This window comes from Stenotrophomonas sp. GD04145, assembly GCF_029835135.1.
In the GTDB taxonomy this organism is placed as follows: domain Bacteria; phylum Pseudomonadota; class Gammaproteobacteria; order Xanthomonadales; family Xanthomonadaceae; genus Stenotrophomonas; species Stenotrophomonas maltophilia_P.
Genome location: NZ_JAODZG010000022.1, coordinates 1 through 57,671, shown reverse-complemented (window position 1 = coordinate 57,671; position 57,671 = coordinate 1). Strand labels below are relative to the sequence as shown.

38 protein-coding genes and 1 pseudogene (1 of these 39 running past the window's edge) are annotated in these 57,671 nt (G+C 68.4%); 4 read left to right on the top strand and 35 right to left on the bottom strand.

What is annotated here, in order from left to right; genetic code table 11:
- Window positions 1–324: the 3' end of a hypothetical protein gene (locus tag N7367_RS12370; protein ID WP_279942486.1), read on the top strand. 561 nt of this gene lie to the left of the window's left edge; the window shows 324 of its 885 coding nt (coding positions 562–885); its start codon lies off the left edge, out of view; its stop codon occupies window positions 322–324.
- Between the two features lie 176 nt (window positions 325–500).
- Here N7367_RS12370 and ribD read toward each other — a convergent pair whose 3' ends face one another.
- From ribD to N7367_RS12345, 5 genes and pseudogenes are all read right to left on the bottom strand, one after another.
- Entirely contained in the window at window positions 501–1,586 is a 1,086-nt protein-coding gene (ribD, locus tag N7367_RS12365) for a bifunctional diaminohydroxyphosphoribosylaminopyrimidine deaminase/5-amino-6-(5-phosphoribosylamino)uracil reductase RibD (protein WP_279942485.1), read from the bottom strand.
- A 161-nt stretch (window positions 1,587–1,747) separates the two neighbouring features.
- A complete protein-coding gene (gene nrdR / locus N7367_RS12360) occupies window positions 1,748–2,269 on the bottom strand; it encodes a transcriptional regulator NrdR (RefSeq protein WP_053518899.1) in 522 nt (173 codons plus the stop codon).
- A 214-nt stretch (window positions 2,270–2,483) separates the two neighbouring features.
- Window positions 2,484–2,918, bottom strand: a complete 435-nt coding sequence (locus N7367_RS12355) for a hypothetical protein (protein ID WP_197600899.1) — start codon at window positions 2,916–2,918, stop codon at window positions 2,484–2,486.
- Window positions 2,919–3,000: 82 nt separating this feature from the next.
- A complete protein-coding gene (glyA, locus tag N7367_RS12350; protein WP_065175825.1) occupies window positions 3,001–4,254 on the bottom strand; it encodes a serine hydroxymethyltransferase in 1,254 nt (417 codons plus the stop codon).
- 189 nt (window positions 4,255–4,443) lie between these two features.
- A pseudogene (locus N7367_RS12345) lies at window positions 4,444–4,924 on the bottom strand (RcnB family protein).
- Window positions 4,925–5,175: 251 nt separating this feature from the next.
- Here N7367_RS12345 and ettA point away from each other — a divergent pair.
- Both ettA and N7367_RS12335 read left to right on the top strand, forming a co-directional pair.
- Window positions 5,176–6,840 carry an energy-dependent translational throttle protein EttA gene (gene ettA / locus N7367_RS12340; protein WP_005415249.1) on the top strand — a complete coding sequence of 555 codons (1,665 nt, stop codon included), beginning with the start codon at window positions 5,176–5,178 and terminating at the stop codon, window positions 6,838–6,840.
- 84 nt (window positions 6,841–6,924) lie between these two features.
- A complete protein-coding gene (locus N7367_RS12335; RefSeq protein WP_053518892.1) occupies window positions 6,925–8,241 on the top strand; it encodes an NCS2 family permease in 1,317 nt (438 codons plus the stop codon).
- Between the two features lie 41 nt (window positions 8,242–8,282).
- Here N7367_RS12335 and bcsZ read toward each other — a convergent pair whose 3' ends face one another.
- From bcsZ to N7367_RS12270, 13 genes are all read right to left on the bottom strand, one after another.
- Window positions 8,283–9,419 (bottom strand): cellulose synthase complex periplasmic endoglucanase BcsZ, encoded by a 1,137-nt coding sequence (bcsZ, locus tag N7367_RS12330; protein WP_279942483.1) that lies wholly within the window; start codon window positions 9,417–9,419, stop codon window positions 8,283–8,285.
- Window positions 9,403–12,984 (bottom strand): cellulose synthase complex outer membrane protein BcsC, encoded by a 3,582-nt coding sequence (gene bcsC, locus N7367_RS12325; RefSeq protein WP_279942482.1) that lies wholly within the window; start codon window positions 12,982–12,984, stop codon window positions 9,403–9,405. Before bcsC ends, bcsZ begins: the two co-directional genes overlap by 17 nt.
- Window positions 12,981–15,356, bottom strand: a complete 2,376-nt coding sequence (bcsB, locus tag N7367_RS12320; RefSeq protein ID WP_081279777.1) for a cellulose biosynthesis cyclic di-GMP-binding regulatory protein BcsB — start codon at window positions 15,354–15,356, stop codon at window positions 12,981–12,983. The genes bcsC and bcsB overlap by 4 nt, the downstream gene beginning before the upstream one ends.
- A complete protein-coding gene (bcsA, locus tag N7367_RS12315) occupies window positions 15,353–17,980 on the bottom strand; it encodes a UDP-forming cellulose synthase catalytic subunit (protein ID WP_065175829.1) in 2,628 nt (875 codons plus the stop codon). The genes bcsB and bcsA overlap by 4 nt, the downstream gene beginning before the upstream one ends.
- Window positions 17,977–18,732 carry a cellulose biosynthesis protein BcsQ gene (bcsQ, locus tag N7367_RS12310; RefSeq protein WP_279942481.1) on the bottom strand — a complete coding sequence of 252 codons (756 nt, stop codon included), beginning with the start codon at window positions 18,730–18,732 and terminating at the stop codon, window positions 17,977–17,979. Before bcsQ ends, bcsA begins: the two co-directional genes overlap by 4 nt.
- Window positions 18,729–18,905 carry a cellulose biosynthesis protein BcsR gene (gene bcsR / locus N7367_RS12305; protein ID WP_080375313.1) on the bottom strand — a complete coding sequence of 59 codons (177 nt, stop codon included), beginning with the start codon at window positions 18,903–18,905 and terminating at the stop codon, window positions 18,729–18,731. Before bcsR ends, bcsQ begins: the two co-directional genes overlap by 4 nt.
- The gene (gene bcsG, locus N7367_RS12300) at window positions 18,905–20,542 is read right to left on the bottom strand and encodes a cellulose biosynthesis protein BcsG (protein WP_279942480.1); all 1,638 of its coding nucleotides are present in this window, start codon (window positions 20,540–20,542) and stop codon (window positions 18,905–18,907) included. The genes bcsR and bcsG overlap by 1 nt, the downstream gene beginning before the upstream one ends.
- Window positions 20,539–20,718, bottom strand: coding sequence for a cellulose biosynthesis protein BcsF (bcsF, locus tag N7367_RS12295; RefSeq protein ID WP_111186324.1), 180 nt, complete (start codon window positions 20,716–20,718; stop codon window positions 20,539–20,541). Before bcsF ends, bcsG begins: the two co-directional genes overlap by 4 nt.
- The gene (locus N7367_RS12290) at window positions 20,715–22,253 is read right to left on the bottom strand and encodes a BcsE family c-di-GMP-binding protein (protein WP_065175833.1); all 1,539 of its coding nucleotides are present in this window, start codon (window positions 22,251–22,253) and stop codon (window positions 20,715–20,717) included. The genes bcsF and N7367_RS12290 overlap by 4 nt, the downstream gene beginning before the upstream one ends.
- A 215-nt stretch (window positions 22,254–22,468) precedes the next feature.
- Entirely contained in the window at window positions 22,469–23,503 is a 1,035-nt protein-coding gene (locus N7367_RS12285) for a fimbrial protein (protein WP_128989097.1), read from the bottom strand.
- A complete protein-coding gene (locus tag N7367_RS12280) occupies window positions 23,494–26,058 on the bottom strand; it encodes a fimbria/pilus outer membrane usher protein (protein ID WP_345781896.1) in 2,565 nt (854 codons plus the stop codon). Before N7367_RS12280 ends, N7367_RS12285 begins: the two co-directional genes overlap by 10 nt.
- Window positions 26,059–26,149: 91 nt before the next feature.
- On the bottom strand, window positions 26,150–26,878 hold the full coding sequence (locus tag N7367_RS12275; protein WP_053518872.1) for a molecular chaperone: 729 nt from the start codon (window positions 26,876–26,878) through the stop codon (window positions 26,150–26,152).
- An 85-nt stretch (window positions 26,879–26,963) separates the two neighbouring features.
- On the bottom strand, window positions 26,964–27,503 hold the full coding sequence (locus N7367_RS12270; protein WP_053518870.1) for a fimbrial protein: 540 nt from the start codon (window positions 27,501–27,503) through the stop codon (window positions 26,964–26,966).
- A gap of 454 nt (window positions 27,504–27,957) precedes the next feature.
- On the opposite strand from N7367_RS12270, the gene N7367_RS12265 reads away from it, so the two are divergent.
- Window positions 27,958–28,323 carry a hypothetical protein gene (locus N7367_RS12265; RefSeq protein WP_053518868.1) on the top strand — a complete coding sequence of 122 codons (366 nt, stop codon included), beginning with the start codon at window positions 27,958–27,960 and terminating at the stop codon, window positions 28,321–28,323.
- Here N7367_RS12265 and pncB read toward each other — a convergent pair.
- The 17 genes from pncB to purL all read right to left on the bottom strand — a co-directional run bounded on the left by pncB (window position 28,320) and on the right by purL (window position 57,022).
- Window positions 28,320–29,501 carry a nicotinate phosphoribosyltransferase gene (pncB, locus tag N7367_RS12260; RefSeq protein ID WP_053518866.1) on the bottom strand — a complete coding sequence of 394 codons (1,182 nt, stop codon included), beginning with the start codon at window positions 29,499–29,501 and terminating at the stop codon, window positions 28,320–28,322. The genes N7367_RS12265 and pncB overlap by 4 nt on opposite strands.
- Before the next feature lie 73 nt (window positions 29,502–29,574).
- Window positions 29,575–30,414, bottom strand: coding sequence for a glycosyltransferase family 2 protein (locus N7367_RS12255; protein WP_065182821.1), 840 nt, complete (start codon window positions 30,412–30,414; stop codon window positions 29,575–29,577).
- Entirely contained in the window at window positions 30,411–31,262 is an 852-nt protein-coding gene (locus N7367_RS12250) for a glycosyltransferase (protein WP_279942477.1), read from the bottom strand. Before N7367_RS12250 ends, N7367_RS12255 begins: the two co-directional genes overlap by 4 nt.
- A 132-nt stretch (window positions 31,263–31,394) precedes the next feature.
- Complete coding sequence (gene gspD / locus N7367_RS12245; protein ID WP_164151709.1) at window positions 31,395–33,596, bottom strand: type II secretion system secretin GspD; 2,202 nt, start codon at window positions 33,594–33,596, stop codon at window positions 31,395–31,397.
- Between the two features lie 9 nt (window positions 33,597–33,605).
- Window positions 33,606–34,400 (bottom strand): general secretion pathway protein GspN, encoded by a 795-nt coding sequence (locus N7367_RS12240; RefSeq protein WP_279942476.1) that lies wholly within the window; start codon window positions 34,398–34,400, stop codon window positions 33,606–33,608.
- On the bottom strand, window positions 34,390–35,088 hold the full coding sequence (gspM, locus tag N7367_RS12235) for a type II secretion system protein GspM (protein ID WP_164151713.1): 699 nt from the start codon (window positions 35,086–35,088) through the stop codon (window positions 34,390–34,392). Before gspM ends, N7367_RS12240 begins: the two co-directional genes overlap by 11 nt.
- Complete coding sequence (locus tag N7367_RS12230; protein ID WP_164151715.1) at window positions 35,069–36,226, bottom strand: PilN domain-containing protein; 1,158 nt, start codon at window positions 36,224–36,226, stop codon at window positions 35,069–35,071. Before N7367_RS12230 ends, gspM begins: the two co-directional genes overlap by 20 nt.
- The gene (locus N7367_RS12225; RefSeq protein WP_128989082.1) at window positions 36,223–37,086 is read right to left on the bottom strand and encodes a general secretion pathway protein GspK; all 864 of its coding nucleotides are present in this window, start codon (window positions 37,084–37,086) and stop codon (window positions 36,223–36,225) included. Before N7367_RS12225 ends, N7367_RS12230 begins: the two co-directional genes overlap by 4 nt.
- Complete coding sequence (locus N7367_RS12220; protein ID WP_128989080.1) at window positions 37,083–37,715, bottom strand: type II secretion system protein J; 633 nt, start codon at window positions 37,713–37,715, stop codon at window positions 37,083–37,085. The genes N7367_RS12225 and N7367_RS12220 overlap by 4 nt, the downstream gene beginning before the upstream one ends.
- Window positions 37,712–38,128, bottom strand: coding sequence for a prepilin-type N-terminal cleavage/methylation domain-containing protein (locus tag N7367_RS12215; RefSeq protein WP_074901859.1), 417 nt, complete (start codon window positions 38,126–38,128; stop codon window positions 37,712–37,714). Before N7367_RS12215 ends, N7367_RS12220 begins: the two co-directional genes overlap by 4 nt.
- Entirely contained in the window at window positions 38,128–38,622 is a 495-nt protein-coding gene (locus tag N7367_RS12210; RefSeq protein ID WP_074901860.1) for a GspH/FimT family pseudopilin, read from the bottom strand. The genes N7367_RS12215 and N7367_RS12210 overlap by 1 nt, the downstream gene beginning before the upstream one ends.
- A gap of 6 nt (window positions 38,623–38,628) precedes the next feature.
- Complete coding sequence (gene gspG / locus N7367_RS12205) at window positions 38,629–39,072, bottom strand: type II secretion system major pseudopilin GspG (protein ID WP_053520019.1); 444 nt, start codon at window positions 39,070–39,072, stop codon at window positions 38,629–38,631.
- Between the two features lie 48 nt (window positions 39,073–39,120).
- Complete coding sequence (locus N7367_RS12200) at window positions 39,121–40,341, bottom strand: type II secretion system F family protein (protein WP_279942475.1); 1,221 nt, start codon at window positions 40,339–40,341, stop codon at window positions 39,121–39,123.
- Between the two features lie 24 nt (window positions 40,342–40,365).
- Window positions 40,366–42,087, bottom strand: a complete 1,722-nt coding sequence (gspE, locus tag N7367_RS12195; protein ID WP_053520021.1) for a type II secretion system ATPase GspE — start codon at window positions 42,085–42,087, stop codon at window positions 40,366–40,368.
- Between the two features lie 140 nt (window positions 42,088–42,227).
- Window positions 42,228–44,081 carry a S8 family serine peptidase gene (locus N7367_RS12190; RefSeq protein ID WP_279942491.1) on the bottom strand — a complete coding sequence of 618 codons (1,854 nt, stop codon included), beginning with the start codon at window positions 44,079–44,081 and terminating at the stop codon, window positions 42,228–42,230.
- A gap of 158 nt (window positions 44,082–44,239) precedes the next feature.
- Entirely contained in the window at window positions 44,240–52,696 is an 8,457-nt protein-coding gene (locus tag N7367_RS12185; RefSeq protein WP_279942474.1) for an ESPR-type extended signal peptide-containing protein, read from the bottom strand.
- A gap of 441 nt (window positions 52,697–53,137) precedes the next feature.
- On the bottom strand, window positions 53,138–57,022 hold the full coding sequence (gene purL / locus N7367_RS12180; RefSeq protein ID WP_065175848.1) for a phosphoribosylformylglycinamidine synthase: 3,885 nt from the start codon (window positions 57,020–57,022) through the stop codon (window positions 53,138–53,140).
- Window positions 57,023–57,671 lie beyond the last annotated feature (649 nt).

The following is a 57,671-nucleotide window of genomic DNA, read 5'->3' as shown; positions in this document are numbered from 1 at the left end:
AAGGACAACGGCTACTGGTACAGCGGCAACTTCGATGATCTGGTGGGCACCGTGGCCGGTGCGCTGGCTCCGTTCGAGGACTGGATGCAGGACGCGCAGGCAGCCAACGCGCCGAAAGTGACCGGCATACCCGGCTGCGACCTGCTGCTGCAGCAGCACCGCAGCTGCGTGGCGAAGATCGCGCCCGACCAGATCAGCGGCGTGGACGCGATGGCCGAAGAGCTGAAGGCCAAAGCGCAGGTGCAGTCGGTCGAGGAGATGACGCAGGAGTGCAAGGCACTGCGCCCGCTGGCCGAGATGATGTGGACCGACGAATGCACCTGAGCCGGTAAGCGGTAGCGCCGGGCCATGCCCGGCGACACTGCGCTGCCGTCATCCTTCGTCATCATCGTGCGGAGGTTGCCGAACGCCTGACGATGCGGGTGGCGCTCGCCGCCATGCAGGGCTTTGCCCGATTCTCCAGGCGCGCACAATGCCCGCACCGTGCTCCAACGGCCGCATCATGTGCGCAGCAGCAGGCGCAGGTCCTCACCTACCTGGCATTGCTCGACCACGCGCAGCCGGCGTTGCTGCTGCATCGCCTCGATGCCCAGTCCGGCCAGCAGCGGGCGGGCGCGGTCCCCCAGCAGGGTGGGCGCCTGGTACAGCAGCAGCTCATCCACCCAACCGCCGCGCAGCAGCGCACCGGCCAGCGTAGCGCCGGCTTCGGTATGCACTTCGTTGATGCCGCGCCCGGCCAGCAGCGTCAGCATCGCGCCAAGATCGAGACGGCCGTCGGCACTGGGCACGCTGGCGAATTCGGCATCGGCTGCATCGGGTGCACTGACCGCCGCATCATGCAGGTACAACGTGGGTGCCCCACCCTCGCGCACGCGACTGCACTGCAGGGAACGCAGGCGCGAATCGAGCACGACGCGCAGCGGCGGCATCACGTCGACGTCCCCCAGGCGCACGGTCAGCATCGGATCATCAGCCAGGACGGTATCGGCACCGGTCAGGATCGCGCCGGCGCGTGCACGCCAGTGCTGCACGTCTTCGCGCGCCGCTGCTCCGGTGATCCATTTGGACGTGCCGTCGGCCATCGCCGTACGCCCGTCCAGGCTGGCGGCCAGCTTCATCCGCAGCCACGGGCGATTGCGCTCCACGCGTGACAGAAAGCCCTTGTTGAGCTCGCGTGCCTGCGCCGCCATCAGCCCTTCGGCGACCTCGATGCCGGCGCCGCGCAGCAGGTCGAATCCGCCGCCATCGACCTGCGGGAAGGGATCACGCAGCGCAGCGACCACACGCGTTACACCGGCCTCGATCAGTGCCAGTGCGCAGGGGGGTGTGCGCCCGTAATGCGCGCAGGGCTCGAGGGTGACGTAGGCAGTGGCACCGCGCGCCTCACCACCGGCCTCGCGCAACGCGAACACTTCGGCATGCGGGCCACCGGCACGCTGGTGCCAGCCCTGCCCGACCACACGTTCACCATGGGCGATCACGCAGCCGACCATCGGATTGGGGCGGGTGGTGTAGGCGGCGCGCTCGGCCAGGCGCAGCGCGCTGGCCATGTGCAGATGGTCGAGTACGGAGAATGGGGTGGTCATCTGGCCATGGTAACGCTGCCGGTGTTGATCCATGCCATCGGTGCCAACCAAGGTTGGCACCCACCAGTGAATGCGGCCATCGGTGCCAACCGAGGTTGGCACCCACCAGTGGATGCGCCATCAGTGCCAACCAGGGCTGGCACCCAACCAGGCAGAGGCGGTCAGCCCTTCTTCTTCTTGGCCAGCGCGATCACATCGCCCAACAGCTGCAGCTGTTCGGTGCTGGCCGGCAGCTCGCGTTCGAGTTTTTCGATTTCCTCGCGGAAATCGGCCACATCCTCGAAGCTGCGGTAGACCGAAGCGAATCGCACGTACCCCACGTGATCGAGCTTGCGCAGCTCGTTCATCACGAACTCGCCCACCTTGATCGAAGGCACTTCACGCTCGCCACTGAGGCGCAACTGATGGACCACCGCACGCACCGCCGCTTCGATCTTGTCTTCCGGCACGGCACGCTTCTGCAGCGCGCGATCAAAGCCGGCGCGTACCTTGCGCTGGTCGAAGGCCTCGCGGGTGCCATCGCTCTTGACGATGGCCGGCAGCTTCAGTTCGACGGTTTCCAGGGTGCTGAAGCGCTCGTTGCAGGCCTCGCACTCACGCCGACGGCGGATCGTCGCGCCGTCTTCAGAGACGCGCGAGTCGATGACCCGGGTATCGGCATGTTGGCAGAAGGGGCAATACATGGAACGCCTGGCTCAGGGGACAACCTACGCCATGGTCATGGCAGCGTCGCAAAGGTACCTGAGAAGGGGCTTTCCGGCAAATTTCATGTGCTGTACGGTCCCTCGTCAAGGGCAACCCTGCAGCCGTCCCAGATGCACCCAGATACTCAGAAACACCCTGATGCGTGAGGCTGGACATGCCATCCCTACACCACCATGCGACTTGCCTGAAAAGTCAGGCGCCCGGAAGGTGAGCAGGCCGCCAGCGCAGCCAGGCCAGATGCGCCGCGGGCAGCAACAGCGGCGGGCCGAACAGCAACAGGCTGAAGCCCTCCATGCGTTCGGTCAGGCCGACCACCAGCCCGAGCACGACGGCGGGCACTGCTGCCAGCGCGCCCAGCGCCAGCAACGCCCACCACACCCGGCCCACTGCCTGCAGGCCAGACCGGCCCTGCAGCAGGAAACCGGCGCCGATGTACAACCAGGCAACAATGCCCAGCGCCCCGGCGGTGCCCCAGCACACCAGCAGCAGCCGGCTCGGCAGGCGGGTTTCCTGCATCAGGCCGGAGTACACGCCCACCAAGGCCACGGTGCCTCCCAGCAGCACGCCTGGCAGCCCGAACAGCAGGGCCTGCACAAGGTGCAGGCGCTTGTGCAGACGTTCATCCATACGCTCATCCATGTGCGTTGCTCTCCCTGGGCCGGGGTCGGAGCCCTTCCCCTGCGGGACGGGATCCGACCCCATCAGCCGATCAACCGTAGACCGGGTACTTGCGGCACTGCGCGCTGACGGCATCGCGCACGCGGGCGATCACGGCGTCATCGTTCGGCGCATCGAGGACATCGGCGATCCAGTTGGCCAGATCCACGCAGTCCTGCTCGGTGTAGCCACGGGTGGTCACCGCCGGCGTACCCAGGCGCAGGCCCGAGGTCACGAACGGCGAACGCGGGTCGTTCGGCACCGAGTTCTTGTTGACGGTGATGTGCGCCTTGCCCAGTGCCGCTTCCGCGTCCTTGCCGGACACGTCCTTGCCGATCATGTCCACCAGCATCAGGTGGTTCTGGGTGCCGCCGGAGACGATCTTGTAGCCGCGCGCGATGAGCGTGCTGGCCATCGCCTGGGCGTTCTTCACCACCTGCTGCTGATAGGTCTTGAAGGCCGGTTCCAGCGCTTCCTTGAAGGCCACCGCCTTGCCGGCGATGACGTGCATCAGCGGACCGCCCTGGATACCCGGGAACACGATCGACTGCAGCTTCTTGACCAGGTCCTCATCGGCACCCTTGGCGACGATGATGCCGCCGCGCGGGCCGCGCAGGGTCTTGTGGGTGGTGGAGGTGACGACGTGGGCGTGGTCCAGCGGGCTCGGATAGACGCCGGCGGCGACCAGACCGGCGACGTGGGCCATGTCGACGAACAGGTAGGCGCCGACCTTGTCGGCGATGGCGCGGAAGCGCGCCCAGTCGATCACCTGCGAGTAGGCCGAGAAGCCGGCCACGACCATCTTCGGCTTGTGCTCCAGGGCCAGGCGCTCGACTTCGTCGTAGTCGATCAGGCCCTGGTCGTTCACGCCGTACTGCACGGCGTTGAACAGCTTGCCCGAGGCGTTCACCTTGGCGCCATGGGTGAGGTGGCCGCCGTGGGCCAGGCTCATGCCGAGGATGGTGTCGCCCGGCTGCAGCAGCGCGAAGTACACGGCCTGGTTGGCCTGCGAGCCGCTGTGTGGCTGCACGTTGGCATAGTCGGCGCCGAACAGCTGCTTGAGGCGGTCGATCGCCAGCTGCTCGGCGATGTCCACGTATTCGCAACCACCGTAGTAGCGCTTGCCCGGATAGCCTTCGGCGTACTTGTTGGTCAGCTGGCTGCCCTGCGCTTCCATCACTGCCGGGCTGGTGTAGTTCTCGCTGGCGATCAGCTCGACATGGTCTTCCTGGCGCTGGGTCTCAGCGGCGATGGCCTTGGCCAGTTCGGGATCGTAGGATTCGATGCGGACGTCACGCGGGAACATCGGGTACTCCAGCAGGCAGGGAAAGGGGGTGTACGGCTCAGCCCCTGATTGTAGCCCCGCACCGGCCGGCTGGGGCCGAAACGGACGGGGCCGGATCCCTCGAAGGAATCCGGCCCCGTATGGTTTCGAGTGAAGTTGCGGGGTCAGATCCCTTTCCGTTGGGAAGGGATCTGACCCCGACCGCGATCCTCAGCGGCTGCTGAGCACGTACTGGGCGATCACGCCGGTGGCGATGGCCACCAGCAGCATGTTGCCGCGGTCATCGCGGATCCAGTGGTGGCCATGCGGCGGACGGCGCAGGTGGTAGCGCGGATAGTCGTTCACCACGTAGATCGGGCCGCGATAGTAGTCGCGGTAGCGGTGCCCCACCTTCCAGCCATAGCCGGGGCCGTAGGCAGGGCGGTAGACCACACGCGGCGGCGGTGCCGGGCGGTAGTAGCGGTCATGGTCACGGTGCCACTCGCGACGGTCGTGACGGTAATCGCGCCGGGCCTCGCGGCGGTCGCGCTCCCAGTCACGCCGGTCCTGTCGCCACTCGCGGCGATCCTCCCGCCATTCGCGGCGGTCGTGGCCGCGTCCGCGATGGTCGTCGTCGGCAAATGCCGGGGCAACCGCGCCGAGCGCAAGCACAGAGGCCACGGCTCCGGCCATTAGCTCGATTGATGCGCATGTCAGACCTCTGCTTGGTGGGTGGTGACCCCATATTGCGCACCGGATCTGAACCGTTTCCGGCTGGAAACGCTTCCCGCTTCAGGACTGTGACGGCGATTCAGGCCGCGGCCAGCCCGGCCGGCTCCCCGTGGCGCGGCGGGTAACCGGTTCCGGCTATAATTGGCGGTATTCCATTCAAGTCTGTGCCCGCTGCCGCACCGGGAAACCTCCCGTGACGGTCGGGCGCAGGGTCGCGCCTACGGAGACCTCATGTCCTCGCAATACATCTACACCATGAACCGCGTGTCCAAGGTGGTCCCGCCCAAGCGGCAGATCATCAAGGACATCTCGCTGTCCTTCTTCCCGGGCGCGAAGATCGGCCTGCTGGGCCTGAACGGCGCCGGCAAGTCGACCGTGCTGAAGATCATGGCCGGCGTGGATACCGATTTCGAGGGCGAGGCACGCCCGCAGCCGGGCATCAAGGTCGGCTACCTGGCGCAGGAACCGGAACTGGACCCGAACAAGACCGTGCGCGAGTCGGTCGAGGAAGGCGTGGGCGAAGTGCTGCAGGCCCAGGCTGCGCTGGAGGCGGTGTACGCCGCCTACGCCGAGGAAGGCGCCGACTTCGACGCGCTGGCCAAGGAACAGGAGCGCCTGGAGGCGATCCTGGCCGCCGGCGACGCGCACACCCTGGAAAACCAGCTGGACGTGGCTGCCGATGCGCTGCGCCTGCCGCCGTGGGATGCCAAGATCGCCAACCTGTCCGGCGGTGAAAAGCGCCGCGTCGCGCTGTGCCGCCTGCTGCTGCAGAAGCCGGACATGCTGCTGCTGGACGAACCGACCAACCACCTCGACGCCGAGTCGGTGGAATGGCTGGAACAGTTCCTGGCGCGCTACACCGGCACCGTGGTGGCCGTTACCCACGATCGCTACTTCCTGGACAACGCCGCCGAGTGGATCCTGGAACTGGACCGCGGCCGCGGCATTCCGTGGAAGGGCAACTACACCGAATGGCTGGTGCAGAAGGATGAGCGCCTGAAGCAGGAAGAAAACCAGGAAAAGGCCCGCCAGAAGGCGATCCAGAAGGAGCTGGAGTGGTCGCGCCAGAACGCCAAGGGCGGCCGTTCCAAGGGCAAGGCCCGTCTGGCCCGCCTGGAAGAGCTGCAGTCGCAGGATTACCAGAAGCGCAACGAGACCAACGAAATCTTCATCCCGCCGGGCGAGCGCCTGGGCAACATGGTGATGGAGTTCAAGAATGTGTCCAAGAAGTTCGGCGACCGCCTGCTGATCGACAACCTGTCGATGCTGATTCCGCCGGGCGCGATCGTCGGCATCATCGGCCCGAACGGCGCCGGCAAGTCGACGCTGTTCAAGATGATCACCGGCCAGGAGAAGCCGGATTCGGGCGAGATCGTGATCGGCCCGACCGTGCAGCTGTCCTACGTGGACCAGAGCCGCGACAAGCTGGAAGGCAACCACAACGTCTTCCAGGAAATCGCCGGTGGCCTGGACATCCTCAACATCAACGGCATCGAGATCCAGTCGCGCGCCTACATCGGCCGCTTCAACTTCAAGGGCCAGGACCAGCAGAAGATGGTCGGCTCGCTGTCCGGTGGTGAGCGTGGCCGCCTGCACATGGCCAAGACCCTGCTGCAGGGTGGCAACGTGCTGCTGCTCGACGAACCGTCCAACGACCTGGACATCGAAACGCTGCGTGCGCTGGAAGACGCGCTGCTGGAGTTCCCGGGCAACACCTTCGTGATCTCGCACGACCGCTGGTTCCTGGACCGCATCGCCACGCACATCATCGCTTTCGAAGGCGACTCGCACGTGGAGTTCTTCCAGGGCAACTACCGCGAGTACGAGGAAGACAAGAAGCGCCGCATGGGCGATGACGCTGCGCCGAAGCGCCTGCGCTTCAAGGCACTGAAGTAACGCAACAGGAAAGGCCGCGCTCGCGCGGCCTTTCTCCTTCTGTGGGTCGCCCGCTTGCTGGGAGACACCTTCACGAGAAGCCCCATGTCCCTGTTCGAACGCCTGTTCCAGCTGCAGCAGCACGGCACCACCGTGCGCACCGAGCTGCTGGCCGGTGTCACCACCTTCCTGACGATGTCCTACATCGTCTTCGTCAACCCCGAAATCCTCGGCACCACCGGCATGGATGCGGGCGCGGTATTTGTCGCCACCTGCCTGGCGGCCGCGCTGGGCTCCACGGTGATGGCGCTGGCAGCCAATTTCCCGGTCGGCATGGCTCCGGGCATGGGCCTGAACGCGTTCTTTGCCTTCACCGTGGTCGGCGCCGCCGGCCTGCCCTGGCAGCAGGCGCTGGCGGCAGTGTTCATCTCCGGCCTGGTGTTCCTGGTGCTGTCGCTGACCGGCGTGCGTGCCTGGCTGGTATCCGGCATTCCTTCGTCACTGCGCTCAGCCATCGTCGCCGGCATCGGCCTGTTCCTGGCCATCATCGCCCTGCAGAAGTCCGGGGTGATCATCGGCAACGAGGACACGCTGGTGGCGCTGGGCCCGCTCAACACCGCCCCACCGCTGCTGGCACTGGCCGGCTTCCTGCTGATCGCCGTGCTGGAGGCGCGCCGCATCCGTGGTGCGATCCTGATCGGCATCCTGGCGGTCACTGGGGCCGGCTGGGCGCTGGGCGACGTGCAGTACCAGGGACTGGTGTCCCTGCCGCCAAGCCTGGCGCCGACCTTCCTGCAGCTGGACCTGCCGGGCCTGCTGCACCACGACGGCGGTGCCCCCATCGCGGTACTGCTGCAGGTGGTGCTGGTGTTCGTGCTGGTGGAGGTGTTCGATGCCACCGGCACGCTGTACGGCGTGGTCGGCCGCGCCGGCCTGCTGAAGCTGCCAGGTGCGCAGAAGCGTTTCGGCCGTGCACTGCTGGCCGACAGCACGGCAATCGTCGCCGGCTCCATGCTGGGCACCAGCAGCACCACGGCATTCGCCGAAAGCGCCTCGGGCGTGCAGGTGGGCGGCCGTACCGGCCTCACCGCCCTGGTGGTCGCCGCGCTGTTCCTGGCCGCCCTGCTGTTCTCGCCGCTGGCCTCGATGGTGCCAAGCTACGCCACCGCACCGGCCCTGCTGTTCGTTGCCGGGTTGATGCTGCGCGAGCTGGTGGAAGTGGACTGGAGCGACCTCACCGAATCGGTGCCGGCGGCCCTGTGCGCGCTGGCGATGCCGTTCACCTACTCCATCGCCAATGGACTGGCTTTCGGCTTCATCGCCTACGCCGCGCTGAAGGCCGGCACTGGCCGCTGGCGCGAGGTGCATCCGGCGGTGTGGCTGGTGGCCGTGCTGTTCGTGCTGCGCTTCGCGCTGGAGTAATCAGGGCAGGGGCCCGCTGTCACGGCGGGCTGGTGGTGTACTCATCGCCATGCCGGTCGCAGCTGGCCATCCACGCCGAAACGCCAGCGGCCCTCGGCCCAGCCCCGGCCGAACAGGGCCAGCATCTGCGAATAGTAGGCCGGTGCCTCGGCACGCTGCTGTTCCGGGCTGGGCAGGCTGGCCAGCAGCGACTTCGCCAGCCCCTGCTCGCGCTGTGCCAGCACACAGGGCAGTACAGCCGCGCGGAAACCATAGTTGCCTTCGCCCTGCCCCTGCCCGCTGCGGGTATCGACCTTTTCCCAGAGTGCCGCACCGCTGCGCAGGCGCTGCAGCGGACCGGACAACGCCGCCAGCTGCCGCCGGAACAACGGATCGCGCGGGGCCGTCATGCCTGCCCACGTGTAGCAGCGGATCGCATCGTAGCCGCCCACCGCTCCGTTCACCGGATCGACCACGAAGCGCCCCTGCTGCCACGCCGCCCAGTCCGGTGCATAGCCATGCGGGCTGGTCTGCTCCAGCAGCGTGGTCGCGTTGTCCGCCAGTTCCGCCCAGGGCCCACTGCGATCGGCCGCGGCAAAGCGCCGCAGCAGCGGCAGCGGCAGATAGCTGGGATTGACCCGGGTCGCATCGCCTTCGACGAATCCCTGCGGTCCCGGCAGCAGCATCGGGCCGAGACCGGGCAACTGCACGACTTCCCTTTCCCGCACCTGCCCCAGCATGCCCCCGGCGATGGCCTGCAACGCAGGACGGTGCCAGAGCCGCCCCGCTTCGAGCAGGGCGTAGGCCAGCCAAAGATCGGAATCGGACGCCGGATTGTCGTCCAGTGCGCGCCAGCCGCCCTTGTCATCGCGGCCCCACAGCCAGGCCGGCAACCGCTGCCGCATATCGCCCCCGGCCAGGTTGTCCTGGGTCCAGCCCAGAACGCGATCAAACAGCGCCTGATCGTTGTCGACCAGCGCGAAGAACAACGCATACGACTGCCCTTCCGACGTACTGCGCTGGTCGTCCTGGCTGCGATCGATCATGCGTCCGTCGTTGCTGAGGCTGCTGTCCAGCAGCACCTGCCAGGCCGGCCAGCGCGGCGCTGCGAGCGCACGCCCTGCGCCCATGGCCAGCAACGGCAAGGCGGCCGTCGCCTGCAGCAGTCGGCGGCGTTGCGGGTCAGCGGAACTCGCCATAGGGCACCAGTGGCGACACGGGCAGCGGCAGGTTGCCCTGCCAGGGCTTGAAGGTATAGCGCAGATAGAGCTGGAATGTGTTCGGCGAGAAGTCACGGCTGCGCTGCAGGGTTCCCGCCGCACCCAGGACGATGTGATCGCCCAGCCGCCGCTCCACGGCCGCGTAGAGCCGATAGCCGGTGCCGGTGCTGCGGCTGTCGCCGGTGTACAGGCCAGCCTCGTCCAGCGCGAGAGCACCGTACTGCGGCTCCAGCTGTGCCACCACGCGCTCGATCAGCGCCTGGTCCGGGAAGCGGCTGATCGACGCCGTACGCGCGCTGGAAACACTGACCGACCCATCCACCCGCAGCGACCACAGATCATTGCGCCAGGCAAAGCTGGCCGGCAGGCTCAACGAGGCATAGCGCTGCGGGCTGTAGTAGCCGCCCTGGCCCAGCGAGTAGCCGCCCAGATCCTTCTGGTAACGCCAGTACATGGCCGTGGTGCCGACGTCCAGGCGCATGTCCGTACGCTGGATCAGCTTGTGGTACCAGCCGACCATCGCACGCGCACGCGTGTTGTCCGCGACGTTGTGACCGGTCAACCGGTGCCAGCTCCAGTTCGACCAGACGCCATTGCGTCCGCCCTCATCGAAGCCCAGGCTGAAGGTGATGCCATTGGCGGTCACCCCACCCCAGGCAATGCCGCTGCGAGGATCGTAGGCACCGGCCTGTGACAGCAGGGAGTTGGTCATCGGCCGCCGCGACAGCGTCGCCCCCCAGCCGAGACGGCCCAGATCGCCATTGGCGGTGATGCCTCCCAGCCAGTTGCCGATCACATAGTGGGACGGCGTATGGCCAAGGTCGACATTCCAGCGATCGTCCAGCGTGCGCCAGCCGGCCGCGAACCCTGCGCCGGAACTGCGCCGCTGATGCACGAAGCGGGTACATCCCGGGGCCTGCAGCCGGGAGCCGTCGGCACGCAGCAGCGACAGGTCGCAGCTGCCGAAATCCTCGTCGTAAGTGCCGTCGGCGCCGGTGCGGAACCGCCCTGCGTCGAAGTGCACCTGTTCGATGCGCGCCCAGCCGAGCCCGCCTGCAAACGGCGCATCCAGATGCGCGATGCGGGTGTCGCGCCCGAGGCGGGAAATGCCGGGCGTTCCGTCGCTGCGACGACCGGTATCCTGCATCACCGTCAGCGTGGGATTTTCCTGCTGGTACAGCGTTTCCACGTCGCTGCGCAGGCTGCGCCGCAGCCAGTCGTCCCCCGCGGTCTCGCGGCTGGCCAGGGTCAGCGCGCGGTTGTCGCGCGGCTGTGCCTGCGTTGCGGCCAGCAGGCCGTTGTCGGCCATCGCCTGCGCGTACATGTCCAGCGCCTGCTGCGGATCCTCGCGGCGCACCAGTCGCGCTGCGTCGCGCCAGGACTGTGGATCCGGACCGTCCCTGCGGGCCAGCAGCGCGCGCAGGATCGCCAATGCCTTGGCGTCCTCGTGCAGGTCGGTCCAGATGCCGGCCAGCTGGCGCTGCTGGCCGAGCGCATCTTCGGCGACCACCGGGGGCGACAGCCGCATCTGCCGCCGCGCGATGTCCAGATCACCGGCACCGATCCAGGCCTGCACCTGGCCAAGCTGTGCATCGACGTTGTCCGGCTGCTCCGCCAGTACCTGCTGGTAATACTGCAGGGCCTGCGGGTGGTCGCCGCGCAGGCGCGCCCAGTCGGCCAGCAGCAGGTTGTTCTCGGCACTGGCCGGTTGCTGTTGCAGCAGGGCGATGGCTTCCGGCTCGCGTCCCTGCGCACGCAGCGACCAGAGATGATCGATGAGCTGCTGCCGGCGCAGCCGTGCGGACAGTGCGCGGATATCGTCATCCCATTCCGCCAGCGGCACCGCGTCCAGCACTGCCAGTGCCTGCGGCAGGCGATCGGTGCCGGACAGATACAACGCCTGCGCGTAGCGTGCTTCAGCGCTGTCATTGCGCGCCACCATGTCCGCGACCACCGCATCGGCCTCGGCAGGCCGACCCGCGGCCTGCAGCTCAACGGCCAGGGCACGGGCGAGCCACGCATCGGCGCGCAGCTCCACGCGCAGCTCATGCCCGAGCGCAAGGGCGGCCTCCGCATCGCCGGCCGCCAGGGCCTGCTCACGTCGTTCGCGCAGGCGACTGATCCGCAGCTGACGCAGATCCTCGGCGTACAACCGGCGCTGCGCGGCCGGCAACGCATCGATGAAGGTCTCCAGACGCTGCGGATCGGTCCTCCCATACAGCTGCACCAACCTGCGGATCACGTTGGCATCGTTCGGCGCCATCCGCCTCGCGGCCTGCAGCTGGCGTTCGGCCGAGGCGTCGTCGCCACGGGCCACGGCAACATCCACCTGCCCCAGCCGTGCGTTGACCTCGCGTGGCTGCTGCCGCCGCGCCTGCGCGTACAACGCATCCGCCTCGTCCAGCCGACCGGCACCGAGTGCGGCATCGGCCTGGTCCAGCAGCAGCCAGTAGCGCGTACTGGCAATGAGGTCGCGCCATTTGTCGCTGCTCTCGCCGACGGGCGTGGCCTGGATCGCGCGTTCGAACAGGCTGATCGCCGACGCGCGACGGCCCTGTCGCATCTGCGCCATGCCCAATCCGCCCAGGAAGGCGGCTTCGCGCGGATAGGCCCGCAACGCCTGCTGGAAGGCACGTTCGGCCTCGGCATCGCGCCCGCGTTCAAGCAGTTGCTGGCCACGCAGACCCGCCCGCCAGGCCGGATCACTGACCTGCCTGTGCTGCTCGGCATAGCGCTCGCGCACCAGGGCGATGTCATTGAAGGTGGGATTGCGGGTGATGAACTCCTGCAGGCGACGCACGCCGCGCTCATCGGCGGGCTGGTCCTGCAGGTACGCCCACTCGGCATCGGCAGCCAGCCCGCGGGCGTCGGGGTTGCGGCCCATGCGCCGCAGCGCGTCGAGCGCTTCATCGTCGCGACCGGCCGCGAACAGCAGCTGCGACAGCGTCTGCAGCAGCCCGGTGTTGCCTGGATACGCCTGGTCCAATGCGGTCAGCTCCCGGATCGCCAGCGCGCGGCCATCCGCCTGCGCGCCACGCAGACGCCAGTACTCCAGCCCCAGCTGCAACCCCGGAGGCGCGTCATTGAACAGGCGGCGGTAGATCGCCAGCGCATCGGCACTGCGGCCACCGGCTGCGAACAGACGTGCCTGCTGCAGCTCCTGCTGCAGATCGCCCTGGTAGGCCTGCCAGAGGCGATCACCCGCAGCGAGTTCGCGACTGCCCGCACCGACCTGCCGCAATCGTTGCAGCGTCGCGGTCGCATCCTCCACCTTCTGCTGCGACAACTGCACCTCCAGGATCGCCAGCAGGGTGCCACGATCATCCGGTGCCAGCATGCGCAGCCGGGCCAACGCATCTTCGATCAGACTCTGGCGCCCGGTCGCCTCGCCGATGCGTACCTGCTGCAACAACCACTGCCGCTGCTCGGCCGCAGTGCCGCCGGGCATTTGCGGCAGCGCCTGTGCCGCGCATGCGCCGGTCCCGGCCAGACCCAGCAGCACCAGCCGGGACGCCATCAGCAGCGGCGGCGAGGTCCGGCTCATTCCTTGCCCGCATCCAGGCGCCGCGCGGCGACCCAGCGCAGTGCACGCCAGAGCAGGAAGGCGACCATCAGCACCACCAGCGTGGCCAGCACGGCCAGCAATGCCGGATGATCGGCCAGGTGATACCACAGCAGCAGCCACCACGGCAGCGCGCCCACGTAGTAGTGTTCGCCCACGAACTGGCTGTTGATGCCGGAACTGCGCAGGATCGCCACCGATCCCGCAATGGCTTCGCGCTTGCCGGTGTCGCTGAGTGCATCATCGAGCAGCTGATAGTCGGCCGGATGGCTGGCCGCCAGCGAGACGATGCTGCGTTGTGCATGGCGGGGCGACTGCAGGCCGACGATGGCCGCGAAGGGCGCCTGTGCGGTGACCGCCACGCGGGTGACCGCAGGATCGCCCGCGCGGCTGCCGCGACGGGCCTGCTGCACCGCCAGCTCCGGCGATGACCACTGGCCATTGAGCAGGCGCGTGCGTTGATCGTCGATCAGCAGTGACAGCTGCTGGCTGCCGCGCAGCTCATCCGGCAACGCGCCCAGGACCAGCAGGTCCGCATCCAGCGCACTGGCCTGTTTCCAGTCCGCGGACAGGCGCAACCCGTAGGCCGGGTACCCACTCTGCACGCCCAGGCCTCCGATCAGGTTGAGCAGCAGGCTGACCTGGGCCTCGCTGGCGGACGGCGGCACCAGCACCACGGTTTCAGACAGGTCCGCCATGCGTGTGAACGGGAAGCCGCTGAGCGCGAACGCGGACAGGTCCGGCAACCCCATGTAGTGATGGAAGCCGGAGAAGTCGATGGTCGAATCCTCCTCGATGGCCGCCTGCAGGTTGGGCGGCAGCACGGTCTGGCAGTGGTCGCGCTGGGCACTGCCCATCACGCTGGCAAAGTTGAAGTCGAACCGCAGCTGGTTGCGGTCACCCAGCTTCAGCGCCGGAATCAACAGGCGGCCATCGTCGGCGCCGGCATCGCCAGCGAGCACAGGCAGGCGGATTTCCGCCACACCCTGCTTGCCGGTGCGGCGCACCAGCGGGAAGCTTGAAATGAACTGGTCGTTGATCGCCACGCCCAGCCGCGACTCATCACTGCCAAACGGCGGCGTGTAGCGGTAACGCAGGTTCAGTGGAATGCCCTGGTTGCGCCAGATGAACAGGTCCGGTGGCAGGTTGAGATTGACCGTGATCGGCTGCGGCGATACCCCGTTGGCATGCAGCTGCTGCGGATAGTCCAGCAGCTCGGCCAGGCGCACCGCGCGATCGGTACGCACCCAGTTCGGCGCGTCGTACGGCCTGCGTGGCGCCAACGGCTTCATTTCGTCGATCGCGACCTGGCGGCCGCGGAACAGGACATTGCCGGCCGCCATCGCCGAAACGGCCTTCTGCAGGTCATCGTCGTTGCGGCCCAGCACCAGCAGCAGCTTGCGCTGCGGATCCTCGGGCAGGGCCATCAGCTCGATCACCGGCCCCTGCACAGGCGCGTGGTTGGCGATCACCGGCGGGAAGCGGCCATTCACCGCCAGCACGACCGCGTGGCCCTGCTCGGGCAGGGTGCCGAAGCTCACCGGGAAACGGGCCTGCCGCCACCATCCCGCCAGGCTGCCGAAATAGGACGCCATGACCGCCGCAGCCCGCTGCTGCGCCAGCGTGGGCGCCGCTGCAAACACCACCGGCAGTTCCAGCCGCGCGGTGTCGCGCGGATCGAAGAAGGGCAGCGGGAAATTGGCCAGATCATCCTGCATGTCCAGCGGCTGGCCGCCCAGCCTCAACGTGCTGTTGCTGGAGAGGTTGACCCACAGCGAGCTGTGCGTGGGTTCTTCGCAGATGTCGGTGTAATGGCCGACGAATTCCAGGCGGACCTGATTGAAATCAGCGATCAGGCGCGCATCCAGCGGCAGCTTGGCCTGCACGGGGCGTCCCAGCTGGTCGTTGCTGATCGGTACCACGCCCATCATCGCGTCGTTCAGATAGACCCGCAGGTGCGACAGCGTCGGCAACAGCGACGGCGAGGGTGTGAAGCTCAGATCCAGTTCCGCTTCGCGCGCGAGGCGATCGCGGCGCACCTGGAATTCGAACGTGGTGCTGTTGCGGACGCCGGACAGCAGCGTGTCCTGGCGGCGGCCAAGCTGTGCGAAGGTGCTGTGCCGTTGCCAGGGCCAAGCGCTGCCGGCCCAGGTATCGGGCAAGGCCGGTTCGCCGCGCGGCGCGGGCACCGATGCTGCTGTGGTCGGGGTCGGTACCGCAACCTGCGCGGCCGGGGCATCCGGCGTTGAACCGGTGGCAGGCGCCGGCACGGGTGCTGGAGCGCCATTGCCGGACACCACTGGCAGTACCAGCAACGGCAGCAGCAGCCAGCGCAGAGAGGTCGGGATGCTCATGGACGAAGCCCTGGGTCAGCGGCTGGGTCAGCCGGGTGGGAGGGAAGCGGACGTTGTGGTGCGAAACTGGCCAGCCAGCGCAGCAGGCGACCGCTCCAGTGCACGGGGCGGTCGAGATCGAACGGCGTGAAGTCGCCCATCCGCCGATAGCCTTTCCAGCCCAGCACCAGCACGCTCCACAGGCTGCGTGGCAGGCTCTTGGGCTGGTAACCGGCATGCCAGTCCAGCCACGCATCGGCGCGGGCGAATGTGCATTGGGCGAACTCCACGCGCTGGCGCTCGTTGTCGAACTGCAGCAGCAGGCCAAGGCGATGGCCGACGCTGCGCTGTACCCGAGCCGGGAAGGCGAACTCGCGCCGGCCACGCCCGAGCAGCAGGTGTACGCGCGTGCCTTCGGCCAGTTGCGGATCCAGTCCCAACTCCAGGCCGACGCCATCGTTGGAATAGTCCTGCAGCACGCCCCGCAGGCGACGCCCATCGGGTATCTGCAGCGCCATCGGCAGGCGCGTGGTGACCCGGTGGGTGCGCCGCACCTGCTGTACCTCCGCCGCCACCGCCAGCGCGCCGCCGATGATCAGCAGGTTGTACAGCACCCACAACGAACTCACGACCACGGTGCCGCGCTCATCGGCGGGCCCCTCGATAAAACGCCACACGGCGAAGCACAGTCCCAGCACGTTCAGCAGCGCCAGTACCAGGTAGGGGCGCGCCACCCGCCAGTCGAAGCGGTCACCCGCCTGCGTGCCGCCCTTGTCGGTGACATTGAACTTGCCACGTCCGGGACTGAACAGGGCCACGGTGGTCGGCCGCGCGATGTACCAGGCCAGCACGGTTTCATAGACCTCGCCCCAGAACGGGCGGCGGTACCGGCCCTGGATGCGCGCGTTGGTCAGGCTGGCGTGGGCCATGTGTGGAACGACAAACAGCAGGATCGCCAGCGCGGGGGCGTAGATGATGTAGACATGCAGCAGGAGGAAGGCCAGCGGCGCGGTGAGGAACACCAGCCGCGGGATGCCCGCGAGGAAGTGCAGCATCGCATTGGCGTAGCAGAAGCGCTGGAACAGGCTCAGGCCCTTGCCAAGCAGTGGATTGTCGATGCGGAAGATCTGCACCATGCCGCGCGCCCAGCGGATGCGCTGGTTGACATGCGCGCCCAGGCTGTCGGTGGCCAGGCCGGCCGCCTGCGGAATCCGAAGGTAGGCCGAGTTCCAGCCCTGGCGATGCAGGCGCAGGGCGGTATGCGCATCCTCGGTGACGGTCTCGGTGGCGAAGCCGCCGATGGCATCGATGGCCTCACGCCGCAGCACCGCACAGGAACCACAGAAGAATGCGGCATTCCACAGGTCGTTGCCGTCCTGCACCAGCCCGTAGAACAGCTCGCCCTCGTTGGGATCACTGCGGAACACCTGCAGGTTGCGCTCGAAGGGATCGGCCGAGAAGAAATGGTGCGGCGTCTGCACCAGCGCCAGCTTCGGATCACGCAGGAACCAACCGCAGGTGATCTGCAGGAACGAGCGCACCGGCAGGTGATCGCTGTCGAAGATCGCCACCAGCTCACCGTCGATCAGGGTCAGGGCGTGGTTGAGGTTGCCGGCCTTGGCGTGCCGGTTGTCGCTGCGGGTGATGTAGTTGACGCCGGTCTGCTCGGCGAAGGCACGGAACTCCTCGCGCTTGCCGTCATCGAGAAGGTGGATGCGAAGTCTGTCGGCCGGCCAGTCCAGCCCCATGGCGGCATGGACGGTATGCCGCACCAGTGACAGGTCTTCGTTGTAGGTGGGAATCAGCACATCCACCGTGGGCCACTGCCGGATGTCGGCCGGCAAGGGCGCCGGACGCCGTCGCAGCGGCCAGGCAACCTGTACGTAGCCCAGCATCAGCACCAGCCAGGAATACGTCTCGGCCACCAGCAGCACCAGACCGCAGACCAGGTCGAAGGTGCTGCTCCAGTTCAGGGTGGCGGTATAGCGCCACCAGAGATAGCGGCAGGACACGGTGATCGACAGCACCACCAGTACCAGCGTCGCATAGCGGCCGGGCATGCGCCGTACCAGCAGCGCGATGACCCATAGCAGCAGCACGAACACGAACTGCGCCAGGTAGCTGAAGGGCTGGGTGATGCACAGTGCCGCCAGACCCAGCGTAGCCAGACCAGTGAGCGCGGTCAGCGCCTGACGCGCGCGGGGCGGCAGGTGCTCCAGGCGCTGTGCGAGCCACGCCGCGAGGCGACTGTTGCCGACATCGGCAGGTGCATCACGCATCGCCCGCAGGTAGCGCAGGCGACCGCGTCCTGCCGCTCCGCGCAGCTCGGCGATGCGCTGGCGCCGGGCCTGGGCCAGGCGCTGGCGGCGCAGCGAGGTATGCGGAACCAGGCGCACCAGCGACAGCCATGCGGCCTGGATCAGCAGCCGCAGTGGATCTCCGGGGCGCCAGCGGCGATCACCCTGCAACTGCGGGAACGCACGCCGCAGCCGCGGCGCCAGCGCCTGCCACGCAGGTCCTTCCAGCCTCAACAGCGCCCAGCCCAGCGCCTGCAGCGACCACAGCAGCGCGCACAGTGGCCATGCGGCGTACACGCGCTCACGCAGCCGGTTCCAGTGCAGATAGTGGATGCGTGCGCCCTTCATCGCCCGTTCTCCCGATCCTGCCGCCGCGCCGCCTCGGCCAGGCACCACAATGCCAGGCCGGCGACGTCGGCAGCCGCCAGCGCATCGGCCGCATGCTGGCCCAGCGGCTGCTTGCTGGCCAACGCGGCCGGCACCCGCGCATCTTCGTGCAGAGGCTGAGGCACCAGCATCGACGCGTGCGCATGCAGCCAAAGCTGCATCAGATCGCGCTGCACCGGAACCGCCGGGTCATACCGGTTGGCCAGCAGACGGCGCGGATCGTCGTGCTGCCGCTGCAGGAAGACGTGGCTTGCCGGATCGACGCACGCCAGGCGCAACGGCAGCGTACAGCGCGCATATCGGTTGACCGCCGCCGCGTGTGCCGGCAGCCGCTGCGGCAGGTCGAACAGCAGCCAGTCGAACTGCGCCGACAGCACTGGCACGCGATCATTCCAGGTGTCGGGTGCCAGACTCAGCGCCTGCTCGATCTGCAGGGCTTCGGCCGCGCTGACACGGCCGTACGGCAGCACTGCCAGGCCCGGTGCGCAGGCGAAGGCCGCATCACGCCAATCGCGGCCGTCCAGCATCGCCCGCGCCCAGCCATCGGCCTCCCGTGCGGCCAACCCGACATGCAGGCCCAGCATCTGATCCGGACTGCACTCGACCAGCAGCACGCGCTGGCCCTGCGCATGCAGCGCCTGTCCCAACGCGGCCAGCACCGTGGTGACGCCTGTGCCGCCGTGCACGCCCTGCAGGGACAGCAGTACGCTCATGGCTGCCGCTCCAGCTCGGCCAGCAACGGCCAGCGTGCCAGTGCCCGGGCACGTTCGTTCTGCGCCGAGAAGTCCACGTAGGGCAACCCGGGCATGCCCAGGCTGCGACGCAGCAGATCGATGTCGTCCTCCTCCACCGAAAGCGTACTGGCAACGGCCAGGATGTCGGCCATCAGCGTTTGTCCTCCGGGTAGGGGTTCCAGGCCTTGCTTCCCTGCAGCTGCAGCCAGGGCTTGCCACCGTAATCGATGACCTTGGCGCCTTCGTTCTCCGACACCGAGGGCGTACGTGGCAGCCCCTGCAGCAGGCTGTCCCAGTCACGCGCTCCCGGCGGCGACTGCGCGTTCAGCGCATACACCCGCGACACCAGTTCGGAGAGGGCCAGATAGCTGCTGGGCTCGGGCACATGACGCGGCCCTCCGCTGGCCGGCGTGCCCATCCCGACCAGCTTGATGCCGACCGGCACATGGGTGATCGAAGGGCTCGGAATCTCCCGCATGCCGGGAATCTGCATGCGGTCGCCATGCAGCGCCGCGCCATGCTCGGGCACCACGACGATCATGGCGCGACGGCCACTGCGCTCCACCGCTTCGACGAAGCCTGCCATGTCACCCAGCACCATCTGCGCGCGGGCCTTGTAGTCCGCCGCGTTGGCACGACCGTCGGCGCCGACGATGCGGTTGCCGTCGTGCAGGGAGATCGTGTTGTAGAACAGCGCGACCTGCTGCGCCTGTTCGGCCTGGCGCTGCTTCCACCAGGCGTTCAGCACGTCACCATCGCGGCGCAGCGGCGACTTGTCGAACGCGACCAGCGCCCGGGGAAACGCGCTGATGTCCATCGGCCGTGCCTGCAACCCACCGTACTGGCTCAGTTCGCCGATGAAGTTGTCGAAGTGCCCATCGTGGTTCATCGCCAGCTCGCTCTGGAAACCCAGGCGCTGCAGGTTGGAGAACAACTGGCATTCGGCTGGCACCGGGTCGAACAATGCGGTGTGCGAGGTCTGTCCGCAGCTGGCGCGCAGCAGGCGGATCGCCGCCGGTCCGCTGTAGGCGGTGGCCGAGTTGAAATCGTCGAAGATCAGGTCCATGTGGTCCAGCAGCGTGTTCTGGCGCATGCCGACTTCGTCCAGATCACTCCATGCCAGCGAACAGATGTTGAGGATGATGACGTCGAACGGCGCAGCGCTGGCCGGCGCCGGGAACACCGTCTTCAGGCCCGACTGCTGTTGGTAGAAGGCCGCCAGCCAGGCATTGAGTGTCTCGTTGCTGGCCGGCGCAAGTGCACCGGCAGCGCCGGCAGCGGCGTCAGCACCGCCGGTCGCTGCGGTGGCCTGCGACGTTCCCCAGTTCAGGCCCGCCGGCAATGGCAGTGCCACCACCGCCATGCCCAGCATGCCCAGCACGCTCAGCGTCGTGATGCGCAGCCACGGTTTCAGCAGCAGGTAGGCAACCACCAGCAGCACCAGCACCGCGACCATCTGCCAGTTGATGAAGCGCTGCGCCAGCTCCAGCCAGTAGTCGGCGGAGAAATCGAGCACGCCCGGCTGTGCGAGAAGACGCTGGAAGGGCGGCCACCAGGTGTCCTGGTAGTAGAGCACCACGGCCACCGGCACGGCGACGGCCGTGCGTGTGATGCGTGCCCATCGCCACGGCAGTGGCACCAGCAGGGCGGCCAGGAACAACAGGTTGGGCAGGACCTTGAGGTCCAGCGCGCCCATCCAGGCCAACACCACTTTGGACAGGAAGTACAGGTTCCAGCCGCGCAGGTCCGACCAGACGAACGGCGATGCGGGCGTCGGCTCTGCGCTCATTGCGGCCTCCGCGCATCGCGCACCCGCACGCCCGCCCGCCGCAGGTGCCGTGGGGGCAGCCATGACGCTGCGCGGCGACGCACCGCGCGCCACAGCGCGCCCAGCATCACGCCGAACGGAATCATCACCAGCGCACAGGCCGCGATCAGCGTCCACAGCTGCTGGTCGGTTGTCATGCGGAATCTCCCAACCGGAACGGGATGGGGGCGTTGAATGCGACCTCGTTGACCGGGGCCGCGGGTTGCGGCAACGGAACGGCAGGGGCGGGCAGCGTCTCGGATTCGGAGTCGCTGCCGCGGGCATTCATCGCTGCGATGTCGTACTCGGCCAGGCGCTGGTAGCCATCGAACAGCTCGCGCCAGGGCAGCCGGTACAGGTTGGAGAGCGCCTGTTCGACCGCATCGCGGCGGCAGCCGAACAGGAACAGGCGGACCTGGCCGCGGTACACGCAGGCCACATCCCCCTGCCTGCGGATGTTCAACTGCTGCAGGGTCTGTTCCGCGCGCAGCCCGGCCACCGGCTGCAGCGCCAGCACGGCGCTTTCCACCGCGCTGCCGTCCTGATCGATGCGTTCGCCGACGATCTGCCGGAAGCGGTCGGCCGCCACGATTCCATTCACTTCCGGTGGCCGGTGGGCACGGATCAACGGTTCGGGGTCGGCCGCCAGCTGCCCCTGCCAACGCTGCCGCTGCACCGTCTCCAGCAGCGTCAGCAGCCGCGGCAGCGGAGTCGCCGCCGGCACCACCATGTTGCCACCGCACTGCAGCAGCAGGCGCTCGTCGGCGTAGCGCAGGCACGGTTGCACCTCGCGCACCACCAGCTTCAGCAGGTCGCCGCGCTCGCGGCGCAGCCGATGCAGCAGGCGTGCCAGTGTGTCCACCTGGTCGTTGCTGCGGATCGCCAGCACCACGGTGGCCTCGCGCGCCTGCAGCGCCGAAGGCAGCAGGTCCGCCCAGCCATCGTGGAGCCGCCAGGCGGGCGACAGCGGCGGAGCGCCTTCCAGCACGTCGGCCTCGGCCAGGTACAGATCACGATCGCCGCCGCTGGCCTCGACCGCAGAGAGCACGCTGTCCGCCTCTTCTGGCACGCGGCGCAACCCGCCTTCTGCCGCTTCGATCGCGAAGGCACGGCGGGCCACCACGCCATGGGCGTTGGCCCAGTAATGCAGCAGCAGCTGCAGCGCACCGCGGTGCGGATGCAGCTGGGCGACGCCGGAACAGGTCCGGTTCAAGGCCAGCAGGCGCGGCGCCAGGGTGGCCACTTCACCGTGGCAAAGCAGCAGCAGCACCGTACCGGCCTGCTCCGCCCAGGCTTGCAGCTGCCGGTTCCATGCCGCCAGCCGGGCATCGCTCCAGCCTTCCAGCGCCGCCAGCGGAAACTGCACCATGCACAGGCGGGTCGCGGCGGTGGCCGCGCGGGGAAGATCAACCGCCAGACCGCGCAGGGTCCGCTGCATGGCAGCGGCCGAGGAACGGAACAGACGCAACCGCGCCGGCCCCTCCCCCGGCGGCAGCTCGGCCAGCATCGCATCGGCGCCGCGCCCCAGCGTCGCCAGCACGGCGTCCTGCACGTCGCTGGCCGAACCCAGCACACCTGCGCCAACCAGGTCGGCCGGCGCGCTTCCGGCCGCGACGACCCAGTACAGCCCACCGCCGTGCATCTCGACGAACTCGGGCGGCAATCCGGCGATGGCAAGATGGGGCGCTGTCATGCCGGGTCCTTTCAGCGGACCTCAGCCGAGCCGACGCTGCGGCAGCGGAGGTGCTGTGTTGGGTGACTCGAATTTCATGACGCGCATCACATTCGTGCTGCGATACGTTCATGGCAGCTCCGATCTTGGTGTTTCCGGCATCAAGACGCAGTCAACGTCGCCTGCGGAACAGGCAACGTTGGGGTGCAACGCAGCGGTGGAACGGCCGTTGGCCGTTACTCGTACTGGATGGTGAAAGTCGCCTGTCCGTTCGCGACACCGGCACCGACGGTACCGGCCTGGGTCTGTACATAGCGGGCGCGCAGCGGCAGGGTCATGGTGCTGGTGCCCGGTATGGTGGTGCCGACATTGATCGCCTGGCCGAAGCGCACTTCGCGCTCGGTGGTGCCATCGCGCTGGACCATCTGGATGCCGATGCGGGTCGCGCTGTTGGCAGCCGCGCTGAGCTTCAGCACGCCCGGCATGTTGGAGCTGTCCTGGTCGGCATCCAGGCGGATGCCGATCTTGCTCTGGTAGGCAGCAACATTGCTGCCCTGGCAGTTCAGGCGGATGTCGAAGTCACGGTTGACCGCGCGCGAACCGACGCCGGTGAACGAGGTGTTGGGGACACTGCCGAAGTCCACCGCGATGTTGCGGCTGCCGGCGTCCACCTCGCAGGTCGGGCTGACCACGGTCGTGCCCGATCCCTTGAAGGTGGAGGTCAGCACCGGCCGGCTGGCACTGTCGCCATCGAAGTAATAGGTGGTGAAACGGCCATTGGGCGCGATGATGCCCGAACCTGTCTGCGCAGCGGTCTTGATCAGCTGGATGCGGAACTGGCCACCGATCAGCGAGATGGTCGCGTTGCCGTTGAAGTTGATCGAGTGAGGATAGTAGGTCTGGATGGCGCCGGAGTCGCGGAACAGGCGGATGCCCACGCCCGCCACGTCGGTTTCATAGACGTTGGAAAAGCCGGCCACCGGGCGCTTCTGTGCGGCATTGACGTACTCGCCGATGGAGCGACCGCCGGACCAGTCGCAGCGCGCGACACTGTTCTGCTGGTTGATCGCAACGCTGATCTCCTTGATCACGCCGCCAACCGGGGTGCTGGGCAGGATCACGATCTGACCCATGTCCATGGTCACGTCCTGCGCGGTGAACCCGCTGGTCTGGATGCGGCATGCGGCGCTGGCCTGCTGGGCCAGCAGCACGCCCCCCAGCACGGCCAGTGCGGCCAGCGCCTTGCGGCCACGGGAAAGAATCATCGGCATGCTGCCTCCAGCGGGATGAAGCCGGTCTTGGACGCATCGGCGCCCGCCGGAACCTGGTAATCGACGGTGCAGCGCTGGTCGGCGCCGGCGCCCCACTCCACCTGCAGTCGGCCGTGATCCTGCTCGCTGCGCACATACAGGCGGCCACCCTGGCTGACCATGCCCACCGGCTGGCCCTGCTCGTCCTTGACCTGTGCGCCAAACGGCAGGGTGCGGCCATCGGGATTGCGCACCTGGATCAGCAGCGCGTTGCCCTTGCGGGTATCGAAGCGCAGGTAGCTGATGGCACCGGCAAACGGTGCAACCGACTGGCTGCTGCTTTCCAGCTCGACGTCATGCGCCATGCCCTGCGGATCCAGGGTCACGGTGTTCAGGCGGTACGGCGATACGTACGGCACCACGGCGTAGCCGCGACCATCGATGCGCAGGCCCGGTGCGTTGGTCACCTGCGCGTCGCGCGCGCCCGGCGCCTCGACCAGCACCATGGTATCGCCACGCTGCGGAGTGAAGGTGACGCCGCCCGGATGCATGACCACGCTGCCGTTGGCGCCCACCGATGCCTGGCGGAAATCGCTGGAATGGCTGTAGGTCGCGTTCAGCGCGGTGTAGCGGCTGCGGTACTCGGCGTTGCCGACCGCGGTGGTGTTGCCCTCGCGGGAATCGGACAGGGCCACGCCGTAGCTGAAGTTGTTGTCGACGCCGGCCGAACCGGTGATGCCCACGCGGCTGTTGTCGTAGCCACCACGGTCACGCGCGCCCAGGTCGGCGCTGAACGACACCGGATGGGTCCCGCGGCCCAGCGGAACGCTCATCGAGAACAGGTACTGGGTGTCGGCCCGGCCGAGGATGCCTTCTTCGGTGCGCAGTGCCGAGAAACCGTAGTTCACCGAGCGCCAGGCGTTGTTGTAGCCCACCTGGTACTGCTTGGAGGTGCCGGAACGGTCGTAGAAGTCACGCACCGAACCGGTGACGTACAGCGCACCGGCACGGCGGCCCAGCGGCTGGTTCAGGGTCAGCTGGAACTGGCTGCGCTGGCGGCCACGGGTGGTCGGGTCGATGCCGCGATCATCCGCGTCGCGTCCGTACAGGGCGTCCTGCAGGCTGTAGTAGCCTTCGGTCGAATAACGATAGGCGGCCAGGGTCAGGTTGGTCCCGGTTTCGCCGATCATGTTGCTGTAGCTCAGGCGCACGCTGGCGCCGGTGTGGTCGCCGTAGTGGTTGAACGACGTACGGGCATGGGTGACATCGGCCGCGAACGCACCGATCCGGGTGGACAGGCCAATGCCGTACAGCAGTGAAACGTAGCCTTCGCTCAGCGCGCTGCCGCCGTACAGGGTCAGCTGGTTGCCGATGCCGCGCTGGTAGGTACCCTGCGCCAGCCAGGGTTCATCGCGCAGCAGCTCGTTGCGGACCTGGCCGGCGGTCACCGAGTAGCGGGAGACGCCTTCGCGCAGCATCTGCGGCACCGAACCGAACGGCACCTTGAACTCGCGGCGGCGGCCATCGGCCTCGATCACGCTCACTTCCAGGTCACCGCCGTAACCGGTCGGGTACAGATCGTCGATGACGAAGCTGCCCGGCGATACGGTGGAGGAATAGATCAGCTGCTGGTTCTGCCGGACTTCCACCCGCGCATTGGTCTCGGCGATGCCGCGCACCACCGGCGCGTAGCCGCGCAGCGAATCGGGCAGCATGCGGTCGTCACTGGCCAGGCTGGCACCCCGGTATCCGATCGACTCGAACAGTTCGCCGGTGGTGTAGGCCTCGCCCACAGTGAGCATGCCGCGGATCTTCGGGATGCCGCGCTGGGCGTAGGTGGCGATGCTCTGCCAGTGGCGGCCGTCGCCCTCGGTCCAGGTCAGGTTGGAATCGTGGCGGAACTGCCAGCCACCCAGGTTCAGGCCGGCATTCAGGCCCAGATAGGCGCTGCGGTTGCGCTGTCCGCCATCGACGCGGCTGTCGCTGTCGATGGCATTGAAGCTGTAGCCGACGAAGCCGGCGTTGATGCCACGGTCCCACAGCGCGGGGTTGACGTAGCCACGCGCTTCGCGGCGCAGGAACACCTGCGGGATGCTCAGGTCGTAACGCAGGTTGCCGCTGTCATAGACGCCATAGGCATTGGCCATGCGCTGCTGCACCGGCACGCACGTGGAGGTATCGGTCGGCACCGACGGATCCTGCTGCAGCAGCACCGCCTCGCTGTCCACGCCCATTTCCTCGAGCATCGGCAGCGCCAGGCAGGCATCGACGCGCCCCTGTGCATCCGCCTTGAACTGCACGTCGCGGCGGCCCTGCCAGGCGCCATTGACGTAGACGTCCACGCGATAGGTGCCGGCGACCATCGGATTGCCGTTGCTGAAGGCCGCCAGATCGACCTGCTTGGCCTGGCCGGAGAGGAAGCTGGAGTTGAACTGCGCCGACTCCGGCGCACGCGCGGTCGCCGCCCCAGTCTGCGCCATCAGCGCCTGTTCGCCGAGATTGGCCGGGGCAGCCAGCGCCCATCCTGGGCAGGCCACGCCGGCAGCCAACAGGCAAAGCGCCTGATGGATCGACAATGTCAATCTGTTTCCGATCACACTGACATTCCTTCAATTCGCCGCACGGCGGCGGTGGCGGGATGCGCAGGCCCTGGCCAGCGCGGCGCGTTCAGCCCCCGGTGCTGTCGAGGCGGACCTTGTGCTCCACCCGACCGCCGTAATCGTTGATGGTGATGAAGCGCACCTCGGTGGTGCCCGCCGGTGCGGCGAACTCCAGGTTCTGCTTCGGTGCGACCATCGTTCCCTTGTCCTCGACCGCCTTTTCGCTGCTGCCGGTCACGGCATGCACTTCGGCCAGGGTCACGTGGAAGGGGCTCGGGTTCTCCACCCGCAGGCGGTCACCGCTGCGGGTCCAGCGCAGGGCTGCCGGTGCGTCGTTGGCGACGCCCTTCAGGCCCTGCGGCCGATAGAAAAGCTTCAGGCGCGAACGGAACGCGACCTGCAGGTAGTTCTGCTCACCGTTCTCGGCGTTGTCCGGCGACGGCGGCACGTCCAGCACGTTCAGCCAGAACACCGACTCGCGATCGGTCGGCAGCTGCGCGCCGGAGAAGATCAGGCGCAGCGCCTGGCTGCGGCCCGGCTCGACGCGGCTGATCGGCGGCGTCAGCACGAACGGGGCATCACTGGTGTCGGCCGTCTGGTTGGCGTCGCCACTGTCGATCCAGGCCTGCACCAGCGCGGGCGAGTCGCCCACGTTGTCGACCTGCACGGTGACTTCGCGCGACTGCGCCGGATAGATCACACGCGTGCCATTGACCACCACGCCTGCCATGGCTTCCTGGCAGAAGAGCAGCGTCGACGCTGCCAGCAGCAGCGCCCGGGGAAAGAGAGCTTTCATCGGAAGTACTACGCTCGAGGTGTGGGGCCAGGGGCCGCGGAGCGCTGGCCGGCGCGTACGCCGGCCAGTGCGGGTACGGCGATGATCAGTTGTAGATGATCGTGTACTTGACGCTGCTGGTGACGTCGCCCGGGGTGGCGGCGGCAGTGGCGTAGTACTCGGCGTAGTAGTTCAGGTTGGCGGTGCCGTCGGTGGCAACGGTCACCCACTGCGAGTTGTCCTGGGCCAGACCGGTGCCTGCGGCCTTCACCGGCAGGAACTGGTTGTTCGAGCCCAGCAGCTGCAGCTGCACGTTGCCGGCAGCGTTGGCCGAAGCCTGGTTGATCAGGCGGCCGCTGTTGAAGTCAACGGTCGAACCCGGCTCGAAGTAGGTGGCGACGTTGCCGGCGCTGCACTTGGTCAGGTTGATGGCGAACGGGGTGCGGCCCGCGACGGCACCGGCGGTGGCCAGGGTGTTCTTGGACACGGTCGGCAGGGTAACGGCGAAGTCCTTGCCGCCCGGGGTCGAGATGGTGCAGGTCTTGTCGGTCACCTTGCCATTGAAGGTGATGGTGCCGTCGGCAGCGTTGGCGGCCAGCGGAGCAGCGGCCAGCATGAGAGCCGCGATGATGTTGATCTTGTGCATTGCTTTTACCTAACCCTACTGAAGAGATGGAAGTAGAGGAGGAAGCAAGGAGCACTGCCGGGCTTCAAGACCCATCCTTGCGTCTCACCTGTGGCCGGATTCGGACATACCTACCCCTGAATCCGTGACGCAAGTATATGCAGAACTGTGATGAAAGTCCCATTATTTTTCTGAACGATGGTTTATTGACGCCCCAAATGTGACGTGATAGGCACTTTTGGCTTGGCGGCCGATGGGGAGTTGGCGCGGACCGGCAAAGGTGGGGGAACGACAGCAGATGACGTCTTCGACCCGGTGGCGGGCGCGCCTGAAAGAGGCTGTTTTCAGGCGGCCAGCGCCTTATTTGATGCGCATCACTCTTTGTTGGTGATGGCCCTAGCAGATTCGGATTTTGCCTATTAAAGGCCGTCCGGAGCTGTCGCTAACTAGGACACACCGAACCAGAGAACGTGTCATGAGGACTTCCCTTCTGCTGTGCGTGGCCCTGATGTCCGTCAGTGCGCTGGCCCAGGCCAGCAGTGGCAGCATCCGGTTCAGCGGCCGCATCGCCGAGCCGGGTTGCACGACGGCCCTGTCCCAGGGCGAGCTGAGCCTGGCGGCCTGCCCGCCGTCGGCCAAGGGCTCGACGGTGGCGGTGACCGCGGTGGGCGACAGCCAGGCCGCGACGCTGCGCGATGGCAAGCGCCATGGCCAGCAGCTGGCCGTGTCGGCCAGCGCCATGCGCGTCGGCGACATCGCCTTCTCCGAGCGCTACCGCGTGGAAGCGCCGCAGCAGCAACCGCTGCGGGGCGCCTACCTGGTGGTGGTCGACTACCTTTAAGCCGGGTCCGGCAGTTCAAAGACCTGACGCAGGTAGGCCAGGTAGCCGGGGTCGTCGCACATGCTCTTGCCCGGCGAATCGCTGAGCTTGGCCACCGGCTGGCCGTTGCAGCGGACCATCTTGATGACGATGTTCAACGGCGTCGGGCCCAGATCGTTGGTCAGGTGGGTGCCGACGCCGAAGGCCACCTGGCAGCGACCGCGGAAATAGTCGTACAGGCGCATCACCTTGGCGATGTCGAGCCCATCGCTGAACACCAGCACCTTGCTGCGCGGATCGACCCGGCGCTGCTGGAAATGCGCCAGCATGCGGTCGCCCCAGTCGAACGGATCGCCCGAGTCATGGCGCACGCCGTCGAACAGCTTGCAGAAATACATGTCGAAGTCGCGCAGGAAGGCGTCCAGGCCGACCACGTCGGACAGCGCGATGCCCAGGTCACCGCGGTACTCGCGTGCCCATGACTCCAATGCCGCCACCTGCGAATCGCGCAGCCGTGGCCCCAGCGCCTGGAATGCCTGCAGGTACTCGTGCGCCATGGTGCCGTGCGGGGTCATGCCGTACAGCCGGGCGAAATGCACGTTGCTGGTGCCGACCAGCTGCGGGCCGAGCGCATCGCGCAGCAGCGGCAGCAGGCGCGCATGCCAGTCGCGCGAGTAGCGACGGCGGCTGCCATAGTCGGCGATGCGGCATTGCTCGAAGCCGGGGGTGTCGCGCAGCAGCGCGGCCTTGGCCTGCAGGCGGCGCTCGCCCTCGGCGAAGTCGGGCGTGGTGGTGTTGCGGAACCAGACTTCGTTGATGATGGCCAGCAGCGGTACTTCAAACAGGATCGTATGCAGCCAGGGCCCGGTGATGTCCAGTTCGATCTCGCCGGGCACCCGGGTCGAGGCACGCAGCTGGATGTACTTGCGGTCCAGGTGGAACAGGCCGAGGAAATCGGCGAAATCGGGCTTCACGAAGCGCAGGCCACGCATGTAATCCAGCTCGGCGTCGCTGAAGCGCAGGCTGCACAGGTGGTCGATCTCTTCATCGATCTGGTCGATGAAGCGGGCCAGGTCGATGCCGGGCGTGCGGCATTTGAACCGGTACTGCACCTGGGCGCCGGGGTGCTGGTGCAGCACCGCCTGCATCATGGTGAACTTGTACAGATCGGTGTCGAGCAGGGACTGGATGATAGGCATGAGGCGGATTATGCGCCCGGCGGGGTGAACCGGGGGGCCCGCCCATGCGCGCCGCCGCCGGACACGCTCGACACTACAGGGATCTGCGCAGCAGTCTCGGCACCAGCAGCAGCGCGTGCGCCCAGATCGCCCCCCAGACCGCCACCTGCACCAGCAACGAGCGCTGTGGCGCCTCGAACCTGCGGAAGTAACGCCACAATCCGCGGTGCTTGTGCCACTCGACGAAGAAGGGCCGCGAACGGCTGGACACGCCGCGCACATGGGTGACCTGCAGGTCGTTGGCGATCGCCACCACCGCGCCCGCCTCGCGCGCGCGCCGGCACAGGTCCAGGTCCTCGGCGTGCAACCGGTAACCGGCGTCCCAGCCACCGAGACGATCAAACAGCGTCCGCGGCATCAGCAGCAGCGCGCCGGACAGCGCCGGCACCGGCTGCAGCGTCTTTGCCGGATCGCGCGGAATAGCCAGTTTCGAGCCGCTGCCCGGCGAGCGCAGCATGGCCAGGAAATCCGGATCACGGCGGCGCACCGCCTCATCGGCATGACCGTGCTCATCCACCTGCTCGACCCCGAGCAGGCAGTCACCGAGCACGTGCGCGCGGTCGCGCAGCCTGGCCAGGGTTTCCGGCTCGACCATCAGGTCCGGGTTGATGAACGCCAGCCATGGGCTGTGCGAATCGGCCGCGCCCTGATTGTTGGCGGCGGCGAAGCCCGGATTGTCCGGGTTGCCGATGAAGCGCACGCGCGGGTCGTGGCTGGCGTGCCGCTGCACGATATCCAGCGTGCCATCCACCGAACCGTTGTCGATCACCCGGATTTCCGCCACATCCTGCGACTGGCGCAGCCGCGACAGGCAGGCATCGATGGTGCTGCCGCTCTGGTAGGTAACGACGATGGCGGCAATGGCGGCATTCAAGCGGTTGGCTCCGACGCGGACGGGACGAACAGATCGCCCTGTTCGCGCGGCATTATCGCCTGCCGCATCCGCTGCTGCAGGTCCGCGCGCAGTTCGTGCAGCGGATCGTGCATCAGGAAGTCGGCCAGGCGTGGCACCCAGCCAGGCCACCGCGCGGCCAACGCCTCCAGATCGCCATCGCGGCTGACCGCTTCGCCGGCGCGGCTGACGAACGCGTTCTCGCACAGCACGTTGCGCCAGCCCAGGCCCGCCATGCGCAGGCTCAGATCGACCAGCGCAGCGTTCCAGCCGGCGTAGCTTTCCACGTCCAGTCCGCCGGCACGGCGACGTGCATTGCCGCGCACCAGTACCGCATGCGTGACCGCCGATGGCAGCTCCGGGTGCAGGGTCGGCAGTGCGGCGCAGGTCTGCGCCAGCAGCGCAGTATCGATGGGCTCGGCATTGATCTCGCCCAGCCGGGGCCAGGCCGCGGTCTCGCCTGCATTGCACCAGGGCGTGGCGGTGGCAATGGCCGCATCGCGGGCGAAGGCGTCCTGCAGCTGCTGCAGCCATCCCGGCGCCGGTACGCTGTCCGGTGCCAGCACGGCCACATCAAGCCCCTCGCAGGCACGCAGCATTTCATCCAGATGGGCCACCTCGCCCAGCGGCCGGGCGCGGCGGGTGTACTCGGCCTGCAGTGGCGTGTTCGCCAGCCAGTGCTCGACGACCGCCTGAGCGCGTGGTCCGGTCTGGGCATCGTCGGCCAACCAGACCGCGGTACCCGGTGCCGTACCGGCATCAAGTGCGGCCAGACACCGGTCCAGCGCCGCATCGTCCACGCACAGCGGCAACAACACGATCGCCCCCATCCCGCCTCCGTGGTTGTCGGTGGCCACAGCGTAGCACCGGGAGGGTGTTGGCCGGGTTGCACCCGGCACGTGCAGAGGCCGGAGCCGAAGCGGGGTTCATGGAAACGGCGGGTGTCGCCCCGCCGTAACCCCCTACTTCTTTGCGCGCGGCTGGTTCAGCGGCTCCATCGCCCGGAAACGCTCGCTGTACTCGTCGGTCAACGTGCGCGCTTCCTGCGCATTGCGAACGATGCTGGGCGTCAGCAGCACGATCACCTCCGAACGACGGCTGGTGCGGCTCTTCTGCCCGAACAGTGCGCCGATCACCGGAATCCGGCTCAGGCCAGGAATGCCGCTGCTGCCGTCGGTGGCCGAGTCGGTGATGAGGCCGGCCAGCATGATGGTGTCGCCGCTCTGTACGGCGGCCTCGGTAGCCAGCTTCTTGGTGGAAATGCGCGGGTTGCAGTTGCGCTCCTGCGGATTGCAGTTCTCCGGCACATCCGACGCGCTGCTGACCTCCTGCACGATGTCCAGGAACACCGTGCCGTCGCGGGTCACGCGCGGGCGCACCTTCAGGATCACGCCGGTATCGATGTACTGCACCGAGCTGTAGCTGCTGGTGCCGACGCCGGTGTTCACCGTGGTGGTGCTGATCGGCACCTTGTCACCCACGTTGAGCGTGGCCTCGGCGTTGTTGCGCACGAACACCGACGGGGTCTGCAGCAATCGCACATCGGTGACCTTGTCCAGCGCGCTCACCACCGCTGCACCATTGTGGCCGGTGAACGCCCAACCCAGGCCTTCGCCGCCGGTCGCAGCACCGGCGAAGCTGCTCCAGGAGCCACCCGCCGCGGCCGGCAGGGTCACACCGCTCAAGGCTCCGGTCAGTGCACGCCCGGCCACGGCGTTGTCGAAGAACCAGTTCACGCCGTACTTCAGGTCGCCATCCAGAGCGACCTCGGCCACCTGGGCTTCGATATGTACCTGCAGTGGCATCACGTCCAGCTTCTCGATCACCTCGCGGATCGAGCGCCAGGCCTGCGGCGTCGCGCGCACCAGCAGCGTATTGGTTTCCTCCACCGCCGACACGCCGACCCGGTCGCCTTCCACTTCCAGGCTGACGCTGACGTTGCCGGACTGGCGCTGCGGCAGGTTCAAGCTGCCATTACCGCCACTGGAACTGCTGCCCGGGGTCGAGCCGAAGCTGCTGCTGTTGTTGCTGTCGATGCCACGGTCGCTGTCGCTGTCCAGCTGCGACGGAATCGCACCCGGGGCCAGCGATGCAGGGCTCGAGCCGCCCCGCTTGCCGCTGCTGGCGAACGCCTCGCTGAGCCGCTCGGCAAGATCGCGCGCCTTGATGTAGCGCAGCTCATGGGAGAACAGGCGGGCACTGCCACCGGCCGTATCGATGCGGTCCAGCCATTGCTGGATCTGGTCCAGGTAGCGCACCTGCGGGGTGATCACCAGGACCGCGTTGGCGTTTTCCAGCGGCAGGAAGCGGAACATGCCGGCGCTGGGCGTCTTGCTTTCCTCGCCGAACACCTTCTCCAGGTCGCTGGCAACCTGCTCGGCCTTGCCGGACGTGATCGGGAACACGCCCACCGACATGCCCGACAGCCAGTCCACATCGAAGATCTCGACCGTGCGCAGGTAGTTCTCCAGCTCGGCACGGGTGCCGCCGAGGGTGATCACGTTGCGGCCGCTGTCGACGTTGACGATGGCGTTGGGCCGCGCGTACGGCTCCAGCACCTTCTTCATCTCGGTGGCGGAGATGAACTGCAGCGGCACCACCCGGACCTCGAAACCGCGCGCGCTGGAGGCCGGTGCGGTGCTCGGCGCGACAGTGCCGGCCAGCGCCTGGTCGGCGGCAACGATGTTGTAGCGCCCGCCGCTGTACACCATGCGCGCGTTGTTCCAGCCCAGCACCATCTCCAGCAGGTTCAGCGCCTGTGCCGGCGAGACCGGCTTGGGCGTGGCCAACGTGACCGTGCCCTGCACCCCCGGCGCGATCACATAGTTCTGGCCCAGCATGTCACCGAGGATCGCCTTGACCACGGCATGCAGCGATTCGCCCTCGAAGTTGAACGTGGCGCTGCCGGTGCCGGCCGCATGCAATGCCGGCGACGGTGCGCGCGCGGCCTCGCGATTGATCATCGTGCCGGTGCCACGGCGGATGACCGCCTGCGGTGCCCCCTGGCTGTCGGCCGCCGCATCGGCCTGGACGTCCGCTGCGGCCTGGCCGGCGCTGGCCGCAGGTTGCAGGGCGCCCTTGCGCTGCACATGGGGGCTGGAGACGGTACCGCAGCCCACCAGCAGCGCGAGCACGAAGGACCAAGGAAGAAAACGCAGGCTCATGCTCTCACTCTACCGGTTGGCGCCATTGCCCGAAGGCGGCGGCGACTGTTGTTGCTGTTGTTGTTGCAGCTGGCGGCGGCGGGCCTGGATGCGCTCGCGGATGGCCTGCATCTGCGCTTCGCTGGGCCCGTTGCTGTTGGCCGGCGGCGGGGGTGCGGCAGCAGACGCCGGCGCGGGTGTGGCGTCGGCTGCACGTTGCGGTGCGGTCGCCGCCTGTGCCGGCGCGGCCTGCGCCGGCAGCGGCACTACCGGCGGTGGCACCGGCACGCCCGGTGCGGGTGCACCGGCACTGCCGCGCAGGACCGTCGGTGGCTCCCCGCCCTGCCCGTTGAACACGGCAAGTTCCAGCACCTGGCTGCCGCCCGGGCCGATCACCGTCGCCTGGCGGGGCTGCAGCGCGACCAGCTGCCAACCGTCGACCGCGTCACCATTGAGGCGCAGGCGCAGCGAGCGGTTCTGCTCGGTACTGAACGTGGCCAGGCCGAAGTCGTCCGTGAGCAGCACACCGGTCAGGCGCAATGCGGCACTGGCGCTGGGTTCACTGCCGCCCAGCAGGTAAGGGCGCGGCCTGCGGTCTTCGGCGAACAGCGGACGCGCGGCGATGGCGCTGTAGCTGTCCGCACTGGCCATCCGTTCCGGAGCGAACGCCGGCAGCACCGGCAGTGCTGCTGCGGGGTCGGCGTCGGCCCCGCCGGCCGGCAGGCGACTGCCCAGTCCGAAACCGGTGGCCAGCCATACCGCCGCGGACCAGCCGGCCAGAGCCAGCAGGAAAGCGGTGCGCAGGCTGAGGGGCTCACGTTTCATCGGCGACCTCCTCTCCCTCGGCGGCCGCCGGTGGCGGCGGCTCGACCGGGGCCGGGGCGGCCGCGGCAGGCTCCGCTGCGGGAGGTACTGCCGCAGCGCCACTGGCGGCACCGGGCAACAGGTAGCCGGCCAGTTCGAAGGAGACGTCCAGGCCCAGCCCGGATTCGTTCGGCGACTGCTGGAAGCGCTGCGCGATGAGATTGAGGTTGTCCACGAACAACCGCGGGCTGCCGGTTTCCAGGCTGTGCAGCACGGTCGCCAGTTCCGCCACGCCGCAGCGCAGGCGTACCTGCATGGCGACACGGACGAACTCGGCATCACGGCGATTGTCGGTCAGCGGCGTGCGGTTGCTGATGGTGCAGCTGCGGTTGCCGGGGCTTGCAGTGGCCACCGCATCCTGCAGGCGCGCGCCGAGCGCGGCGGCCGCGGCTTCGGCAGTGGCCTCCTGCAGGAAGCCGGGTTGCCGTTGCAAGGCTTCACGGGTGGCGCGCAGCCGCTGTTCGATCTGGGGCTGCTGCTGCAGCTGCGCCTGCACGCGCTGCTGGCGCTCGCGCAGGGCCGCGACATCGGCATCGATCTCGCGCAGCGGCTGGGTGAACCAAGGGTGCACCAGCAACAGGTAAGCCAGGCCCAGCACCGCCAGCAGCAGCGCCAGCGCCAGCCAGCGGTCACGGCGTGCGCTTGGCATCGGCCGCCTCCGGAGTCGCTGCTGTCGGCGTTGCCGGTGCCGCCGCGGGCAACGGCTGAAGTTCGGCAGTCATGGTGAAGCGGTCCCGGCCGCTGCCGGCGCCGTCCGCCTGCAGCACACCGGTCAGGTTGACCTTGCGCCATTGCGGAGCATCCTGCAGCAGCTGCACCAGCTGCGAGGCTTCGCGGCTGAGCCCGATCAGCTGCAGGCCGTTGTTCTCGATGGCCAGCTTCTCCAGATAGGTGCCTTCGGGCAGACGGCGGGTCAGCTCGTTCCAGATTTCCACCGTGCCGGCATGCTGGCGGCGCTGCGACTCCAGGAAGGCCGCGCCGTCGATCAGTGCCTGCAGCTGGGCGCGTTCACTGGCGACACCCCGGGCGCTGCGCGCGCTGCGTTCGACGTCCGCACGTAGTGTGTCGGCGGCGGCGCGGCGGTTGTCCAGCAGCTGCAGTCCAGCCAGTACCAGCATCACCAGCGCGGCCAGGGCCAGCAGCAGGTTCCAGCGCCGCATCGGATCGGGCCGCGACTGGCGCTGGGCGCTCGGCAACAGGTTGACCTGCAGCGTGCCAGCCTGCGCATCGATCGCGTCGACGCCGGCCAGGGCGTCGCCCCACTCGCCCACGCTGGCACGCCAGGCCTCCATCTGGCGCAGCGGCCAGGCCACCAGTTCGACCTGCAGCTGGCCTTCCCCTGCCGCGCCCAGTTCACGCACGTCATAGCTGACCTGGCTGGCCTCGAACGGGGTCTGCCGGTCGATCTCATAACCGACCACCGCGTGCAGCCGGTCGCCGGCCGCCGCCGGCAGCCGCAGGGTGCGACGCAGGACCCGTTCCACCGGCAGCAGCCAGAATCGCGGCAGGCTGCGCAGGCGCGGCTCCAGCACGCGATCCAGTGCGGCCGGAGACGAGGGCCACGGCAGGGTGACCACCGCCTCGCGGCGCTCGCCCGCTTCGCGCCAGACCTGCAGCTGGTCACCCTCGCGCTGCAGCAGCAACCGTGCCTGGGCCCAGCCCAGCGCCCATTGCCAGCGCGCCGGCACCCACGCCAGCAACGAGTGCCGCCACCAGCGCAGGAAACGGCCGGCGCCAGGACCGATCTGGCCCTGCACCTGCCGCAGACTGTCCTGCCAAGCCGTCATCTTGCCGTCATTCCCTGCTCCCAGCGAAGCACTGTGTAGGACCGCCCGGGAATCCCCCCGGAGCCATTGCGAACCACTGCCTGCAACACCGACCTGCGTCCACTGCCGTCGATGACACGGGACTCGATACTATAGGTGCCGCTGCTGCTGGCAAGCGCTGAAGATCCATCCGCCGGATCGCCGTCACGCTCCGGCGGGTTCCGCTGCGCCAGCACGAGGTCGGCATCCAGGCCCAGCGCGGTCAGCACGGGAGCGCTGGCGAATCGCGGATCCGGTCGTGCCTGGCGGCTGTAGAGGGTCAGGTGCGGCAGCATCTTCCGGTACAGCGGCCCGTTCATGCCCAGCACCCGCTGCAGCTCGCCGAGCGTCTCGAAGCGCTTGTTGCGGGGCCCATACGGCAGCCCGGCCGCAGCGTAATCCTGTGCCTCGGCACCGCCGCCGGGCTGCAGCAGGCTGTCCTCGTCACGCCAGTCGACGATCGCGCCTGCCAGCTGGCGCGCGTTGTCCACCGGTTCGCCAAGTGCCTGCAGAAATGCGGTCAGCAGCGCCACGTCGGCCAGGTTCAGGTTGATCTTGCCGTTCTCGTCCAGCACCTGGATCTCGATGCGGGCACCGTCGAACTGCCAGCGATAGGTGCGACCATCGGCCTGCCACGGCGCGCGCAGCGGATCCGGTGACAGCCGCATCAGTGCGTACTCAAGTCCCGCACGAGCACGCTCCTGGCCACGTGCATCGTCGTCGAGCACGCGCTCCTGCAGATGCTCGACGCGGGCGCTGAGCGCGAACGCGCCGACCAGTGCGGTCATCAGCGCGATCAACCACAGCACCAGCACCAGTGCGGCCCCGCGCGACCGCATCAACGCCCCCCTCCACCGCCGCCCAGGCGGGGGGCCACCACCAGGGGCGGCCATGCGGCACCACGGACCGGCACGATCCGCAGTTCCACCAGCAGAGGCAGGCGACGGGTGTCTTCCCAGCGCGGCAGCCACTCGGTCATCTGCCCGCTGCCGGCATCGATGCCGCGATAGCGCATCTCCACAGCCTGCAGGCCATCCACCAGCACCTCGGGCGGGCGTGGTGGCGTTTCGGCGATGCGCTCGCCCTCCTGCAGCAGGACCAGGTCCAGCAGCAGACGCTGCTGCCCGGCCTTGCCGTCCACCTGCAGCGCATGCAGATAGGGCCCGCCGCGTCCGAGGTAGCCTGGCAGATCAGCGACGAACAGCATCCGTTGCTCTTCGCCCTGGAAGAACACCGGCTCGCGGGTCGGGTCTGGCACTTCCAGCGGGCTGCGCATCGCCCCGGCCAGCTGTCGCCGCAGCAGGGCCTGCACCGCGCGCATCCGCTCGCTTTCGGCAGCGATCTGTTCACCCCGCTGGCTGACCGCCATCGCCGAGCGCACGCTGGCGAACGCCAGCGCCAGGCCACCGGCAAGCAGCACGGTCGCCAGCATCACCTCAACCAGAGTGAATCCCGCAGCGCTCCGCTTCATCGCGCGCGCTCCAGGTCCGGCGGCAGCAGGCGCAGGCTGCGCCAGCGCAGCTGTTCGCGTTCGCCATCGCCCCACCGCACCTGCAACTGCAGTTCGGCCAGCCACGGTGCACCCGGCGACTGCGTGGCCGCGACGTTGCCGGCGCGTGGCTCGGTCCAGGGCTGCACCTGCAGCTCCCAGCGATAGCGCCCGTTTTCCCAGTCGCCCTGCTGCTGGCCCACCTGCAGCGGCGCATCCACGCCCGCCGCGGCCAGCAGCGATTGCGCATGCAGGACGGCGCGCGTGCGCAGCTCGGCCTCGCGCACCTGCCTGGCACCGCCGGACAGGCTGCCCAACAGCAGGGTCAGCGCCAGCCCGAGCAGAGCGAAGGCCACGATCACCTCCAGCAGCGTGAAACCGCGCGCCCGCCGCATCACTGCGCCTGCCATGGGCCGGAGCGGACTTCACCGGTCAACCAGCCGACGTCGATGCGCCATTCGGCGGCATCACGCTGCAGGCGGATGCGGCCGCCACTGGAACCGCCGTCGGGATGGAACTCGATCACACCCTGCCCTGGCGCAGTGGCCAGCTGCGCAGCGCCTTCGAAACGCACCGTCAGCTGTGCCGGCAGCTCGCCCTGGCGCTGGTTCGCCCCTTGCCAGCGATGCCGTGCCGGCTCGATCACGAACCGCTGCGGTTCGCCGCGCGCGATCGCCTGTGCACGCACCATGCGCAGCTGGTTGGCGATGTCCTTGCCGGCGCTGCGCAGCTGCATGCCGGCGAAGCCACGCGACAGTCCCGCCGCGGTGATCAGGCCGATGGCCGCAATCAGCGCGATCACCAGCAGCATCTCCAGCAGCGACAGCCCCGCCGGACGCCTGCCGTGCAGGCGCGGTCGGGGCAACCGGCGCGGCAGGAAATACGTCATGCGGGATTACGGCTGGTAGCGGATGTCGGCATCGACGCTGCTGCCACCGGCCTTGCCGTCCTTGCCCAGGCTGATCAGCTCATACGGCTGGCCTTCGCCGGGTGCGCGGTACTCCAGTGCGTGCCCCCACGGATCGTTGAGGTCGGCCGGCTTGGCGTACGGGCCGAGCCAACCGCCAACGCCGGCCGGTGCGGTCACCAGATCGGTGAGCGCGCCCGGCAGCTTGCCGGTATCGATCTGGTAGTTGTCGATCTTGGATGCCACGGTCTGCACCTGCGCCTTGGCGATGTTGGCCTTGCCCCGGTCGGCACCGCCCAGCACGCGGCTGGCCACCAGGGTCAGCACCGCGCCGATCAACACGATGACGATGATGATCTCCAGCAGGCTCATGCCCGACTGGTGCCGCGCGGCGGTGAAGGACAGGCGGATGGGTCGACGGTTAGCGATCATGATCGGTCCTTTCGGTTGCGTTGGGTCGAAGTGCGGAAGAGTCCATCGTCAACCGATGGCATTGGTCAGGTCGTACAGCGGGACCAGCACGGCGACGATGACCGCACCGACCACCGAAGCCAGCACCAGGGTGATCGCCGGGACCATCGCCGCCAGCAGGCGATCGATGCGCCGGGCGCTGTCCTGCTCGAAGGTATCCGCGGCCTTCAGCAGCATGGTATCCAGCGCGCCGGATTCCTCGCCGACCTGGATCATCTGCAGGGCAAGCCGCGGAAAGCGCTTGCCGCGCGACAGTGCCAGCGACAGGCCTGCACCGTTCTTGACCTCGTCGGTGGCGGTATCCACGTCGGCTGCCAGCGCGCGGTTGCCCAGTACGTTGCGGGCGATGCCCAGCGCACCCAGCAGCGGCACACCGTTACGCAGCAGCGTCCCCAGCGTGCGCGCCAGCCGTGCGGTTTCCAGCTCGCCGAGCAGGCGGCCGATGCTGCGCCGTTGCAGCAGCCAGCCGTCGAGGGCCAGGCGGAAGGCCGGCTGCCGCAGCTTGCGCTCGAACAGCAGGGCCAGCACGCCCGGTACCACCAGCAGCAGGATCCACCAGTCGCGCACGAACAGGCCCAGCTGCAGCACGGCATTGGTGAACCACGGCAGCGCCACGTCCAGGCTCTCGTACATCTGCGCGAACTGCGGCACGACGTAACCCAGCAGGAACAGCAGCGCGCCGCCCACCACCACCAGCAGGATGGCCGGGTAGACCAGCGCATTGATCACCTTGCCCTGCAGCGCACGCGCGCGCTCAAGGTAATCGGCCAGCCGCTGCAGGGTCTCATGCAGGCTGCCGCCGGCCTCGCCGGCACGCACCATGTTCACGTACAGGCGCGAGAACAGGCCATGCTGGCGCTCCAGCGCGGTCGACAGCGGCGCACCACCGCGCACCACGTCGCGGATGTCGGTGATCGCACGACGCGAGCGCTCGTCCTCGGGCAGGCCCAGCAGGATCGACAGCGCGCGATCCAGCGGTTGGCCGGCACCGAGCAGGGTCGCCAGCTGCTGGGTGAACTGCAGCAACGCCGGGCCCTGCAGCGGGCGCTGGTGGAACAGATTGCGCCAGCTGCCCCCGCCGATGGACCCCGCATCGGCCAGCTGGGTTTCCATCGGCAGATGCCCCTGGTCCTGCAGGCGCGCGATCAGGTCGGCCTCGCTGGCCGCTTCCATCTGCCCGTCGAAGATCTCGCCATGCGGATTGAGGGCCTTGTAGCGGTAGTTCGGCATGTCAGCCCCGGGCTCCGGCGCGCATCAGCTCTCCTCCGTCACGCGCAGGACTTCCTCGATGGTCGTCTGCCCGGCAAGGGCCTTGGCCAGACCATCCTCGTACATGGTGCGCATGCCGCCTTCGCGCGCGATGCGCTCCAGCTCGCCCATGCCATCGCGGCGCATCACCGCGCGCCGCAGCGCGTCGTTCATCACCAGGAATTCCATGATGGTGGTGCGGCCCAGGTAGCCGGTCGGTGCCAGTGCCGAGGGACGCGGCCGGTACAGGTGAATCGTCCCCTCCGGCTGCAGGCGGCGCAGCTCGAAACGATCGATCTCTTCCGGTGACGCCGGGTAGCGCTCGGCGTGGGTCGGTTCCAGACGGCGCACCAGACGCTGCGCGAGGATGCCGTTGATGGTGGAGGTCAGCAGATAGTCCTCCACACCCATGTCGAGCAGCCGGGTGATGCCACCGGCGGCATTGTTGGTGTGCAGGGTGGACAGCACCAGATGGCCGGTCAGCGCCGACTGGATCGCGATGCGCGCAGTCTCCAGATCGCGCATTTCGCCGATCATGATGATGTCCGGATCCTGGCGCACGATGCTGCGCAGCGCATTGGCGAAGTCCAGGCCGATCTGCGGCTTGGCCTGGATCTGGTTGATGCCTTCGATCTGGTACTCGACCGGGTCCTCGACCGTGATGATCTTGACGTCGGCGGTATTGAGCTGGCTCAACGCGGTGTACAGCGTCGTGGTCTTGCCCGAACCGGTCGGGCCGGTCACCAGCAGGATGCCGTGCGGCTGCTCCAGGACCTTGCGGAACTGCGGCAGGAATGCATCGGTGAAGCCAAGCCGATGGAAATCGAACACCACGGTTTCGCGGTCAAGCAGGCGCATCACCACGCTCTCGCCGTGTGCGGTCGGTACCGTGCTGACGCGAAGGTCCAGCTCCTTGCCCTGCACGCGCAGCATGATGCGGCCGTCCTGCGGCAGGCGGCGCTCGGCGATGTTGAGCCGGGCCATGATCTTGATGCGGCTGATGACCGCGGCGGTCAGGTTGGCGGGCGGGCTCTCGCCCTCCACCAGCACGCCATCGACGCGGTAACGGACCTTCAAACGGCTTTCGAAGGGTTCGACATGGATGTCCGAGGCACGCAGTTCCACCGCGCGCTGGATCACCAGGTTGACCAGGCGGATTACCGGCGCTTCCGAGGCAAGGTCACGCAGATGCTCGATGTCGTCCACCGCGCCGCCTTCACCATCGGCGGTTTCCACGATCGCCCCCATGGCGCTGCGGCCCTGGCCGAACCAGCGCTCGACCAGATCGTCGATCTCCGCCCGCATGCCCAGCACCGGCGTGACCGGCACGCCCAGGGCCAGCTGCACGGCCTGCTGCGGGTAGACATCGTGGGCATCGGCCAACCACAGCCGTACGCCGTGTTCATCCAGCGCCAGCGGGCAGACGTGGAACTGCTTGAGGAAGCGCAGCGACAGCGGCAGGCCTTCGGCGAGGGACTGCGGCGGCGTCTCGGGCACCTGCTTGCCTTCCAGCAGTGGCAGGCCCAGCACATCCGCGCTGGCCTGCGCCTGGTCCCGCTCGGACACCAGTCCCAGGCGCACCAGCAGGCCGAGCAGGCTGCCGCCGGCCTCGGCATGCAGCGGCCGCGCCCGGGCCAGGTCTCCTTCCTTGAGCCGCCCACGCGCCAGCAGCGCATCCAGGATGCGGCTCTCGGCGTCGTCGGCAGTGGTTGCAGCGAGCGCGTTCACGTGACTCTCCTGTCGATCGGCCCGACTTTAGCAGTTAAGCCGTGGTTTCCGCCGCCATCGCGCCGCCTTTCGAAAAATGACAACGCCCGCCACCACGGGGTGACGGGCGTCGCCAGTTCATCTACGACAGTGTGATGGCATTACTGCGTGGCGAGGATGGTCACCCCGCTGTAGGCGGCTTCACCCACCACCTTGACGTAGTACGTGCCGGCCACCGGCTTGTTGACGCGCACGGTTTCGGCGTTGCCCGCACGCGTGGACTTGGCGTCGTTGTCGCTCGCGCTGGGCTCGCGGCCCTGGCCCAGGTACACCGACACGTTGCCACTGCCACCGTAGGTGATCACGCTCAGCGATTTGCCCGCCACCGCTTCGAAGCTGTACAGGGCACTGCCGCCGGTCGCACCGGACAGGCCGCCGACAGCGACCTTGTTGGTCAGCGGCGTGGCTACCGGGCCACAGTCCTCGGTGCACGGTTCCTCCAGCGCCTTGGCCAGTGCGGCCTTGGCGTCGACGATGCCGGTACCGATCGGGGTCGCCGACGGGATGGCCACCGGGAACGGGCGTGCGGTTTCCTTGAGCAGGGTACGCATGGCTGCCGGAGCCAGCGGCTCCTTGCCATCGGCGATCAACGCGCTCTGCACCAGTGCCGCCACCGCCGCGACGTGCGGCGAGGCCATCGAGGTTCCGCCCTTGCCCATGTAGGTATAGCTGCCCGAGTCCGGCGTAGTGGCCGCGTCGGAACCGGCCTGCCAGACATAGCCACCCGGATTGCCGTCCACGCTGCCGCCACCACCAGGGCCGGAAAGATCGACGCGGGTGCCGTAGTTGGAGTAGTAGGTGATGCCGCCGGTGATACGGGTGGCTCCCACCGTCACCACGCCATCGCAGCTGGCAGGGCGGTAATTGGACGCGTTGTCCGTCTCGTTGCCGGCGGCCACCACGACCGTGGTGCCGCGCGAGATCGCGCCATTGATCGCATCCTGGTAGGTGCCGTCGCAGCTGCCGCTGCCGCCCAGGCTCATGTTGATGATCTCGGCCGGGTTGGCATTGGCCGGAATGCCGGCCACGGTGCCGCCGGAGGCCCAGGTAATGGCATCGGCGATATCGGAAAGGTAGCCACCGCACTTGCCGAGCACGCGGACCGGCAGCACCTTGGCCTTGTGCGCGACGCCGGCCATGCCGACACCGTTGTTGGTCTGCTCGGCCACGGTGCCGGCGACGTGCGTGCCGTGCCAGGAGCTGTCTTCAGCCAGCGAACCGGTGTAGCACTCGTTGTCGTTCTCGACCCAGTCGCCATAGTCCAGCGCACCGGGTACCCGCTCGTTGGTGGGGCGGCGCGAGGTCTCGGCATCGCTGATGAAGTCGTAGCCTTCCAGCAGGTTACCGACCAGATCCGGGTGCTGCGGCAGGATGCCGGTGTCGAGCACCGCCACCACCACGCCCTCGCCCTGCGAAACATCCCAGGCTGCCGGCGCGTTGATGCCGCCGGTCGCGTTGTGCAGGTGCCACTGGTACTGCTGGTAGTACTGGTCGTTCGGCACCAGCGCCGGCTGCACATCGCCCGCACGCAGTTCGCTGCGGCGCAGCTTCACGTCGGCCTCGGCGTACTGCACCGCCGGATCAGCCTTCAGCTCCTTCAGCACGCGCTGCAGTTCAGCCGGGGCCAGACGGCCCTGCAGGCGGATCACATCGGCGCCGACGCCGAGCTTGCGCACGACCTGCGGGCCCAGGGTACTGGCGCGCGCAGTGCCGCCGGACAGGCTGGCGCGGGTCAGCGCCGACTGCACCGTGGACAGCTTGGCCGAACGATCCAGCGCAGCGGCCGTGCCGGCGCGGTACTTGACGATGATGCGGTCGGTGCCCGGCTGTGCGGTGCGCGCCTGGCGCGCCGGTTCCTGCGTCGGCAACCCGGCGGCATGGACGGCACCGACGGCGGTCATCGACAGCACGGCGGCGGCAAGCACGTTGATGCGAAGGTTCTGCTTCTTGATCACGTCGAAATTCCTCTTCTGGGTCATGGATCGAACCAACACTGCGGCCATCATTCCTTGACGACTCCCGGCCGGCCCAGCCGGGATTGCCGTGACCTCCCCCCAGGCCCTCGTTGCGGGTGTGGCGCCGGCGTGGGTGGCCGCCGGCGCGATGGAGTGGCTTACCAGCCGAAGCCGGCACCAACGCCGACCGAGCTGTCGTCGCTGCTGAAGGCTCCGCCGAAGGTGACCGTGGCGCGGTCGCTGATTGCACGCTGGTAACCCAGCGACAACGCCGACTCGCCGCCCTGGAAGCCGACACCGACGCCGACCCGGTTCTGGGTACGGATGCCGGCGGCGCTGGTGGCCATGTTGAGCATCGCCGCGCTCATCGCGCCCTGACGATCGATGCGACGGTCCATATGACGCAGGCGGCCATCGACTTCGCCCTTGAACACATCGAAGCTGTCGGTCACGGCCTTCACCTGGCCATCGGTGTAGCTGTTGGCCGTGGCGACACCACGGTCCAGCTGACCCTTGTTGACCGCGTCGGTGGCAGCGCTGCCGGCCGCGACATTGGTGACCTGGCGCTCGTTGCCTTCGCTGCCGACAGAGACGGTGTTGGCACGATCGGCAACCGAGCCCTGGCCCAGCGCCACGGCGTTGGCGGCCGTCGCACTGGCCCCCTGGCCGATGGCCGTGGACGACGCGCCGCTGGCAACGGCGCCCTCTCCCACGGTGACCGCGTTGAAACCCGCTGCCGGTGTGCCGACCGGGATGCCCGAGCCCGCTGCGGCGGCGGTCGGCGCGCCCTGTACCCGGGCAGTGCTGGCAGTGGCCACGGTGGGGACAGCATCGGCGCTGGCCGTCTCCGCGGCCAGGCTGCCGGCGCCTCCCTCCAGCGGCGTGCTGGTCGAACGCAGGCTGGCGGTGCGGGAGCGGTTCGCCCCCCCGGTGCGCTGGTCAATCTCGCTGACCTTGCGGTCCAGTGCGCCAAGGGCATCGCCGACATTGCTGTAGCTGGCGCCCTGGATCACGTAGTTCGGCGCGACGAACACGCCCTGCATGCCGACACTGGCGCCACCGCCGAGGAAGCTGGCGGCATCGCTGAGCGACTGGAACAGCTGGCCGCCATTGATCGCCTGGCGACTGCCTGCGGCGATGCTGCCGGCGCCGACATTGTCGATCGTGGTGCCCTCGATGCCGGCCAGGGTCAGCCGGTCGCGGCTGGCGTCGTCATAACCGACCGCATTGGCAGTGGACGTTTCCACGGTCGCGATACGCGAATCGAAATCGCCGACCCGGGTTTCCACCGCACCGACGCGCTGGTTGGTGACGTTGAGCTGCGAACCGGTGACCGCGTCGCTGCTGCCTGCGGCGATGCGACCGTCGGCGACGTTGACGATGCGGCGCGTCGCCGGACCATCGGTACCGTTGCCACCGCCGACGGACACCACATTGGCGTCCAGCGCGCGCGCGCCACTGCCCAGCGCCACCGAGTTCGCACCGGTCGCGCCGGCGTTGGCGCCGACGGCCAGCGCCGCATTGCCGATGGCGCTGGCACTGCTGCCCAGCGCATTGCTGCGGTTGCCGCTGGCACTGGCACCGGAACCGACGGCGACCGCGTTGCTGCCCGTGGCGCTGGCGGTCCCGGTACCGGTCGCACGGAAGTGGCGGCCGGTGGCATCGGCGGTGGCCGCCACCACATCCAGCTGGCCCTTGTTCACCGCATCGGTCGCCTGGGTACCGGCCGCGACATTGGTGACCTGGCGGTTGATCGCGCTGTGGGTAACGCCCGCCGCATCAACCCAGTCCTGCGCCGCACCGACCGATACCGCGTTGGCACGATCCGCCAGCGATCCGGCACCCAGCGCGACGCTGTTGTCGGCGGCCTTGGTCGTCCATGTGTTGCTGCCCAGCACCGTGGCATTGGTTGCCTGCGCGTAGCTGTTGTAGCCGACCACGGTGGCCCCGTCCTCGGTCGCCCACGCCTCGCTGCCGATGGCGGTAGTGTGCTGACCGCTGCCGACGCTGTTGGCATCCTGCCCGGCCAGTGCGTTGAAGCCCACCGCCACGCCATTGAGGCCGGTGGCCGCGTTGTTGCCGAGCGCGGTACCGTACTCGCCGGCGCGTGCCTGTACGCCGAAACCCGCACCGGCGATCTGCGCGGTGGTGCCCTGGCCGACCGCCGTGGCGACGTCGGCCGCCTGCGCGCCACTGCCCAGGGCCGTGCCGAAGAAGCTGGACGTGGCACCCGCACCGTAGGCTGTGGACTGCCAGCCATTGGCATAGGCGAAGTTGCCGACCGCAGTCGCTTCGCGACCGTCGGCCGTGGCCCCGTAGCCGACGGCGGTAGCGGCCAGGCCAGTGGCCTGGGCGATGCCACCTACCGCAACGGCACCGATGCCCTCCGCTTCCGACTGCGCGCCCAGGGCGACGCTGGCCGGCCCGGCGCTGCTGCTCTGCGCACCGAGGGCGATTGCGCCGCCAGCGGTACTGCTGGCGCTGTTGCCGATGGCCACGCCATCCTCACCCGTCGCCACCGCGTTGAAGCCCACGGCAGCGGCATTGGCAGCGACCGCCGTCGCACCACTGCCCAGTGCGGTGGCACCGTTGCCGATCGCGTTGGCCGCTTCGCCAGCGGCCAGCGCGTTGTCACCTTCCACATAGGCGCCGGCATCGCTGTCGGCACTGCCACTGGCCTGGAAGTAGCGGCTGGTGTTCTCGGCCACCGACGCCACGGCGTCCAGCTGGTTCTTGTTGACCGCATCGGTGCCTTCGGTACCCGCGGCGACATGGGTGATCTGGCGTTCGCTGTCCGTGCTGCCAACCGCCACCGTGTTGGCGCGGTCTGCCTTCGATGCAGCACCGAGGGCGACGCTGTTGCTGCCGTTGGCGGTGGCATTGGCGCCCAGTGCGGTGGAATCAGCTGCGTCGGCCCACGAGTTCCAGCCGATGGCGGTCGCGTAGTCGTCGGTGGCCCAGGCGCCGGCGCCGAACGCCGAAGCACCGTAGCCGCTGGCGCGGGCCGGGATCAGACCGAAGAAGGTGCTGCCGCCGATGGCGACGCTTTCATCGCCGCTGGCTTCACTGGAATCACCCATGGCCACCGCGCTGGCGCCGCTGGCCGTGGCAAACACGCCCGTCGCGGTGCTGTTGGCCCCGCTGGCGATCGTGCCGTAACCCAGTGCAGAACCGAGACGACCACTGGCTTCGCTGTAACCACCGACCGCCGTGGTGCCATCGGCCGATGCCGCGCTGCGGAAGCCACTGGCCAGCGACTGCGCACCGCTGGCCAGCGCTTCCGAGCCGTTGGCGGTGCTGTACACCGCCGTGGCCTGTGCACCCGCGCCGGTCGCCGTGCTGCCGATCTCGCTGGCAACCGCACCGCTGCCCAGTGCCGCGCTGTTTTCACCGGTGGCCTGTGCGTTGCTGCCCACCGCTGCGGCATTGCTGCCGCTGGCCAGGCTGTCCAGTCCCACCGCGGTGGCGCTGGCGGCGACCGCCGTCGCGCCACTGCCCAGTGCGGTCGCACCGTTGCCGATCGCGTTGGCCGCTTCGCCGGCCGCCAGCGCGTTGTCACCTTCCACGTAGGCGCCGGCATCGCTGTCGGCACTGCCACTGGCCTGGAAGTAGCGGCTCGTGTTCTCGGCCACCGACGCCACGGCGTCCAGCTGGTTCTTGTTGATCGCATCGGTGCCTTCGGTACCTGCCGCCACGTTGGTCACCTGGCGCTCGTTGCCGGCACTGCCCACGGCCACGCTGTTGGCGCGGTCGGCAACGGAACCCGCACCCAGTGCCACGCTGTTCGCAGCATTGGCGGTGGCGCTGGCACCGAGTGCGGTGGAATCGGCCGCGTCGGCCCACGAGTTCCAGCCGATGGCGGTGGCGTAGTCGTCGGTGGCCCATGCACCCGCACCGAACGCCGCGGCGCCGTAGCCGCTGGCGCGGGCCGGGATCAGACCGAAGAAGGTGCTGCCGCCGATGGCGACGCTTTCATCGCCGCTGGCTTCACTGGAATCACCCATGGCCACCGCGCTGGCGCCGCTGGCCGTGGCAAACACGCCCGTCGCAGTACTGTTGGCCCCGCTGGCGATCGTGCCGTAACCCAGTGCAGAACCGAGACGACCACTGGCTTCGCTGTAACCACCGACCGCCGTGGTGCCATCGGCCGACGCCGCGCTGCGGAAGCCGCTGGCCAGCGACTGCGCACCGCTGGCCAGCGCCTCCGAGCCATTGGCGGTGCTGTACACCGCCGTGGCCTGTGCACCCGCGCCGGTCGCCGTGCTGCCGATCTCGCTGGCAACCGCACCGTTGCCCAGTGCCGCACTGTTTTCACCCGTGGCCTGTGCGTTGCTGCCCACCGCTGCGGCATTGCTGCCGCTGGCCAGGCTGTCCAGGCCTACGGCGGTGGCACTGGCGGCGACCGCCGTCGCACCACTGCCCAGTGCGGTGGCACCGTTGCCGATCGCGTTGGCCGCTTCGCCGGCGGCCAGCGCGTTGTCGCCTTCCACATAGGCGCCGGCATCGCTGTCGGCACTGCCACTGGCCTGGAAGTAGCGGCTCGTGTTCTCGGCCACCGATGCCACGGCGTCCAGCTGATCCTTGTTGACCGCATCGGTGCCTTGGGTACCTGCCGCCACGTTGGTCACCTGGCGGGTGTTGCCACCACCACCGACCGATACCGTGTTGTCACGGTCTGCAATCGAATCGGCACCCAGCGCGACGCTGTTGGCGCCGCGCGACTCGGCCGCATTGCCGAGCGCGGTGCTGTTGATGCCCGGCGACCATGCGCCACCACCGACGGCCGTGGAGTAGTTGCCGGACGCCTCGGTGGCGAGAATGCCGAACAACGAGCCGCCGACAGCGACACTGTTCGTACCGGTGGCCAAGCTGCCCTGACCGGTGGCCGTGCTGTAGTCGCCGGAGGCTTCCGAGTCGCCGCCCAGCGCCACGCTGTTGGAGCCGGAGGCATTGGCAAAATTGCCGAACGCGGTGGCGTTGAACGCCGAGGCGCTGGCGAAACCGCCGATGGCGGTGCTGTAGCCACCCGTGGCTTCCGCACCGATGCCGAATGCAGCCGAGGCCGTGCCGCTGGCCACGCTCTCGCTGCCGACCGCCGTGGCCGCTTCACCACTGGCAGTGCTGAAGTAGCCCACCGCCGTCGCCTCTTCTGCGGAGGCTTCGGACAGCACGCCGCTGGCGGTGCTGCCGGCGCCACTGGCGATCGAGGCAGCACCGAAGGCCGCGCTCTGTTCACCGCTGGCTTCGCTTTCCGCGCCATGCGCGGTGGCGTACTCGCCAGTCGCCTGTGCGTTGGCACCGATCGCGCTGGCATTGGCCGCGGTGGCCACGGCATTGAAGCCCAGCGCCTGCGCGTTGCTGGCCAGTGCATTGGCGCCGCTGCCCAGGGCGATGGCGCCGTCGCCGATGGCGTTGGATGCCTCGCCGGCAGCCAGTGCGTTGTCCCCTTCCACGTAAGCGCCGGCATCGCTGTCGGCACTGCCGCTGGCCTGGAAGTACTTGCCGGTGGTGGAGGCTTCCGCCGCGACGGCATCCAGCTGTGCCTTGTTCACCGCATCGGTGGCCTGCGTACCTGCGGCCACGTGGGTCACCTGGCGCTCGTTGCCGGCAGCGCCAACCGCCACGCTGCGGTCACGATCAGCCACCGAGCCTGCACCCAACGCGACCGCGTTGCTGCCGCTGGCGTTGCTGCCGGCACCCAGCGCGATCGCGCTTTCACCGCCGGCCACCGTATTGGTGCCGATGGCGATGCTGTTGACCGTGTTGCCCAGCGCCTGGTAGCCCAACGCTACGCTGTAGTCGCCGTAGCCGAAGGCACCGCGGCCGACGGCGGTGGCGCTGGTGCCGTTGGCCCAGCTGTTGTAGCCGATGGAGGTGGCGCCACTGCCGCTGGCCCATGCTGCATTGCCGAAGGCGGATGCGTTGGTGGCGGTGGCCCATGCGCCCGAACCGAATGCGCTGGCGCCACTGGCGGTGGCCCAGCTGTAGCCGCCGACGGCGGTGCTGTCGTCGCTGCTGGCGAACGCACTGTCGCCCACAGCGACCGCGTAGCTGCCGGTCGCCCGCGACTTGCCACCGGCAGCCACGCTGTTGTCGCCGGTGGCTTTGGCCGCGCTGCCGAACGCATTGCCCGACGCACCCGTTGCCTGCGCACCATTGCCGACGGCGGTGGCATCGGCGCCGGCGGTGGTGCCGACACGTTCTGGTTGACCGTCATCGCCGATGATCGGCTGATTGTACTGGTCGTAGGCCTGGCCCAGTCCACCGATGGCGACCCCGCCGTTGCCACTGGCACTGCTGTTGCGACCGATGGCGACGCTGTCATCGCCCACGGCGGAAGCACCCGCGCCCTGGGCGACGGCACCGGCGCCGATCGCGTTGCTGGACGAACCGGCGGCCACCGCACCCTCTCCCTCGGCAAACGCACCGGCATCGCTGCCGGCTTCCGGCTGGGCCTGGAAGTAATGGGCGGTGGTATCCGCGGTGCTGGCCACGGCGTCCAGCTGCGCCTTGTTCACTGCATCGGTGGCTTCACTGCCGGCAGCGACGCCGGTGATCTGCCGCTCGTTGCCGGCACTGCCCACGGCGACGCTGTTGTCACGGATGGCTTCAGAGTTCGCGCCCAGGGCAACACTGTTGGCGCCGCGCGCCGTGGCGTAGTAGCCGACCGCCGTGCTCTGCGCGCCGCTGGCCCAGGTCTGCGCGCCCAGCGCGCTGGCCCCTTCTCCGGGTGCGTAGGCGAAGTAGCCGATGGCCGTGGCTTCGGCGCCGGAGGCTTCGGTCAGGCTGCCGTTGGCCACGGTCCGGTCACCGCTGGCGATCGCGCCGGCACCCACAGCGGTGGCGGCTTCGCCGCTGGCCTGGGTCTGCACGAAGAAGCCCAGGCCGGGAATCAGGTCAGCCGGGCCACCCACGGCCACGCTGCTGGTGCCGGTCGCGTTGCTCTGGGTGCCGACTGCGGTGGCGTAGTCGCCGATGGCGTTGGCCACCGCGCCGAATGCGGAGGACTGCGCGCCGGCCGCATAGGCACCCACGCCATAGGCGGACGCAGCGAAGCCAGCCGCCTCTGCGCTGGCACCGACCGCAGTGCCGCCGACGCCGGCACTGGTCGCACCGGTCTCCACCGGCACGCCGCCGTTGGTGATGAGCGGATTGCCGTTCTCGTCCACGGCGGCGCCACCCACCGCGACGCTGCCAGGTCCTGCAGCCTGCGCGTTGTTGCCGAACGCGGCGCTGTTCTGTCCGGCGGCCAGGGCGTTGTTGCCGACCGCCGTGGCGTTCTGCGCGACCGCGGTGGCGCCGGCGCCGACTGCGGTGGTGCCATCGCCGAGCGCGTTGGCCGCTTCACCGGCAGCCAGCGCGTCATCGCCTGCGGCCAGCGCACCGGCGTCGCTGTTGCTGCTGCCGGTGGCCTGGAAACGCTTGGCCGTGGCATCGGCCACGGCCGCGACGTCCCGGAGTTGGCCGACATTGGCCGCATCGGTGTCTTCGGTACCCGCCGCGACACTGGTGATCTGCCGGGTCAGACCGTACTCGGCTGCGCCCACCGATACCGTATCGACCCGGTCGGCCAGCGAGCCGGCGCCCAGCGCCACACTGCCGGTGGCAACCGCTGCCGAGTTCGAACCCAGCGCGGTGCTGTATTCACCCACGGCGGTGCTGAACGCACCGACCGCGATCGATGCTTCATTGGCGGCCGTTGCGCCACGACCCACGGCGGTACTGCCCGGGCCCATGGCCACGGCTCCGCCACCGACCGCCGTTGCGCCGTCCGCACTGGCCTCGGACAACGCGCCCAGTGCGGTCGCTGCGCCGTTCTCGCTGGCCGCAACAGCGCTGGCACCGACGGCGGTATCTCCCAGTCCGAGCGCAACGGCACTCTGGCCGACGACGACGCTGGCATCGCCGATGGCCAACGCGTTCTGGCCGAACGCACTGGCGCCCAGACCGGCGGCCACGGCCTGTGTGCCGACGGCCGTGGTGGCGTTGGCCAGCGACTGGCTGCCGCTGCCGACCGCAATCGCGCCTTGCCCTTCGATCTTCGCCGCGTCGCTGTCATCACCGGCGCCGTCGGCCTTGAAGTAGCGACTGCTCTGGGCTGTCGCTTCGGCCAACGCCGCCTGCGTGGCCCGCGCCTGTGCATCCAGCTGCGCCTTGTTCACCGCATCGGTTGCCTCGGTGCCGGCGGCGACGTGGGTCACCTGCCGTTCCTTGCCCGCATCACCGACGGCAACGGTATTGGCACGCGTTGCTTTCGAGCCGGCGCCCAGCGCCACGCTGTTGGCACCGGTTGCACGGCTGCCGGTGCCCACGGCGACCGCGTTGGTGCCGGTGGCCGAGGCGCTGCCATCCACCAGGCACTTGTCGACGATCGAGCTGTTGAGCACCACGCAGTTGGCGTTGCCGCCGATCTCCACCGACTGTGCAGAGGCGACGCCGGTCATGCCCAATCCCAGTGCCAGCGCCAGTGCGGCAGCCAGTACAAAGGGCCTGGCCTGTGTCGCATCGCGGCGTTGGTCGACGACCCCGCCGCAACTGTCGGACGAGGCCAGTTCCGAGGCCACGACCAACTGACCCAGTGCTTTGTTCCAGACCTTGCGATAAATCCGATTCATCGGTACGGCTCCTGATTGGACTGGTTTTGGGCAAAGCAACGCCACCGCCGGACCTTCTGGTCCAACGTCCCCTGGGGGCGTTTATTCGCGTGATTTACTGCGGGGTATTGCCGAACGGCGCGCAGCGACAGAAAACCGAGCGCGTGCGCCAAGCGGTTACTGCGGGATGAATGGTTCTGAAACGGGGTTCAAGTGTTAACGGCAACTTTCCATATCGTCAAGACTTTGACACAGCAAATCACATTGCCGTGAAGCAGTTCACTTTTTCACGCGTTTATCAATCCATTTTGTTAGTTGCACGTGACGATTGTCTGGCGCATGGAAATGCATGTAACTCATGGTGGCGACAGGAGTTTCATCCGCGCAAAGAAAAACCCGCCGGCAATGCGGCGGGTTTTTCCATACGCATCGGCATCGACGCCTGCGCGAAGCGGTGCGCGATCAGCCGCACCACACCCGGGCATTGCGGAACATCCGCATCCACGGTGAATCACCCTGCCACTCGGCCGGCGCCCAGCTCAGATTGAGTGCGCGCGGGGTGCGCTCCGGATGCGGCATCATGATGGTGACGCGCCCGTCCGTGCTGGTCAGGCCAGTGATGCCATCCGGTGAGCCGTTCGGATTGAGCGGATACTGCTGGGCAATGGCACCGTTGCCATCGATGTAGCGCAGCGACACGCGCGCAGCGGCCTGGTCGACGGCGTTGTCGAACACCGCCTGGCCTTCGCCGTGCGCCACCGCCACCTGCAGGCGGGAACCGGCCATGCCACGCAGCAGGATCGACGGCGATTCCACTACTTCCAGCAGTGCGGTGCGGGCCTCGAACTGCTCGCTGGCATTGCGGCGGAACTGCGGCCAGTGTTCGGCGCCGGGGATGATGTCCTTCAGCTGGCTCATCATCTGGCAACCGTTGCATACGCCGAGGGCAAAGCTGTCCTGGCGCTCGAAGAACGCCGCAAAGGCATCGCGCAGCGCGCTGCGTTCCAGGATCGAGGTCGCCCAGCCACGGCCGGCACCCAGCACATCGCCGTAGCTGAAGCCGCCACAGGCGACCAGGCCGGTGAAGTCCTGCAGGGCCACGCGCCCCTCGATCAGGTCGCTCATGTGCACGTCGAACGCGCGGAAGCCTGCACGTTCGAAGGCGTTGGCCATCTCGATCTGGCCGTTGACGCCCTGTTCGCGCAGTACCGCCACGCGCGGACGCGCACCGGTGCTGATGAACGGCGCCGCCACATCCTCGTTGAGGTCGAAGCTCAGCTTCGGCTTCAGGCCCGGTGCGTTGAACGCGCGGGCGACATCGCGCTCGGCATCGGCGCTGGCCGGATTGTCGCGACGCTTCTGCATGGCATGGGTGACCGACCACCACGCATCGAACAGCTGCTCCCAGCGCCACTCGGCCAGGTTCTCGCCTGCCAGCGATACGCGCACCACCGGTGCGGTGGTCGGCCTGGCGATGCGCTGCGCGCATTCGGTAAGGGCGTGGCGCTCGACCAGGTCGGCAAAAGCGGCGCGATCTTCGCGGGCGATCTGCACCACCGCACCCAGTTCCTCATTGAACAGGCTGCGGAACGGGTCATCGCCCCACGCGTCGAGGGCGATATCCAGGCCCAGGCGCGAGGTGAACGCCATTTCGCACAGCGCGGCGAACGCGCCGCCGTCGCTGCGGTCATGGTACGCACGCAGCAGGCCGGACTGGCGCGCATCCCGGATCAGTTCGAAGAAGGCACGCAGGCGCTGCGGGTCGTCCAGGTCCGGCGCGGCACCGGCGAAGGCCGGCAGCTCGCCGTGGTCGGCGTGCACCTGCGCCAGGATCGAGCCGCCCAGGCGCTGCTTGCCGGCACCGAGACCGATCAGCCACAGCTCGCTGTCGACGTCGCGATCAAGCAGAGGCGTCAGCTGCTGGCGCACATCGGCAACCGGCGCGAACGCCGAGATCACCAGCGACACCGGCGACACGCTCTTGTGTGCCTCGCCCTGGTCATGCCACTGCGCCTGCATGGACAGCGAGTCCTTGCCGACCGGGATGCTGATGTCCAGCTGCGGGCACAGTTCCATGCCCACGGCCTTCACTGCGTCGTACAGCAGCGCGTCTTCGCCCGGATGGCCGGCAGCAGCCATCCAGTTCGCCGACAGCTTGATGCCATCCAGCGCATCCACCGGGGCCGCGCACAGGTTGGTCAGCGCTTCGCCCACGGCCATGCGCGCCGACGCCGCGGCGTCGAGCAGGGCCAGCGGCGTGCGCTCGCCGATCGACATCGCCTCACCGGCCACGCCATCGAAATCAGCCAGGGTGATGGCCACGTCGGCCACCGGCAGCTGCCACGGGCCGACCATCTGCTCGCGGGCGGTCAGGCCGCCGACGCTGCGGTCACCGATGGTGACCAGGAAGTTCTTCGAGGCAACGGTCGGGTGCGCCAGCACGCGCAGGCCGGCTTCCTGCAGATCCAGGCCACCGGTCTTCAGCGCCGGCCAGCGCGGTGCCGGCGGGTGCGCCGTGTCACGGTGCATTTTCGGCGGCTTGCCGAACAGCACGTCCATCGGCAGGTCGATCGGTGCGTCGGCGGGAACATGGCCCGGCACCGCGCCGTACGCCACCACCAGATGCTCCTCGGCGGTCGCCACGCCCACGGCGGCGAACGGGCAGCGCTCGCGCGCGCACAGCGCGGCAAACTCGGCCAGCCGCTCCTGCGCGACGCCAAGCACGTAGCGCTCCTGCGATTCGTTGCACCACAGCTGCATCGGCGACAACGACGGATCGTCGGTGGGCACCTTGCCCAGATCGATGATGCCGCCCACGTTCGAATCGTGCAGCAGCTCGGGAATCGCGTTGGACAGACCACCGGCACCGACGTCATGGAAGAACTTGATCGGGTTGTCGGCACCCATCGCCACACAGCGGTCGATGACTTCCTGGCAGCGGCGCTCCATCTCCGGGTTGTCGCGCTGCACGCTGGCGAAATCCAGGTCTTCGGCGCTTTCACCGGAGGCCACCGAGCTGGCCGCACCGCCACCCAGGCCGATCAGCATCGCCGGACCGCCGAGCACGATGACCGCATCACCGGCCTGCAGCGGGATCTTGTCGACCTGGATACGGTCGATCGCACCGAGGCCGCCGGCCAGCATGATCGGCTTGTCGTACGCACGGACCAGGTCAGCGCCTTCAGGCAGCTCGAAGCTGCGGAAGTAACCGAGCAGGTTCGGGCGGCCGAACTCATTGTTGAACGCAGCGCCGCCGAGCGGGCCGTCGGTCATGATCTCCAGCGCCGGCGCCATCCGCGGATTCAGCGCGCGCGGCGCTTCCCACGGCTGCGGCAGCTCGGGGATGCGCAGGTGCGAGACCGAGAAGCCGGTCAGGCCGGCCTTCGGCTTGCCGCCGCGGCCGGTTGCGCCTTCGTCGCGGATTTCGCCACCGGCACCGGTGGAAGCCCCCGGGAACGGCGCGATCGCGGTCGGGTGATTGTGGGTTTCGACCTTGATCTGGAAGGCGCTGGGCACCTGCGGCTCGCGGCGGTACTCGCCACTGGCCGGATCCGGACGGTAACGCGACGCCGGATGGCCTTCGATCACCGCAGCGTTGTCGCTGTACGCGCTCAGGGTGTGCTGCGGCGTCTGCTGGTGGGTGTTCTTGATCATGCGGAACAGCGAGCGTTCCTGCGCCTGCCCGTCGATGGTCCAGCTGGCGTTGAAGATCTTGTGCCGGCAGTGTTCGGAATTGGCCTGCGCGAACATCATCAGTTCCACGTCAGACGGGGAGCGCCCCAGTGCGGTGAAGCGCTCGCGCAGGTAGTCGATCTCGTCCTGGGCCATGGCCAGGCCAAGGCGCTGGTTGGCGGCTTCCAGCTGCGCCACCGGAACGCGCTCCAGTTCACCGCGGGCCGGCGCCGAGAACAGGGCCTGGCCCTGCTCGACGTGGTCCAGCACCGACTGCGTCATCGGGTCGTGCAGCACCTTCACCAGCGACTGCTGGGTGGCGGCATCGTCCGGCCAGCCCAGCACGTCGATACGCAGGCCGCGCTCGACCCGGCTGACCGGCTGACCGGCCCCGCGGACCAGTTCGGTGGCCTTGCTCGACCACGGCGACAACGTTCCCAGACGCGGCACCACGATGCGGCTGACGGCCCCTTCGGCGACCGTCCCGGCCTGCGGCTGTGCTTCCAGGATGCGGCACAGGGTGGCCTGATCGGGCACGGCCGAGCCTTCCGGCTGCACGAAGTAGACGTGCCAGGCACCACTGATGCGCAGGGAGGGAGCGATGGACTGCAGGCGGGATTCAAGACGTTCGCGGCGGAACGGCGACAGGGCGGGCGCGCCCTCGAGGACCATCATGTCCGGGGAACCGTAGTTGGGAAACGGGCCCGATATTGTACCGGAAGCGGGGGATGGGCTTGGGCCGGGCTGCGCCCGGCACCCGCCGAAGCAACAGCCGAAGCAACTGCAACGTCAGAAGCCGGTTTCCTGCAGGTTGGCGGGGTGGGTCCGGTGGCGGGGGACGCCGTGAACCCGTCCCTGGGGGCTTGGCCGCGGCATCCATGCCGCGGACACCCCCGCCACCGGACCCACCCCGCCTTCGACGGACTTCCGCGATCTGTATTGGACACACGCCATGCGCGGATGCTCCGCGGCAGTGCCGGCCAAATGAAGAGCGAAGCGACCGGCTCTTGCTTTTGATTTTGTTCTGTCTTTCGTGGCTGGCAGCCGCAGGAACCTGTCCGTGGCCGGGTGGGTGGGCTGCGCAGGGGCGTAAGCGCCATGGATGGCGCGCCCGAGCCTACAGGGACGTATTCACGGCGTCCCCTGCGCAACCCACCCTCCCGGCCTGCCCTCAGCCGCCCAGCACTTCGACCGACCACTCCGAGGGGCGTCGCCGTTGGCTGGACAATCAGATACCCCGTAAACGAAAACGCCCCGGCGCAGGGCCAGGGCGTTGTCGTGCGTCAGGTCAGGCAGGAATCAGAACTCCTGCCAGTCTCCGTCG

What these genes read in the sequence shown, in the direction of transcription:
- ribD (WP_279942485.1), bottom strand. Translation starts at nt 1,586, where the DNA reads ATGACCACCCCATTCTCCGTACTCGACCATCTGCACATGGCCAGCGCG.
- nrdR (WP_053518899.1), bottom strand. Translation starts at nt 2,269, where the DNA reads ATGTATTGCCCCTTCTGCCAACATGCCGATACCCGGGTCATCGACTCG.
- N7367_RS12355 (WP_197600899.1), bottom strand. Translation starts at nt 2,918, where the DNA reads ATGGATGAACGTCTGCACAAGCGCCTGCACCTTGTGCAGGCCCTGCTG.
- glyA (WP_065175825.1), bottom strand. Translation starts at nt 4,254, where the DNA reads ATGTTCCCGCGTGACGTCCGCATCGAATCCTACGATCCCGAACTGGCC.
- ettA (WP_005415249.1), top strand. Translation starts at nt 5,176, where the DNA reads ATGTCCTCGCAATACATCTACACCATGAACCGCGTGTCCAAGGTGGTC.
- N7367_RS12335 (WP_053518892.1), top strand. Translation starts at nt 6,925, where the DNA reads ATGTCCCTGTTCGAACGCCTGTTCCAGCTGCAGCAGCACGGCACCACC.
- bcsZ (WP_279942483.1), bottom strand. Translation starts at nt 9,419, where the DNA reads ATGGCGAGTTCCGCTGACCCGCAACGCCGCCGACTGCTGCAGGCGACG.
- bcsC (WP_279942482.1), bottom strand. Translation starts at nt 12,984, where the DNA reads ATGAGCCGGACCTCGCCGCCGCTGCTGATGGCGTCCCGGCTGGTGCTG.
- bcsB (WP_081279777.1), bottom strand. Translation starts at nt 15,356, where the DNA reads ATGAGCATCCCGACCTCTCTGCGCTGGCTGCTGCTGCCGTTGCTGGTA.
- bcsA (WP_065175829.1), bottom strand. Translation starts at nt 17,980, where the DNA reads ATGAAGGGCGCACGCATCCACTATCTGCACTGGAACCGGCTGCGTGAG.
- bcsQ (WP_279942481.1), bottom strand. Translation starts at nt 18,732, where the DNA reads ATGAGCGTACTGCTGTCCCTGCAGGGCGTGCACGGCGGCACAGGCGTC.
- bcsR (WP_080375313.1), bottom strand. Translation starts at nt 18,905, where the DNA reads ATGGCCGACATCCTGGCCGTTGCCAGTACGCTTTCGGTGGAGGAGGAC.
- bcsG (WP_279942480.1), bottom strand. Translation starts at nt 20,542, where the DNA reads ATGAGCGCAGAGCCGACGCCCGCATCGCCGTTCGTCTGGTCGGACCTG.
- bcsF (WP_111186324.1), bottom strand. Translation starts at nt 20,718, where the DNA reads ATGACAACCGACCAGCAGCTGTGGACGCTGATCGCGGCCTGTGCGCTG.
- N7367_RS12290 (WP_065175833.1), bottom strand. Translation starts at nt 22,253, where the DNA reads ATGACAGCGCCCCATCTTGCCATCGCCGGATTGCCGCCCGAGTTCGTC.
- N7367_RS12285 (WP_128989097.1), bottom strand. Translation starts at nt 23,503, where the DNA reads ATGCCGATGATTCTTTCCCGTGGCCGCAAGGCGCTGGCCGCACTGGCC.
- N7367_RS12275 (WP_053518872.1), bottom strand. Translation starts at nt 26,878, where the DNA reads ATGAAAGCTCTCTTTCCCCGGGCGCTGCTGCTGGCAGCGTCGACGCTG.
- N7367_RS12270 (WP_053518870.1), bottom strand. Translation starts at nt 27,503, where the DNA reads ATGCACAAGATCAACATCATCGCGGCTCTCATGCTGGCCGCTGCTCCG.
- N7367_RS12265 (WP_053518868.1), top strand. Translation starts at nt 27,958, where the DNA reads ATGAGGACTTCCCTTCTGCTGTGCGTGGCCCTGATGTCCGTCAGTGCG.
- pncB (WP_053518866.1), bottom strand. Translation starts at nt 29,501, where the DNA reads ATGCCTATCATCCAGTCCCTGCTCGACACCGATCTGTACAAGTTCACC.
- N7367_RS12250 (WP_279942477.1), bottom strand. Translation starts at nt 31,262, where the DNA reads ATGGGGGCGATCGTGTTGTTGCCGCTGTGCGTGGACGATGCGGCGCTG.
- gspD (WP_164151709.1), bottom strand. Translation starts at nt 33,596, where the DNA reads ATGAGCCTGCGTTTTCTTCCTTGGTCCTTCGTGCTCGCGCTGCTGGTG.
- N7367_RS12240 (WP_279942476.1), bottom strand. Translation starts at nt 34,400, where the DNA reads ATGAAACGTGAGCCCCTCAGCCTGCGCACCGCTTTCCTGCTGGCTCTG.
- gspM (WP_164151713.1), bottom strand. Translation starts at nt 35,088, where the DNA reads ATGCCAAGCGCACGCCGTGACCGCTGGCTGGCGCTGGCGCTGCTGCTG.
- N7367_RS12230 (WP_164151715.1), bottom strand. Translation starts at nt 36,226, where the DNA reads ATGACGGCTTGGCAGGACAGTCTGCGGCAGGTGCAGGGCCAGATCGGT.
- N7367_RS12220 (WP_128989080.1), bottom strand. Translation starts at nt 37,715, where the DNA reads ATGAAGCGGAGCGCTGCGGGATTCACTCTGGTTGAGGTGATGCTGGCG.
- N7367_RS12215 (WP_074901859.1), bottom strand. Translation starts at nt 38,128, where the DNA reads ATGCGGCGGGCGCGCGGTTTCACGCTGCTGGAGGTGATCGTGGCCTTC.
- N7367_RS12210 (WP_074901860.1), bottom strand. Translation starts at nt 38,622, where the DNA reads ATGACGTATTTCCTGCCGCGCCGGTTGCCCCGACCGCGCCTGCACGGC.
- gspG (WP_053520019.1), bottom strand. Translation starts at nt 39,072, where the DNA reads ATGATCGCTAACCGTCGACCCATCCGCCTGTCCTTCACCGCCGCGCGG.
- N7367_RS12200 (WP_279942475.1), bottom strand. Translation starts at nt 40,341, where the DNA reads ATGCCGAACTACCGCTACAAGGCCCTCAATCCGCATGGCGAGATCTTC.
- N7367_RS12185 (WP_279942474.1), bottom strand. Translation starts at nt 52,696, where the DNA reads ATGAATCGGATTTATCGCAAGGTCTGGAACAAAGCACTGGGTCAGTTG.
- purL (WP_065175848.1), bottom strand. Translation starts at nt 57,022, where the DNA reads ATGATGGTCCTCGAGGGCGCGCCCGCCCTGTCGCCGTTCCGCCGCGAA.